At 72.2% G+C, this 55090-nt stretch carries 57 protein-coding genes and 3 pseudogenes (2 of these 60 only partly in view); 34 read left to right on the top strand and 26 right to left on the bottom strand.

What is annotated here, in order from left to right; genetic code table 11:
- Window positions 1–704: the 5' portion of an aquaporin gene (locus J7E88_RS09105; RefSeq protein ID WP_308307431.1), read on the bottom strand. 64 nt of this gene lie to the left of the window's left edge; only the first 704 of its 768 coding nucleotides appear in the window; the start codon lies at window positions 702–704; its stop codon lies beyond the left edge, outside the window.
- Window positions 705–1116: 412 nt separating this feature from the next.
- Between J7E88_RS09105 and J7E88_RS09110 the strand changes: the two genes are divergently transcribed.
- Together J7E88_RS09110 and J7E88_RS09115 are read left to right on the top strand one after the other, a co-directional pair.
- Window positions 1117–2073, top strand: a complete 957-nt coding sequence (locus tag J7E88_RS09110; RefSeq protein ID WP_251022359.1) for a lytic polysaccharide monooxygenase — start codon at window positions 1117–1119, stop codon at window positions 2071–2073.
- A gap of 183 nt (window positions 2074–2256) precedes the next feature.
- Window positions 2257–3246, top strand: a complete 990-nt coding sequence (locus tag J7E88_RS09115) for a glycosyltransferase family 2 protein (protein ID WP_215179097.1) — start codon at window positions 2257–2259, stop codon at window positions 3244–3246.
- On the opposite strand, the gene J7E88_RS09120 is transcribed toward J7E88_RS09115, so the two are convergent.
- The 3 genes from J7E88_RS09120 to J7E88_RS09130 all read right to left on the bottom strand — a co-directional run bounded on the left by J7E88_RS09120 (window position 3221) and on the right by J7E88_RS09130 (window position 7330).
- A complete protein-coding gene (locus J7E88_RS09120; protein ID WP_215179099.1) occupies window positions 3221–4723 on the bottom strand; it encodes a DUF6056 family protein in 1503 nt (500 codons plus the stop codon). The genes J7E88_RS09115 and J7E88_RS09120 overlap by 26 nt on opposite strands.
- Window positions 4724–4877: 154 nt before the next feature.
- The gene (locus tag J7E88_RS09125) at window positions 4878–5675 is read right to left on the bottom strand and encodes a hypothetical protein (protein WP_215179101.1); all 798 of its coding nucleotides are present in this window, start codon (window positions 5673–5675) and stop codon (window positions 4878–4880) included.
- Window positions 5672–7330: a serine/threonine protein kinase gene (locus J7E88_RS09130; protein WP_215179468.1), complete on the bottom strand. Its 1659-nt coding sequence runs from the start codon at window positions 7328–7330 to the stop codon at window positions 5672–5674. The genes J7E88_RS09125 and J7E88_RS09130 overlap by 4 nt, the downstream gene beginning before the upstream one ends.
- A gap of 303 nt (window positions 7331–7633) precedes the next feature.
- On the opposite strand from J7E88_RS09130, the gene J7E88_RS09135 reads away from it, so the two are divergent.
- The 5 genes from J7E88_RS09135 to J7E88_RS09155 all read left to right on the top strand — a co-directional run bounded on the left by J7E88_RS09135 (window position 7634) and on the right by J7E88_RS09155 (window position 11556).
- The gene (locus J7E88_RS09135) at window positions 7634–8788 is read left to right on the top strand and encodes a S1 family peptidase (protein ID WP_215179103.1); all 1155 of its coding nucleotides are present in this window, start codon (window positions 7634–7636) and stop codon (window positions 8786–8788) included.
- A gap of 384 nt (window positions 8789–9172) precedes the next feature.
- The gene (locus J7E88_RS09140) at window positions 9173–9334 is read left to right on the top strand and encodes a hypothetical protein (protein WP_215179105.1); all 162 of its coding nucleotides are present in this window, start codon (window positions 9173–9175) and stop codon (window positions 9332–9334) included.
- A gap of 11 nt (window positions 9335–9345) precedes the next feature.
- A complete protein-coding gene (locus tag J7E88_RS09145) occupies window positions 9346–9705 on the top strand; it encodes a hypothetical protein (protein WP_215179107.1) in 360 nt (119 codons plus the stop codon).
- Window positions 9669–9878: a hypothetical protein gene (locus J7E88_RS09150; protein ID WP_215179109.1), complete on the top strand. Its 210-nt coding sequence runs from the start codon at window positions 9669–9671 to the stop codon at window positions 9876–9878. Before J7E88_RS09145 ends, J7E88_RS09150 begins: the two co-directional genes overlap by 37 nt.
- Before the next feature lie 76 nt (window positions 9879–9954).
- Complete coding sequence (locus J7E88_RS09155) at window positions 9955–11556, top strand: alpha-amylase family glycosyl hydrolase (RefSeq protein ID WP_215179110.1); 1602 nt, start codon at window positions 9955–9957, stop codon at window positions 11554–11556.
- 31 nt (window positions 11557–11587) lie between these two features.
- On the opposite strand, the gene J7E88_RS09160 is transcribed toward J7E88_RS09155, so the two are convergent.
- Both J7E88_RS09160 and J7E88_RS09165 read right to left on the bottom strand, forming a co-directional pair.
- Window positions 11588–12307 (bottom strand): hypothetical protein, encoded by a 720-nt coding sequence (locus J7E88_RS09160; protein WP_215179112.1) that lies wholly within the window; start codon window positions 12305–12307, stop codon window positions 11588–11590.
- 317 nt (window positions 12308–12624) lie between these two features.
- Window positions 12625–14091, bottom strand: a complete 1467-nt coding sequence (locus J7E88_RS09165) for an aminotransferase class I/II-fold pyridoxal phosphate-dependent enzyme (RefSeq protein WP_215179114.1) — start codon at window positions 14089–14091, stop codon at window positions 12625–12627.
- A 259-nt stretch (window positions 14092–14350) separates the two neighbouring features.
- On the opposite strand from J7E88_RS09165, the gene J7E88_RS09170 reads away from it, so the two are divergent.
- Window positions 14351–14968: a dihydrofolate reductase family protein gene (locus tag J7E88_RS09170; RefSeq protein WP_215179115.1), complete on the top strand. Its 618-nt coding sequence runs from the start codon at window positions 14351–14353 to the stop codon at window positions 14966–14968.
- A 99-nt stretch (window positions 14969–15067) separates the two neighbouring features.
- Window positions 15068–16534, top strand: a complete 1467-nt coding sequence (locus tag J7E88_RS09175; protein WP_215179116.1) for a hypothetical protein — start codon at window positions 15068–15070, stop codon at window positions 16532–16534.
- 118 nt (window positions 16535–16652) lie between these two features.
- On the opposite strand, the pseudogene J7E88_RS36985 reads toward J7E88_RS09175, so the two are convergent.
- Window positions 16653–16880 (bottom strand): annotated as a pseudogene (locus tag J7E88_RS36985) (hypothetical protein); the annotation flags it as partial.
- Window positions 16881–16888: 8 nt separating this feature from the next.
- Complete coding sequence (locus J7E88_RS36990; protein WP_308307432.1) at window positions 16889–17206, bottom strand: PRC-barrel domain-containing protein; 318 nt, start codon at window positions 17204–17206, stop codon at window positions 16889–16891.
- A 183-nt stretch (window positions 17207–17389) separates the two neighbouring features.
- On the opposite strand from J7E88_RS36990, the gene J7E88_RS09185 reads away from it, so the two are divergent.
- Entirely contained in the window at window positions 17390–17776 is a 387-nt protein-coding gene (locus tag J7E88_RS09185; protein WP_215179117.1) for a VOC family protein, read from the top strand.
- 41 nt (window positions 17777–17817) lie between these two features.
- Here the strand turns inward: J7E88_RS09185 and J7E88_RS37365 are convergent, their stop codons facing one another.
- Both J7E88_RS37365 and J7E88_RS09195 read right to left on the bottom strand, forming a co-directional pair.
- Window positions 17818–17982, bottom strand: coding sequence for a hypothetical protein (locus tag J7E88_RS37365; protein WP_215179118.1), 165 nt, complete (start codon window positions 17980–17982; stop codon window positions 17818–17820).
- Window positions 17979–18773 (bottom strand): LLM class flavin-dependent oxidoreductase, encoded by a 795-nt coding sequence (locus J7E88_RS09195; protein ID WP_374196259.1) that lies wholly within the window; start codon window positions 18771–18773, stop codon window positions 17979–17981. Before J7E88_RS09195 ends, J7E88_RS37365 begins: the two co-directional genes overlap by 4 nt.
- A 524-nt stretch (window positions 18774–19297) precedes the next feature.
- On the opposite strand from J7E88_RS09195, the gene J7E88_RS09200 reads away from it, so the two are divergent.
- Together J7E88_RS09200 and J7E88_RS09205 are read left to right on the top strand one after the other, a co-directional pair.
- The gene (locus J7E88_RS09200) at window positions 19298–19492 is read left to right on the top strand and encodes a hypothetical protein (protein ID WP_215179120.1); all 195 of its coding nucleotides are present in this window, start codon (window positions 19298–19300) and stop codon (window positions 19490–19492) included.
- A gap of 244 nt (window positions 19493–19736) precedes the next feature.
- Window positions 19737–20465, top strand: a complete 729-nt coding sequence (locus J7E88_RS09205) for an SDR family NAD(P)-dependent oxidoreductase (protein ID WP_215179121.1) — start codon at window positions 19737–19739, stop codon at window positions 20463–20465.
- Window positions 20466–20553: 88 nt separating this feature from the next.
- On the opposite strand, the gene J7E88_RS09210 is transcribed toward J7E88_RS09205, so the two are convergent.
- The gene (locus J7E88_RS09210; RefSeq protein WP_251022360.1) at window positions 20554–21327 is read right to left on the bottom strand and encodes a class E sortase; all 774 of its coding nucleotides are present in this window, start codon (window positions 21325–21327) and stop codon (window positions 20554–20556) included.
- A 240-nt stretch (window positions 21328–21567) separates the two neighbouring features.
- Here J7E88_RS09210 and J7E88_RS09215 point away from each other — a divergent pair, with 240 nt between their 5' ends.
- From J7E88_RS09215 to J7E88_RS09230, 4 genes are all read left to right on the top strand, one after another.
- On the top strand, window positions 21568–21975 hold the full coding sequence (locus J7E88_RS09215) for a helix-turn-helix transcriptional regulator (protein WP_374196260.1): 408 nt from the start codon (window positions 21568–21570) through the stop codon (window positions 21973–21975).
- 61 nt (window positions 21976–22036) lie between these two features.
- A complete protein-coding gene (locus J7E88_RS09220) occupies window positions 22037–22483 on the top strand; it encodes a VOC family protein (protein ID WP_215179125.1) in 447 nt (148 codons plus the stop codon).
- Between the two features lie 562 nt (window positions 22484–23045).
- Window positions 23046–23309, top strand: coding sequence for a DUF397 domain-containing protein (locus J7E88_RS09225; RefSeq protein WP_251022361.1), 264 nt, complete (start codon window positions 23046–23048; stop codon window positions 23307–23309).
- Window positions 23310–23397: 88 nt separating this feature from the next.
- Window positions 23398–24300 (top strand): helix-turn-helix transcriptional regulator, encoded by a 903-nt coding sequence (locus J7E88_RS09230; RefSeq protein WP_215179127.1) that lies wholly within the window; start codon window positions 23398–23400, stop codon window positions 24298–24300.
- Window positions 24301–24345: 45 nt separating this feature from the next.
- Here J7E88_RS09230 and J7E88_RS09235 read toward each other — a convergent pair whose 3' ends face one another.
- Entirely contained in the window at window positions 24346–25158 is an 813-nt protein-coding gene (locus tag J7E88_RS09235) for an SAM-dependent methyltransferase (protein ID WP_215179130.1), read from the bottom strand.
- Between the two features lie 410 nt (window positions 25159–25568).
- Here J7E88_RS09235 and J7E88_RS09240 point away from each other — a divergent pair, with 410 nt between their 5' ends.
- Complete coding sequence (locus J7E88_RS09240) at window positions 25569–25784, top strand: hypothetical protein (protein ID WP_215179132.1); 216 nt, start codon at window positions 25569–25571, stop codon at window positions 25782–25784.
- Window positions 25785–26083: 299 nt separating this feature from the next.
- Entirely contained in the window at window positions 26084–26242 is a 159-nt protein-coding gene (locus J7E88_RS09245; protein ID WP_215179133.1) for a hypothetical protein, read from the top strand.
- 383 nt (window positions 26243–26625) lie between these two features.
- Here the strand turns inward: J7E88_RS09245 and J7E88_RS09250 are convergent, their stop codons facing one another.
- Window positions 26626–26763 (bottom strand): hypothetical protein, encoded by a 138-nt coding sequence (locus J7E88_RS09250; protein WP_215179134.1) that lies wholly within the window; start codon window positions 26761–26763, stop codon window positions 26626–26628.
- Window positions 26764–27230: 467 nt separating this feature from the next.
- Here J7E88_RS09250 and J7E88_RS09255 point away from each other — a divergent pair, with 467 nt between their 5' ends.
- Window positions 27231–28217 (top strand): DUF3048 domain-containing protein, encoded by a 987-nt coding sequence (locus J7E88_RS09255; protein WP_215179135.1) that lies wholly within the window; start codon window positions 27231–27233, stop codon window positions 28215–28217.
- 13 nt (window positions 28218–28230) lie between these two features.
- On the opposite strand, the gene J7E88_RS09260 is transcribed toward J7E88_RS09255, so the two are convergent.
- Window positions 28231–29523: an MFS transporter gene (locus J7E88_RS09260; RefSeq protein WP_215179136.1), complete on the bottom strand. Its 1293-nt coding sequence runs from the start codon at window positions 29521–29523 to the stop codon at window positions 28231–28233.
- A gap of 1039 nt (window positions 29524–30562) precedes the next feature.
- On the opposite strand from J7E88_RS09260, the gene J7E88_RS09265 reads away from it, so the two are divergent.
- Complete coding sequence (locus tag J7E88_RS09265) at window positions 30563–31339, top strand: 2OG-Fe dioxygenase family protein (protein WP_215179137.1); 777 nt, start codon at window positions 30563–30565, stop codon at window positions 31337–31339.
- A gap of 84 nt (window positions 31340–31423) precedes the next feature.
- Here the strand turns inward: J7E88_RS09265 and J7E88_RS09270 are convergent, their stop codons facing one another.
- Complete coding sequence (locus tag J7E88_RS09270; RefSeq protein WP_215179138.1) at window positions 31424–32629, bottom strand: YbdK family carboxylate-amine ligase; 1206 nt, start codon at window positions 32627–32629, stop codon at window positions 31424–31426.
- A 284-nt stretch (window positions 32630–32913) separates the two neighbouring features.
- Here J7E88_RS09270 and J7E88_RS09275 point away from each other — a divergent pair, with 284 nt between their 5' ends.
- From J7E88_RS09275 to J7E88_RS09285, 3 genes are all read left to right on the top strand, one after another.
- Window positions 32914–34275: an FAD-dependent oxidoreductase gene (locus tag J7E88_RS09275; protein WP_215179140.1), complete on the top strand. Its 1362-nt coding sequence runs from the start codon at window positions 32914–32916 to the stop codon at window positions 34273–34275.
- 100 nt (window positions 34276–34375) lie between these two features.
- Window positions 34376–34966, top strand: coding sequence for a GNAT family N-acetyltransferase (locus J7E88_RS09280; RefSeq protein WP_215179142.1), 591 nt, complete (start codon window positions 34376–34378; stop codon window positions 34964–34966).
- Window positions 34963–35166, top strand: a complete 204-nt coding sequence (locus J7E88_RS09285) for a hypothetical protein (RefSeq protein ID WP_215179500.1) — start codon at window positions 34963–34965, stop codon at window positions 35164–35166. The genes J7E88_RS09280 and J7E88_RS09285 overlap by 4 nt, the downstream gene beginning before the upstream one ends.
- A 148-nt stretch (window positions 35167–35314) precedes the next feature.
- Here J7E88_RS09285 and J7E88_RS09290 read toward each other — a convergent pair whose 3' ends face one another.
- The 4 genes from J7E88_RS09290 to J7E88_RS36720 form a co-directional block, all read right to left on the bottom strand.
- A complete protein-coding gene (locus J7E88_RS09290; protein ID WP_215179143.1) occupies window positions 35315–35947 on the bottom strand; it encodes a DNA polymerase ligase N-terminal domain-containing protein in 633 nt (210 codons plus the stop codon).
- A gap of 101 nt (window positions 35948–36048) precedes the next feature.
- The gene (locus J7E88_RS09295) at window positions 36049–36894 is read right to left on the bottom strand and encodes a class I SAM-dependent methyltransferase (RefSeq protein WP_215179144.1); all 846 of its coding nucleotides are present in this window, start codon (window positions 36892–36894) and stop codon (window positions 36049–36051) included.
- A gap of 539 nt (window positions 36895–37433) precedes the next feature.
- Window positions 37434–37760, bottom strand: coding sequence for a hypothetical protein (locus tag J7E88_RS09300; protein ID WP_251022362.1), 327 nt, complete (start codon window positions 37758–37760; stop codon window positions 37434–37436).
- A 90-nt stretch (window positions 37761–37850) separates the two neighbouring features.
- Entirely contained in the window at window positions 37851–37982 is a 132-nt protein-coding gene (locus J7E88_RS36720) for a hypothetical protein (protein ID WP_285427521.1), read from the bottom strand.
- A gap of 217 nt (window positions 37983–38199) precedes the next feature.
- Between J7E88_RS36720 and J7E88_RS09305 the strand changes: the two genes are divergently transcribed.
- The 3 genes from J7E88_RS09305 to J7E88_RS09315 all read left to right on the top strand — a co-directional run bounded on the left by J7E88_RS09305 (window position 38200) and on the right by J7E88_RS09315 (window position 41072).
- Window positions 38200–38718 (top strand): GNAT family N-acetyltransferase, encoded by a 519-nt coding sequence (locus J7E88_RS09305; RefSeq protein ID WP_215179145.1) that lies wholly within the window; start codon window positions 38200–38202, stop codon window positions 38716–38718.
- Between the two features lie 410 nt (window positions 38719–39128).
- On the top strand, window positions 39129–39992 hold the full coding sequence (locus J7E88_RS09310; protein ID WP_215179146.1) for a PP2C family protein-serine/threonine phosphatase: 864 nt from the start codon (window positions 39129–39131) through the stop codon (window positions 39990–39992).
- Window positions 39993–40058: 66 nt separating this feature from the next.
- Entirely contained in the window at window positions 40059–41072 is a 1014-nt protein-coding gene (locus J7E88_RS09315) for an MASE1 domain-containing protein (protein ID WP_215179472.1), read from the top strand.
- A gap of 636 nt (window positions 41073–41708) precedes the next feature.
- Here J7E88_RS09315 and J7E88_RS09320 read toward each other — a convergent pair.
- The 4 genes from J7E88_RS09320 to J7E88_RS09335 form a co-directional block, all read right to left on the bottom strand.
- Entirely contained in the window at window positions 41709–43469 is a 1761-nt protein-coding gene (locus J7E88_RS09320) for an SDR family oxidoreductase (RefSeq protein ID WP_215179147.1), read from the bottom strand.
- Window positions 43469–44338: a M24 family metallopeptidase gene (locus J7E88_RS09325; protein ID WP_215179148.1), complete on the bottom strand. Its 870-nt coding sequence runs from the start codon at window positions 44336–44338 to the stop codon at window positions 43469–43471. Before J7E88_RS09325 ends, J7E88_RS09320 begins: the two co-directional genes overlap by 1 nt.
- 76 nt (window positions 44339–44414) lie before the next feature.
- Window positions 44415–45524 (bottom strand): PDR/VanB family oxidoreductase, encoded by a 1110-nt coding sequence (locus tag J7E88_RS09330; RefSeq protein WP_215179150.1) that lies wholly within the window; start codon window positions 45522–45524, stop codon window positions 44415–44417.
- 257 nt (window positions 45525–45781) lie between these two features.
- Window positions 45782–46660 (bottom strand): metal-dependent hydrolase, encoded by an 879-nt coding sequence (locus J7E88_RS09335; RefSeq protein ID WP_215179152.1) that lies wholly within the window; start codon window positions 46658–46660, stop codon window positions 45782–45784.
- Between the two features lie 138 nt (window positions 46661–46798).
- Here J7E88_RS09335 and J7E88_RS09340 point away from each other — a divergent pair, with 138 nt between their 5' ends.
- On the top strand, window positions 46799–47452 hold the full coding sequence (locus J7E88_RS09340) for a TetR/AcrR family transcriptional regulator (RefSeq protein WP_215179154.1): 654 nt from the start codon (window positions 46799–46801) through the stop codon (window positions 47450–47452).
- A 202-nt stretch (window positions 47453–47654) separates the two neighbouring features.
- Here J7E88_RS09340 and J7E88_RS09345 read toward each other — a convergent pair whose 3' ends face one another.
- The gene (locus J7E88_RS09345; protein ID WP_215179156.1) at window positions 47655–47810 is read right to left on the bottom strand and encodes a DUF6131 family protein; all 156 of its coding nucleotides are present in this window, start codon (window positions 47808–47810) and stop codon (window positions 47655–47657) included.
- A gap of 197 nt (window positions 47811–48007) precedes the next feature.
- On the opposite strand from J7E88_RS09345, the pseudogene J7E88_RS35675 reads away from it, so the two are divergent.
- From J7E88_RS35675 to J7E88_RS09370, 6 genes and pseudogenes are all read left to right on the top strand, one after another.
- Window positions 48008–48435 (top strand): annotated as a pseudogene (locus J7E88_RS35675) (amidohydrolase); the annotation flags it as partial.
- A 180-nt stretch (window positions 48436–48615) separates the two neighbouring features.
- Window positions 48616–49515: an aminoglycoside phosphotransferase family protein gene (locus J7E88_RS09350; protein ID WP_215179158.1), complete on the top strand. Its 900-nt coding sequence runs from the start codon at window positions 48616–48618 to the stop codon at window positions 49513–49515.
- A 175-nt stretch (window positions 49516–49690) separates the two neighbouring features.
- Window positions 49691–50203, top strand: a complete 513-nt coding sequence (locus J7E88_RS09355; protein WP_308307433.1) for a GNAT family N-acetyltransferase — start codon at window positions 49691–49693, stop codon at window positions 50201–50203.
- 103 nt (window positions 50204–50306) lie between these two features.
- Window positions 50307–50617 (top strand): annotated as a pseudogene (locus tag J7E88_RS09360) (RNA-guided endonuclease TnpB family protein); the annotation flags it as partial.
- Window positions 50618–50740: 123 nt separating this feature from the next.
- Window positions 50741–51649: an aldo/keto reductase family oxidoreductase gene (locus J7E88_RS09365; RefSeq protein ID WP_215179473.1), complete on the top strand. Its 909-nt coding sequence runs from the start codon at window positions 50741–50743 to the stop codon at window positions 51647–51649.
- A gap of 486 nt (window positions 51650–52135) precedes the next feature.
- Window positions 52136–52339, top strand: coding sequence for a cold-shock protein (locus tag J7E88_RS09370; RefSeq protein WP_215179162.1), 204 nt, complete (start codon window positions 52136–52138; stop codon window positions 52337–52339).
- A 92-nt stretch (window positions 52340–52431) separates the two neighbouring features.
- On the opposite strand, the gene J7E88_RS09375 is transcribed toward J7E88_RS09370, so the two are convergent.
- A complete protein-coding gene (locus tag J7E88_RS09375; protein WP_215179164.1) occupies window positions 52432–53355 on the bottom strand; it encodes an NADP-dependent oxidoreductase in 924 nt (307 codons plus the stop codon).
- Between the two features lie 273 nt (window positions 53356–53628).
- Here J7E88_RS09375 and J7E88_RS09380 point away from each other — a divergent pair, with 273 nt between their 5' ends.
- Window positions 53629–54504, top strand: coding sequence for a S1 family peptidase (locus J7E88_RS09380; protein WP_308307434.1), 876 nt, complete (start codon window positions 53629–53631; stop codon window positions 54502–54504).
- Window positions 54505–54562: 58 nt separating this feature from the next.
- On the opposite strand, the gene J7E88_RS09385 is transcribed toward J7E88_RS09380, so the two are convergent.
- Window positions 54563–55090 carry the 3' end of a S8 family serine peptidase gene (locus tag J7E88_RS09385; RefSeq protein ID WP_215179166.1) on the bottom strand. 1248 nt of this gene lie beyond the right edge of the window, so only the last 528 of its 1776 coding nucleotides appear in the window; the start codon falls outside the window, past its right edge — the gene reads right to left on this strand; the stop codon is at window positions 54563–54565.

Raw genomic sequence — 55090 nt, forward strand, 5'->3', positions numbered from 1 at the left:
GCCTGCTCGGACCCGGCGGATTTCGCGTGGCGCCCGTACAGCAGGACGGCGAGGCCGGCGCCCAGCAGGCCGCCGACGGCCTGCGCGGCGATGAAGTTGGGGAGCGACGCGGGCGCGATGCCCGTGAAGGAGTCCGACAGGGATCTGCCCACCGTGGCCGCGGGGTTGGCGAACGAGCCGGAAGACGTGAACCAGATGGCCGCGGCGATGTAGGCGGCGACTCCGACGGGGGCGAAGCGGGCACGTCCGGTCCGCCGCAGGCCCAGGATGAGCAGGACGAGTCCGGCCGTCGCGACCGTTTCGCCGAGGAGCAGATGCCACGCCGAGCGCGTGTGCGTGGACCAGATCCCGGGCGGCCGGCCGAACATGACGTCGGCGAGCACGGCGCCGGCCATCGCGCCCGCCAGCTGAGCCGTGATGTAGGTCAGCGCCTCCCGGCCGCCCGCCCGGTCTGGTCGTTCCCCGGACCACCAGGTGCACAGCGTCACCACCGGGTTGAGGTGGGCGCCGGAGACGGGGGAGAGCAGCGCGATCAGGAGACCGAGTCCGATGGCGGAGGCGAGTGAGTTGGCCAGCAGCGCGATCCCGGGGTCCTGACTCAGGCCGGCGGCGCGGATGCCGGAACCGACCACGACGGTCACCAGTGCGGTGGTGCCGACCAGTTCGGCCATTGCGCGACGCGGCAGCGCCGGTTGTCCACTCACGATCTCTCTCCCCACCCATGTCGCTACGTGGAAAGTGTATTCCGTAACACGGAAGACTCGTGGCCGGGGTAGGCGCAAGGGCGCCCGGCCGGCCGTCTGAGCGCCGCCTGCGGCCCCCGACGGTCCGCAGGCTCCCCGCCGCCCCGCGCGGAGCCGGGACCCGGGCGCTGAACGGCCGGGCCGCGGACGCGCCGGGGCGTTCTCGAGGCCCGCGGTCCGGCAGAGCGACGCCACCCAGTGCCGGGTCGCCGTGCGGGCTCCATGACACATGCGTGAACGCGGGGCCCGCCGCCGACGTACTCCTCGTCAGCCGCACACCGCCCACCGTCGGCCGCACACCGCCGACGCTTCGGCCCCACGCGCCGACGCCACTCACGCCGGCCGCCGCGCCCTTCCAGGAGGTACGCCGCCGATGAACGACCAGCGCCGCCACCACGCAACCCGAGCCGGTGCCACCGCCGCCGTACTGGCCGGTGTCGTACCGCTCCTGCTCACCGGGCTCGCCGCCGGCCCCGCGCAGGCGCACGGAGCACCGGTCGACCCCGTGAGCAGGGTGGCGGCCTGCGGTCCGCAGGGCGGGGAGCTGCGCACGTCGGCGGCCTGCCGGGCCGCCCTGGCGGCCAACGGGGGAGTGTCCTTCGACGCATGGGACAACCTGCGACTGCCCGATGTGCGGGGCCGGGACCGCGAGGCGATCCCCGACGGGCGGCTGTGCAGCGCGGGCCTCGACGCCTACCGCGGGCTCGACACCGCCCGCGCCGACTGGCCCGCGACGCAGCTGACGGCGGGCGCCCCGTTCACCCTCACCTACCGCTCCACCATCCCGCACCAGGGAACGTTCAGCCTCTACCTCACCGAAGCGGGCCACGACCCGGCCGCGCCACTGCGGTGGTCGGACCTGCAGAATCAGCCGTTCGCCACCGCCACGGACCTCCAGCCGACCGACGGCGCGTACCGCGTCAGCGGCCGGCTGCCGGACGGACTGACGGGACGCCATGTGCTGTACACCGTCTGGCGCAACACCGACACACCCGACACCTACTACTCCTGCTCCGACGTGGTCATCGTCCCCGCGGACGACGAGCGGCAAGACCTGCCGGCGCAGCCTGAGGAGCCACCGGCGAACGGCCCGGGAACCGGCCCCGCCGAGCCCGGAGAACCGCAGGCCCCCTCCGCACCGGCGGATCCGGAGTCCGCCGTCCCACCGACCACGCCGGCGCCGCCCTCGTCCGCCGCTCCGCGCCCCGCCCCGGCGTCCGCCGGCCGCGACACCGGGAGCACGCCGGGCATCCTTGTCGGCGGTGGGGCCGCCGCACTCGCCCTGGCTTCGCTGTGCGGATCCCTGGCGCTGCGCCGCCGCAGGCTCTGACCCGCCGTCAACGAGCCACGGCAACGGACCCTCCGAACGGCCCAGCCGACGCGCCGGAAAGGGCGAGTCTCCCGCAACGAACTGCGACTCGTCCCACCATGGAGGCAACCTCGACGGGCCGCCGCTCATCTTCTTCCAGTGCAACGGGCCGCAGCCCGCCCGCATCACAGCGCATGGAGTGAGATGACAACGGTCCCTGCTTCGGTCGTCACATCGGTCGTCGTGCCGTGCTTCAACGAGAGCGAGGTCATCGAGGCGTTCCACGAGGCCCTCCTCTCCGCTCTGGAGCCGACCGGGACGGCGTTCGAGATCTGCTACGTCGACGACGGCAGCAACGACCGGACACGGCTGCACCTCAAGGAACTCTCGGCAGCGGACCCCCGCGTGCGGTACACGTCCTTCAGCCGCAACTTCGGCAAGGAAGCCGCCATGCTCGCCGGCCTGCACATGGCCAAGGGCGATGCCGTCGTCCTGATGGACGCCGATCTCCAGCACCCGCCCGAGTTGATCCCGCGGATGCTGGAACTGCACGGCCACGGCTACGACCAGGTGATCGCCCAGCGTGACCGCACCGGCGAAGGCATCCTGCGCACCGCCCTCAGCCAGACGTACTACCGCCTTGTGCGCCACTTCATGGACGTCGAAGTCATCGACGGCGCGGGCGACTTCAGGCTGCTCTCCCGCCGCGCGGTCGGCGCGATCCTGTCCCTGCCGGAGTCCAACCGCTTCTCCAAGGGCCTCTTCTCCTGGATCGGCTTCGACACCGTCAGCTTCACCTACACCAATGTGCAGCGCGCCGCCGGCCGCTCCAAGTGGGGCGGACGGCGGCTGCTCAACTACGGCATCGACGGCCTGCTCTCCTTCAACAGCCGCCCGCTGCGCCTCGCGATCCACACAGGCCTGTGGCTGCTGCTCTCGGCCCTCGGCTACGCGGCCTGGACGATCGGCAACGCCGTGATCCACGGCATCGAGACCCCTGGCTACGCCACACTCATCGCCGCGATCGTCGGACTCGGCGGCATCCAGCTCGCCACGCTCGGGGTGATCGGCGAATACGTGGGCCGGATCTACCACGAAGCCAAGCGGCGCCCCCACTACGTGATCCGCGAGACCGACGAGTCGGCCCCCTCGCAGCCGGAGCCGCAGGTCAGGGAAGCTGTCTGGAGTAAGTGACCTTCTCCAGGCCGTAGTAGTCGGCAACGCACTGCGCGGGCCACACCCGGCGCCCGTTGTTGCTGAACGGTTCCAGCATCCTCGCCACGGACACCGGCGTGTAGGGAAGTTCCTTCGCCCCCCGCGCGGCGCCCTCCCGCAGCGAGCGGTCCTGGCGGTCCCACCGCTCGGCCCGCACCTGCATATCGTGCCCGAGAGAGACGAGCGGGGCCACGAGCCCGAGCACGGTCGCGGCGCACAGTGCCGCGGCCGTCGCCGTCGCGACGCCCGGCCGGTACCGCCGCAGCCGCCGGCCGAGGAAGACCCCCGCGGTCACCAGCAGCACGATGTACAGCAGCAGATAGTCGTTCCAGGTCCGTTCCGTGGTCACCACTTTCGCACCGAAGACGGGATAGGTGATGACGGTGCACAGGTAGCCCGAGACCAGGAACGCCGCAGCGCCCAGCGAGAGGAGCGGCAGCGGCCGCCACGGGAGGAGGACCGACGGCCGGGTGGTCCGGCGGCGCGCCACGAGCCCCAGCAGCACACCCGCGGCGACCGCGCCCACGTACTGCCACGTCGAGAACACCGTGGCCAGGATGTGCGCGAAGCCGCGCAGGGAGCCCAGCAGCGATTCGGGAGCGAGCATGGACGTGCTCTCGGCGCCGTACCGCTCGCGCCGGTTGCGGGACCCCGGCGAGAAGACCAGCAGCAGGGTGCCGGCAGCGACACCGGCCATGCCCGCGAGCGACCAGAGACGCGCGAACCGCCGTGCACCGTTCCTGAACAGGCGGTGGGCGAACAGCACGACACCGGACAGCACGACCAGCGCGACGACCGACGCCTCCTCCGACAGGGTCCCCATGAACACGCCCGCCACCGCCACCGTCACCAGGGCGGCGACCCGCCCGCGACGGCCACGGGCCCGCAGCAGCGGCAGCACCGCTGCACCGGCCAGGACCGGCGCCACGGTGTGCGAGACGGACGCGGCGGGCCAGTAGAACGTCTTGTACGTGTTCGGTGTGGCGAACAGGAACACCGCCATGACCATGGCGGCGACGAGCAGCGGAATCCCGCGGGGCACCGACTGGCCCGTTCTGCGCAGCACCTGCGCGGTCAGGGCCCACAGCAGCACCAGCATCAGCACGCCGCTGACGAGGCCGAACCACTGGTGCCCCGCGACGGGGAACTCGGCGTACAGCCCCACGAGCAGCCCGTTGCCGAGCCGGCCGTTGTCGGTGTACCAGAACTTGCCGATCAGGCCCGAGATGCCGTGGTCGCGGACGACGGGGAGGAAGCACCACTCGTCGGCGCTGGGCCGCACATGACGCCCGAACCACGACGCCAGCGCGAGCAGCCCGAGCGGCAGCGCCGCCAGGGCGAACGGCCAGGCGGCCCACCAGGACGCCCACGCACCGCGAGGGCCGCTCCGCCGCCCCGGAGCGCCGAGCCCGCCCGGTTCTCGTGCGACGGTGACGCCCGACGCGTCAACGGCCATGTCATCACTGCCCTTCGGAAAACTGATGGTCCGGCAACCAAGAGGTGAATCCCGGTTGCACCGTTCCATCTTCCGCCAGGCAAGATCGGTGACCGTCGGCGACAGGCCGCGCCTCTCGCGGTACGAGGCGACACCGGCCGGGGCACGCGCCGTTTCACGGGCAGGCGTACACGAAACGCGCCGAGGCCGTGTGGCGCGACGGCGACATGACCTCCAGTTCGGCGTGCGCGTGGTATTCGCCGCGACCGTGGAAGGTCCACCGAAGATGCAGCCGCGCCTGCTGCTGACCGCGCGTCACCTTCTCGTGGAGCGGCCCCGACGTCGTGCCGTCGCCGCGCAGCCATCGGTAGGTGAGCGTGCCGGGCCGGCCGTCGGTCCGCACCACGCCCACGACATCGGCGGTGCCGTCGCACCCCGGTCCGTCCGCGGGCGTCCGTACGGCCACGCCGCGCACGGAGACACCCGGTCCGAACCGCTGCCAGGCCAGGAACGCCAGCACGGCCAGCAGCGCGAGAACCACCGGCGCACTGCGGCGCAGCGCGCGGCCGCGCCGGCGCGGAGGGCCGCCGCTCCCGGACTGCCCGGCGAGCGTGCCGTGCCATATGTCGACGTTCGTCGGGGCTCCGTCCTGCCGCCGCACGGCTGCCGTGACCCCCGGCCCGAACCGCAGGACGTCTCCCTCTGCCCGATCGGGCACGGCGTCCCGCGCGCCCGGTAGGGGATCAGCGAGTACGGCGGTGGCGTCCGGCAGGGAGTGGCCGAGCACGGCGGTGGCGTCCGGCAGGGAGTGGCCGAGCACGGCGGTGGGCGTGTCGACGGCGTCGCGCGGCTCGGGGTGTTCGGGGTGCTCGGGGTGTTCGAACCAGTGGCTGCCCAGGGCGGTCGCGCTGTACTCCTCGTCACCGGCGCCGCCCTGTCCGGGGCCCGGGCGGGGCCTGCGGGGATCGTTCATGTGATCGTGCACCCCCTTCGGGTCGGTAGCTGCTGCGTGGAGTTGCCGTTCGCGGCTCCGGGGTCCGTGGACGCCTGGACGGCCCAGTAGCAGCCCTGGCCCTGGAAGGTGTGGGCGAGCGTGAGTGTGTACTGCGTGGCGCCGCTGCGCTCGAAGGTCTGGGTTCCGTCCGGCGCGCCGAGCTGTCCCTTGGTGTCGCCGGTGTACCAGGACACGACGATCGTGACCGCATCCGTGCCGTCCGTGGCCACGTCGACGGACGCGGATCCGGTCGCTGGGCCGGTCTGGCGGAAGCTGGTGACGGAGACGGACTTGACGTTCACCGGTGCCGCGGTCGGCGTCGTCGGTGTCCTCGACGATGTCGGCTGCGAGGACGGCTCGGTGGTCGGATCGGTGCTCGGCCACGGCGTGGGTGCGCCGGTGACCGGCGGTGCGTCAGTTGTGGGGGAGGCACTGGTGCCGGGCGTGTCGCTCTCGGAGGGGGAGGGCGGCGAGCCCGTCGAGACACCGGGCGACGGCGTCGGACCGCCCGACCCGTCGGATCCCGCGTGCGGCGCCTCGGATCCGGTCGGCAGGGCACTGGTCGTGGCCGCGGCCTCGGAGGTGGTCCGCCGTCCCGCGTCCCCGCCCGCCTGCGCGGTGACGGCGAGGAGACCGGCGACCACCGCTGCGAGGATGCCGACAAGTACCCGGCGCAGCAAGGGAGTCAGTTGTCCGCCGGCTCCGCTGCCCCAACCGTCGCCCAGGGACGTCGTCGCCACATCCGTGGTCCCGGCCGCGCCGCCCCCGGCCGATGGGAAGAGCAGTGGCAGCAGCGCCGCGAGCGCCGCCAGCCTGCGCCGCCCGCGCTCCTCCCAGTCGGGCCCGTACGCCGCCCCGGCGATCTCCTCCAGCTCGGCCACGAACGCCGCCGCGCTCTGCGGACGGTCCGCGGGCGACTTCGCCAGCCCGCGCCTGATCAGCGGCCGCACCGCCTCGGGCGTGTCGTCCTCGGGAACCGGCGCGCCGAGGTGCTGAAGCGCCAGCTCGGCGAAGTTCTCGCCGCGGTAGGGCTTGTGGCCGGTCAGACATTCGTAGAACGTCGCGGTCGCCGCGTAGACGTCGGCGGCGGGGGAGGCGGGTTCACCGTTCCACTGTTCCGGTGCCATGTACGCGGGGGTGCCCGCCACACCCGGAGTGGTGTCCCGGCCGGTCGCGATGCCGAAGTCGGCGAGTTTGGAGGCGCCGTCGGCCGAGACGAGCACGTTCTCGGGCTTGTAGTCGCGGTGCACGACGCCCGCGCCATGGGCCGCGGCGAGCCCCAGCAGGGATCCCTTGAGCACCGTCAGGGCCGCCTCGGGACCGGTCGCCCCCTCGTGCAGGAGCAGTGCCCGCAGAGCGATTCCGTCGATCAGCTCCATGACGATGGCGGCGCCGCGCGGGCCCTCGACGTATTCGTAGAGCCGTACGACATGCGGTGAATCCAGCCCGCCGAGCAGTTGCGCCTCCGCCCGGAACTCCCGTACGAACGCCGTGTCGCTGCGCAGCCGCTCGCTGAGGTACTTCACCGCGACCGGCACACCGGTGGCGTCGTGAACGGCGAGGACGACGCGACCACCGCCCCCCGACCCGAGCTCCCGGGACTCGGTGTATCCCGGCACCGTCCACACGCCCATCGCGTCCCCCTGCCTGGTGGACACCCCCTGCCCCGGTCATCGGCGCGGACCCGGCACACGGACTGTCCCCAGCACAGACACATTTCCCTCACGGCCGGTTCCCGCAGGGATTCAGGACATTCCCGCGCCGGCTCGTACTTGGCATGGACCTGACCTGACCACCTCCGGTACGCTCCGGGCAGGCGCATCCTGAGAGCGCTCTCAGAATGGTCTGTTCCATCCCGTGCTGTCGGAACGAGCGAAGGGTCGAACGCCTTGAGACGCACGTCAGCCATCCATACGGAATCCACCCACCGACCGGCCGTGCGCGCGAAGACGGTCATGCGCGCCGGTCTGGCCGCACTCCTCGCCGTCGGAACCTGGGCGTCCGCCGGTGGGGGCCCCGCCTCCGCCACGGTGCAGGAACCGGCCCCCTCGTCGAACGGCGAGGTGTCGGCCGGTCTGCTCACCGCTCTGCAGAGGGACCTGGGGCTCACCGAACGTCAGGCACGACAACGGCTCGCCGCCGAGCGGGCCGCCATCGGGATCGAGACACAGGCGCGCCGCGCCGCCCGGAGCGCGTACGCGGGCTCCTGGTTCGACGCGGACACCGCACGCCTGACCGTCGCCGTCACCGAACCCCGCAGGGCCGGCGCCGTACGCGCCACGGGAGCGGACGTCCGGATCGTCGAGCACAGCGCGAGACGGCTGGACTCCGCCAAGCGGAAGATCGACGCGCTGCCCGCTCCCGGCGGGGTGAGCAGCTGGCACGTCGACCCCGAGGCCAATCGGATCGTGGTGAACGTCGTCGCCGCCGACCGCATGGACAACGATGTCGCATCCTTCCTGGACCGGGCCCGCGAGACCGGCCCGGTCCAGGTCAGGGAAGTGGCCGAGGCACCGCGGGCCTTTGCCGCGGGAACGGTGGGCGGCGACCCGTACTACACGGGCAACGTCCGCTGCTCCATCGGGTTCTCCGTCCACGGCGGCTTTGTGACCGCGGGCCACTGCGGGCAGCAGGGCGCGGCCGTGCGCGGCTGGGACGGCTCGCACATCGGCACGTTCCAGGGGTCGTCGTTCCCCGGCAACGACTACGCGTGGGTGAGCGTCGGCAGCGGCTGGTGGACCGTCCCTGTGGTGCTCGGCTGGGGCACGGTGCCCGACCGGCTGGTGCGCGGCTCGGCCGAGGCCCCCGTCGGCGCCTCGATATGCCGCTCGGGCTCCACGACGCACTGGCACTGCGGCAGCGTTCTCGCGAAGAACGAGACCGTCAACTACAGCCAGGGCGCGGTCCATCAGATGACGAAGACCAGCGTGTGTGCCGAGCCGGGTGACTCCGGGGGTTCGTTCATCAGCGGCGACCAGGCGCAGGGCGTCACGTCGGGCGGCTGGGGCAACTGCAGTGGCGGCGGACAGACCTGGTACCAGCCGGTCAACGAGATCCTGGCCCGCTACGGACTGAGGCTGCACACCGCCTGACGGCGCGGTGGGCCGACTGCGGCCGACTGGGCAGAACGGTCCGCGTCCGCGGGCGGTGCCACCGTCAGCGCCGACGGCACCGAGTCGCCGACCGACTCGTCCGGGAATCGCAAGGCTCTCGGCTACACGCGTTCCCTCCTCCAGCGGGGCGTCGCGCCCAAGGCCATGCTCTCCTTCCAGGAGGCCCAGTCCCTCCAGGCGTTCACCAGCGGGCAGCGGCCTTCCACCGCAACTGGGGTCACGCGTGGGGCGAGTCCGAGAACCGCTAGGTGTCCAAGATCAAGGGCAAGGTGGGCATGACCGCGCTGCCCACCTTCGAGGGCCACCCCTCGCCCCTTCGAGGGCCACCCCTCGCCCGGCTCGTCGAACATCGGCGGCTGGAACATGATGGTCGACCCGCACTCCATGAACCTCGGCGTGACCCTCGCCTTCATCAAGTGGATGACCAGCACCGAGGGCCGGACCATCCTCGCCCGGAACTCGATGATCCCCGCCGGCGCTGCCGTCCTCAGCGACCCGGACCTCGCGGGCGGCCAGCCGTCCTGAACGCCGACGCCATGACCGAACTCGCCTCCCGCCCCTCCAACACCCCTTGCCACGCCCAGGTCAGCAAGGTGCCGTTCGCCCTGACCGGCGGCGGACCGGGCGACGCCACGCAGTCGCTCGCGCTGCTGGGCTGGCAGGTCATGTTCCAGAACCTCGGTTTCGGCCCCACAGCCGCCGTCGCCGCCACGTCGCGCTCACCGTGCCGTTCGCCGTCCGGATCCTGCGGAACTACCTCCTCCATCCCCAGGGAGATGGAGGAGGTCGCCCGGATGGACGCCGGCGCCTCTCCGGTACGCACCGTCGTCTCGGTGATCTGCCGGAGGCCCGGCCGGGCGTGTTCACGTTCACCGCGTGCTGGACGGAATTCCTGATAGCCGTCACGCTGAACAGTGCCGACGCCTACGGCACGATTCCCGTCGGCATGGCCCTGTTCGGCGACCAGTACGACGTCCCCTACGGCACGATCTTCGCCGCCGCGACCGTCTCCGTCCTGCCCATCGCCTGCTCGTGCTCGTCTTCCGCAAAGCCGTCGTCTCCGGCCTGACCTCCGATGCCGTCAAGGGCTGACCCGGCCGCCGCACCACACTCGGCGCCCCGCAACGAAAGGCTGCACCCCCTTCATGACCACGTTCCGACCCGCCCCCGCCTGGCTGGCCGACGCCGTCTTCTACCAGATCTACCCGCAATCCTTCGCCGACTCCGACGGCGACGGCATCGGCGACTTCAACGGCATCACCGACCACCTGGACCACCTCGCCTGGCTGGGCGTGAACACGGTCTGGCTCAACCCGTGCTTCTCCTCGCCCTTCCGCGACGCCGGCTACGACATCGACGACTACCTCCGCCTGGCCCCCCGCTACGGAACCGACGACGACCTCGCCCGGCTCGTCGCGGAGGCGGCCCGCCGGGGCATCAGGGTCCTGCTCGACCTCGTCGCCGGACACACCTCGGACCGCCACCCCTGGTTCCGGGCCTCGGCCGACGACCCGGCCGACCACCGCTACATCTGGACCGACGGCGCGCGTCCCGACGGATTCGTCGCGTCCCCGGGCCGCCGCCCCGGCGCGTATCTGCCGAACTTCTTCGATTCCCAGCCCGCCCTCAACTTCGGCTACGCACGCAGCGACCCGGCCGAACCCTGGCGGCACAGCCCCGACGCCGAAGGACCGCGTGCCAACCGGCAGGCGCTGCGCGACATCATGGACCACTGGCTGCGGCTCGGGCTCGCGGGCTTCCGCGTCGACATGGCCGCCTCCCTGGTCAAGGACGACCCGGACAAGCGCGAGACCGCCGCTGTCTGGGCCGAGCTGCGGCTCTGGCTGGACCGCACCCATCCGGAGGCGGTGCTGCTGTCGGAGTGGGGCGACCCGGCCGTTGCCGTGCCCGCCGGTTTCCACGCCGACTTCTTCCTCCAGTTCGGCGGCCCCACCAACGGGCGTCCGCTGCGTTCCCTGTGGAACAACCGCGCCGGCACCGACAACGACGACTGGGACCCCATCGACTGCTTCTTCGATCCCGAGGGCAAGGGGACCCCCGCCCACTTCGTGGAGGCCTGGCAGTCCGCCACCGACACCATCGGGGACGGCGGCTTCACTGCGCTGCCCACGGCCAACCACGACTTCTCACGGCTCAACTGCGGTCCCCGGACCGCCGAACAGCTCCCTGCCGCGTTCGCCTTCCAGCTGACCTGGCCCACCCTGCCGGCGATCTACTACGGCGACGAGATCGGCATGCGCTTCGTCCCGGACCTGCCCGACAAGGAGGGCAGCGTCCTCGGGCCGCGCTACAACCGGGCCGGGTCCCGTACCCCCATGCAATGGGACGACACCGAGAACGCCGGTTTCTCCACGGCCCCGGCCGAGGACCTCTACCTGCCCCTCGACCCCGACCATGCCCGCCCCTCGGTCGCCGCCCAACGCGCCGACGACGCCTCGCTGCTGAACCTGGTCCGCCGACTGATCGCCCTGCGCCGCGGCTCGCCGGAGCTCGGCCCCTCCGGTTCGGTGGAGATCGTGCACACCGGCTACCCGGTCGTCCACGTACGCGGCGGCCGGTACCTGGTGATCGTCAACCCCGGCGCGGCCCCGGCCGCGATCACGCTCGACGAGTCCCGCACCGCGGGCGCCCGCGCTCTTGAGGCGCGGGGCACCCGCATCGCGGACGGCACGATCACCGCGGAGGGCTTCGCGTACGGCGTGTACAGCCTTGCGCCGGGGGCCTGACCCGCCCGGGCACCGCCCGGTCCGCGCCGGATCATCCCGCGCGGGCCGGCGGCTCGGCCGCCCGGTCGATCTTCCGGTGCATGACGGCCAGGGGGATCGACGGATTGCACACCGCCTGGTCCGCGGTCTCGACGTCCAGCAGCAGTCCCACCAGCACGCGTGTCGGCAGCCGAGGGTGCCGGGACGCCGCCGCGCGCAGACTCGCGTCCGGGTCGTCGAGCAGGTACACGGCCGACGCGGCCGACAACCGGACGTCCTTGGCGGCCCGCAGCCGTATCTCCTCGTCCGGGTCGCGGCTGAACCGCTCCGCCGACTCAGCCGTGGACTCCGGGTCGTCCAGGGCCAGTCGACGCATCCGCGGGTGCGGGTCATCGGCGTACTGCAGCAGGTCACGGCGGGGGAAGTTCGGGTGCGACCGCGGCCGCCCCGGGCGCGACAGGCTGCCGTTCCACCACTGCCACACCTTCGGCAGCATGACGGCGGGCGCGTCGTCGCACGACTCGGCGAGGAGAAGGCATACGACCCGGTCCTCGTCCCGCGCAAGCCGTTCGACGACGTCGGGCGGGAGCCGGGCGGGCCGGGTGGCCCTGCTGCGCAGCAGCAGATGGGACGAGGCGGCACAGCGGCGCATGACCTCGGGGTCGTCGTGCGCGGCCACGACCCAGTCGACGTCGAGGCACCTGGCCCCGGGGTCGATGTCGACACGGATGGCGGCCCGCTGCTCCTCGGTGAGTTCGGGACGGACGGACACCTTAAGCCGTCCTCGTGGCCCTCGTCGACGGCGAGGGCGGCGATCAGCTCGGGTGACACGTGGGGGTTACGGGCGAGGCCCGCCGGCGGGCCGCGGCGGGATCCGCGGCGACGTCTGTTGCGAAGCGGCACGTGTCGAGCCGGTGCTCCAGGGCTCCAGCGTGTCGAAGACGGAGCGGGGCGTCGCTCGTCCTCGTGGTGCCGCAGTAGGGCGGACCGGCGCACCGCGTCGTCCGGATCCGCGAGCAGCGCTGCCCGCCCCGGCGCGTCCAGACGGGGCCAGGCCGTCAAGGGCGGCGGCTCCGGTCGTACGCCCCGTCAGGCCGACACGACCCGGACGCTGTCCATCGACGGGTCGGCGGCATCGGGGATCAGCAGCCCGGCGGCGGCACCGCTGCGGAGGTAGTCCATGACCTCCGCCGTGATCAGTTCTCCGGGAGCCACCGCTGGCACGCCGGGGGGATAGGGGCTGATCATCTCGGCCGCGATCCGCCCCACCGCCTGGGCAGCGGGAACCTGTTCGGCAGGGCCGAAGAACGCCGTGCGGGGCAGCATCACCTGCTCCAGTTCCAGGGCACCCGGTGCGGGCAGGTCCACCGGCGGGCCGCCGTCGATGTCACCGGCCTCGGCGGCGGCGACCAGCCGGGTCAGGGCGTCGAGGAACACCTCCTCCGTCCGGTCGTCGTCGGCGTGCGTGATCACGCCGCTGATCCGGCAGGTGTCCGAGGACCCCATGTCCACACGGCAGTTCGTGCGCAGCCACTCGGCGGCCCGCATGCCGCTGATGCCCAGTTCCCGGACGTCCGCCACGATCTTGAGCAGGTCGAGGTCGGCCGCGAGGCCCGACTCCACGACGTCGCATCCCATCAGTCGCAGGCCCGGCATGCCGTCCACCGCCGCCCGCAGCCGCCGCGCCCGGCGCAGGGCGCCGTCGATGAGTTCGTGTCCCTGCTCCACCATCTGGCGACGCCAGCCGTCGAGGGTCGCGTAGACGAGGGACGAGGCGCTCGTCGTGCCGAGGAGGTCCTCGCGCTGCTTGAGCACATCGGCCGACACCCGGTCTCCCCGCAGGTGGAACACCGAACTCTGCTCGACGGCGCTGCCCATCTTGTGCACGCTCGTGACGACGAGATCGGCGTCCGCGTCCATACCCCAGGACGGCAGGGCGTCGTGGAACGGCAGGTGCGCGCCCCACGCCTCGTCGACGATGAGCGGCACGTCCTCGGCGTGGCAGACCTTGGCCACCCCTTTGATGTCCGCGCAGGAGCCCCAGTCGGTCGGCGTGATCAGCAGCATGCCCTTCGCCTCGGGGTGCTCCGCCAGGGCCCGCTGGACGGCGTCCGGCTCCGGCGGGTGGGCGAGGTTCCGCTCGGTGTCGAAGCGGGGGTGCACCCAGACCGGCTCGACGCCGCTGATGATGACCGCCGCGATCACCGACTTGTGGGCGTTGCGGGACACCAGCAGCTTCTCGCCCGGCCCCGCCACGGCCAGCATCGACGTCTTGACCGACAGGGAGCTGCCGCACGTCGAGAAGAACGCACGTTCGGCGCCCACCGCGTCGGCCATCAGTTCCTGCGCCTGGTCCAACACGCCCTGGGACTCGCGGCGGTCGTCCAGCCCGTTGAGGGACAGCACATCGGAACGGAACACACCCTCGCCCAGTACCTCCAGCACCCGGGGGTCGACCCCGCGGCCCTGCTTGTGCCCCGGCGGGCCGTACACGGTGTCCCCGCGACGGTGGAAATCCGCCAGAGCTTCGAGAACGGGCACACGGGAGTGGTCCATGGTGCGGCTCCTGGTCTCGGATCGGCATACGGCCGGTGCGGCTGTGGGAGACGGGTTGCCCCACGCGGCGCGCTCAAACCGCCGGTTGCCCCGCGTGGGGCCGAGAGCGCCGAAGAATCCTGCGGGACGATGCCGGACGCTGTCGAAAAGGGCCTGCCTCGATCGACGCACAGGTGACAACGGTGCGTCACACACGTGACAGCCGCGCCGCTTGGCGCCGCCCTGGCACGAGCGCGTCCGAACCCTGGAGGAAGAGCACATGACCATCGTCACTGCGGATTTCGCCATGTCGCTGGACGGCTGCATCGCCGGCACCGGCGTGACCGTCGACAACCCCGGCGGGCACGGAGCGGAAGCCCTGTTCCACTGGATCCACGACCTTGCCAGCTGGCGGGAGCGCCAGGGCATGACCGGCGGTGAGGAGAACCGCGACTCACAGATCATGCGCGAATGGTTCGACGCGACCGGCGCGGTGGTCATGGGGCGCCTCATGTACGACACCGGTGAGAAGCCGTGGGGCGACAACCCGCCTTTCCGGGCCCCTGTGTTCGTGCTCACCCATCGGCCCCGGCGGCCCGTGGTCAAGCAGGGCGGCACCACCTTCACCTTCGTGACCGACGGCATCCACAGCGCGCTCGAGCAGGCGAGGGCGGCGGCCGGAGGAAGGAACGTCGACATCGCGGGCGGCGCCGACACCGTGCAGCAGTTTCTGCGCGCAGGACTCGTCGACGAGCTCCAACTGCACGTGGTGCCTGTGCTGTTGGGCGAAGGTCTGCGACTGTTCGACCGTATCGGCCCGCAGCAGCGGAAGCTGGAGCCGATCAGGGTCGTCGACACACCGCGCGCGACGCACCTGAAGTACCGCGTCCTGAAGTAGGTGGCGTGGCGGGCCGGCTCGGCCGGGTGGCCCGACGCGGCCGGCGACCCGAGGCGCACCGCTTGGCCAGAAGGTTCCGTCAGGGGCTACGGTGCTGAGGTGGTGATCAGTGGGGAGAACTCGGCGTCGGGTACCGCGTTGCTGCTGGCAGCGGCCCCGGCCGGCAAAGGCCGCCTTGTCGACGCGGCGTCCGTGCTGCCCGCGCTCGCCGCCGTGCCGGCCCCGGTGCTGACCGGCACGAGGGACGCGGCGGCCACCGTCATCGAACTCGCCGACCCGCTCGACCCGCAGACCGTGCTGACCCGCATCCGTGCCGCGGCCGCCGCTCCCGGGCCGCTGTTCCTGTATATGGCCGGGCAGTTGCATGTCGACCGCAGGCAGAAGCTGCTGCACTTCGCCCTCGCCCGCACGACGCCGGCGACCGTGCGGTACACGGCGCTGCCCTGGCACTGGCTGGCCGGCGAACTCAGGATCCGCCGGCCGGGGACGACCACGGTGGTGGTCGATCTGGTCGCCGACGACGAGGCGTTGCAGCAGGTGCGCCAAGGGTACGCCGACCTCGGCCCCGGCACGCTGTTCCAGGGCAGGATCGCACCCGCCCCCGGGCGCCGTACGGTTGTGTCGCCTGTGTACCTCAAGGCCATGGCCGCGATCTGGCGCAGTGGCGCGCGGCCGTCCCTCGCGCAGTTGCACGAGCAGGCCGCCGCGCAGTCCGGACCGGCCGACGGCGCACTGCTCTTCCCGCTCCCGTCCGGCAGTGCGACTGCCCCGACTGTCCCGACCGCCGTGTCCGCCGTACCGGCCCCGGCGGCCCCCCACCCGCAAATGCCGACCCCGGCCCAGCTCCCGGGTCCGGCGGGACCTGCCGCCGGCGCGGCCGAGAGGCGAGACGCCGCGCCGTCGGCCAATGTGTCCACCCGGCACCAGGTCCCCGCGCGACCTGCCGCCGCCGACGCCGAGCCCCCGGGTCACGCCTGGACCCAGGCACCGGCCGCCGCCCACGCCCAGCAGCAGGAAACCGCGCGCCCTGCCGCTGTCGCGGCCCATCCCCCGGGCACGGCCCCGCCGGGACCTGCCGCTGGCGCGGCGGCCCGCGCGCCCGTGGCCACCGTGCAGCCGGCCGCCGCGGCCGGCGACCCTCATCCGGCGATCCTCGCCGCGGCGCGCGCCGGCCGGCACACCGAGGCCGCCGCTGCCGCGGCGGCCTGTGAGGCTGATGCCCTGCGCGCGTACGGACCGGGTTCGGTGCAGGCACTCCACTGGCTGGAGGTACGGGCCGACCTCGCGCGTCTCGCCCAGGACCCCGCGCGCAGCTGCGAACTGTGGATGGCCGTGGCCGATGCCCGACTACGCCGGCAGCAGACGGCCGACGACCCCGACGTCGAAGGCGCGGTCGACCGCGCCCACCACCAGTGGGAGCAGATCCGCGACGCCGCACGTGCACGCCGACTCGCCCCGGAGCTCGTACGGTTGCGCCGACGGGTGCCGGGCCGTCAGCGCGGCGCACTGCAGTTGCTCCAGCGCAGACTGGAGCAACTGCAGTCGGGGCCGTCCGTCGCGACCTGAACGCTCCCGCGCACCAACAAGTCGGACGCCTCCTGCCCCGGTCATCAGGTATGTCGGCCTCGATCCGCTTCTTGCGGATCCGGCCTGTGACGGGTTCGTCCTCAAAACGCCCCTCGACCTGAAGCCGGACCCGTTCCACCGGTTCGGTCCGGGTCTCGACCACCGGCCGCTCCTCGTACAGCGGGACGTCGTGGCCCCCAGCGGAGGTCTCCGAGCCGGACGTCACCGCGCCGACGCCCCCGCTTCTGCGATGCCCCCCGCTTCTGCGATGCCCGCCGCTTCTGCGATGCCCGCGGCTCCGGCCGCACCGGCAGCCGCGCTCCCGGGACGGTTCGCGTCCTGCCATGCGGCGTCTCAGCCGATGCTGTAGTACCTGTACAGGCGCTCCTCCTCCTGGCGGGAGAGGTGTCCGCCGGCGTCGACGTCGACGTGGGGAGCGTCCTTGATGGTGTTCTTGGGGTAGGGCACCTCCAAGTGGTCCTCGACCATGGTGGCGTCCCGGATCGGAACGAACGACTCGTTGGTTCCGAACAGACCGGTCTGCACACTGACCCAGTCCGGTTGCCCCGTGGCGTCGTCGACGAAGACATGTTTGGCGTTGCCGACCTTGTTGCCCTCGGCGTCATAGACCGGTCGGTCCAGCACCTTCGGTATCTGGTCACGGGTGATCACTTGCTTCCTCCCTCTCGCGCGGCGTGCCTTCCCCGAGCGCGGGTAACCGTAAGAAATAGCGATAAACAACCACCAAAGGGACGTCATCGCGCTGAGGGGAGGAGTGATCCCTGGCCTTCCGTCCAGGCCCGAGCGCAATTAAGTTCTGATCGGTAACGGAATGGAATCACGACAGGAGGCATCGTGCGTGTCAAGGACTTCGACCACGTCGTGCTCAACGTCCAGGACGTCGAGCGCGCCCTGGAGTTCTACTGCGGACCGCTCGGCCTGGAGCCGGTCAGAGTGGAGGAGTGGCGGGCGGGCAAGGCGCCGTTCCCTTCGGCGCGGATCAGCCCGACGAGCATCATCGACCTGGTCAGCAGGCCGCGCGGCGAGTCCAACGTCGACCACATCTGCCTCGTCGTCGACCCGATCGACTGGCAGGAGGTCGTCGACTCCGGCCGGTTCACCGTCCTCGAAGGCCCGGTCGAACGCTACGGCGCGCGGGGCGACGCGCAGTCGATATACGTGCAGGACCCGGACGGCAACACTGTCGAACTGCGCTGGTATCCGCAGGACGCCGCAGGCTGAGGCAGCCCGTCGACGCCCGGCACCGCCCGTGACGTCGGCCGTCACGGCACGAGCGGGCGGACCTCCTCGGCCACGAACCGTACGAAGCCCACCGGGTCCGGCTCGTCGGCGGTCGGCTGGGGCACGACCGTGTCGACCCTGGCGTCCGCGAGTCGTTGCACGGCCTTGGCCACCGCGCCCGCACCCCCGGCGACACCCCAGCTCAAGCCCCGACTCGCCGTGGGAGCCGTGAAGTTCGGCCCTCAGTCGGTCTTCGGCGCCGGGTCCGGTCGCGGCGTGGGCGTAGACGACCACCTGATGGGGCTCGGTGCGTCCGCCCGCGGTGCGTCCCTCGTCGATGAGCCGCTGGGCCCGGCGCACGCCGTCGACGGACACGCTCGCCTCCAGCAGCGTCCCGTCGGCCACTTCGCCCGACAGCGCGCAGCGACTTGGGCCCGAGCGCGTCGGCGAGCACGGGAGGCGCGGCCGTGGGCGGCCAGTCCAGGGCGACGCCGTCGAGCCTCACGTAGCGGCCCTCCACCGTCATCCGCTCACCGCCCAACAGCGCCCGCATCCCCGCCAGATGCTCGCGCAGCAGCGTGAGCGGCGACTCGACCCGCGCACCGACCTGGCCCATCCAGTCCTGCACACCGTGCCCGAGTGCCGGCGTTACGCGCCCGGAGAACAGCCGCAGGAGGGTGGCGGCCTTCATCGAGGTCAGTGCAACGTTGCGCAACGGGACCGGCAACAGGCCAACGCCCACCCGCAGTCGCTCAGTCCAGGCCAGGGCGGCCGCCGCGGTGGCAATTCCGCTTTCAGGGAAGCAGTCCTCCCAGAGCCACAACTCCTCCAGTCCTGCCGCATCGGCCGCACGGGCCATGGCAGGGAGCCGCTCGGGTGGCAACTGCGGCCGGAACACAGCGCCGAGAGCAGTCGTGGAGCCCATTCCTACTGACCCGCACGGGCGCCCCACAAGACGGCGCGACAGCACAACGCCCCAAGACGGCGCCCACCACATGGCGCTCACAACCCGACGCCCAGCTGCGGCGCTCACGTGCGCGCGTCACGCGTCGCACGGCCGGCTCCTCGCGGGATCACCGGGCGCCGCGGGTGAGCACCGCCCGCAGTCCGACCGTTGCGCCGGGCGCGGAGCGCCCGTGGAGCGGGACCGGTCGGCCATCCAGCCCGCCGGCAGCGAGGATGCGACCTCGGTCTCCCGCAGAACGGCGTTGCCGGGGTTCATGATGGTCACTTGGGCGGATGTCGATCGGCGCGCGGCGACGGTGGCACCACCGAGCGCCGCCGGTACATCGGGCGGGCACTCGCGCCGCACGAACGAGCCGTGCCCCACGAACGAGCCGTGCCGTACGTCCTATGAACGGCCCTGCGTTGCGACGTGAACGTCTCATCGCCGGCGCTGCAACACCTCGGTTCCCGGGGGTCACACCAGGTCCGACCTGCCCGTTTTTCGGCTGACATGCGAGCCATGTCGGGTCGTGCAACGCTGAACGCGCCCAGACCCCCACCTCGAAGGAGCCACTGATGGGTATCAAGGACCAGTTCCGGGACAAGGCCGAGCAGCTCAAGGACGAGGCGCAGAAGCGCATGGACGATGCCAAGTCGCGCGGCCGGCAGCAGTCCGAGGAGCGTGCCCGGCAGCAGCGGAAGCGCGGCCGGCAGGCCGGTGAACCGCGCCAGGAGAGGCTGGACGAGGACCAGAACCGCTACCAGAGCTGATCCGGGCGTCACGTGAGACGAAGGGGCGCACCCTTCCCGGGTGCGCCCCTTCGCCATGGGCACCGGCCCGCCGGATGGTTCCGATCCGTTCACCCCGGCACAAGCGGTCACCGGCCGATGGGCGCCTGGACGGTCCGCCCGCGGCGCGCCGTCCGCCGGTGACGCAAGGCAATCCCTCATCGCCGAGTGCCGCGGAGGCCCAACTACAGTCGGGGAGCAGCCAGTACGCACCCCGGAGACCTCCTTGACCCAGCACCTCACTGTCGTCACCGGCGGCAGCCGCGGAATCGGCGCCGCGATCTGCCAGCGCCTCGCCGCCGAAGGCCACGACGTGGTGGTCGGCTACCGGTCCGACGAAGCCGCCGCGCTGACCGTCGTCAAGGCGGTCACCGACACCGGGCGGCGCGCGCTCGCCGTCCCTGTCGACACCGCCGACGAGGCGTCCGTCGACGGGCTGTTCGACCGTGCCGCCGAACTGGGCGCCGTCACCGGCCTCGTCAACAACGCGGGCATCAGCGGCCCCAACGGCCGCCTGGCCGACGCCGATGCCGAGGGCATGCGCCGCGCCCTGGAGGTCAACGTCCTCGGCTACCTGCTCTGCGCGCGCAGGGCCGTCCGCGACATGACCGGCACCCGCGGCGGCGCCATCGTCAACATCTCCTCGGCGGCCGCGACGCTCGGCAGCCCCGGCCAGTACGTGCACTACGCCGCGACCAAGGCGGCAGTCGACGCCATGACCGTCGGCCTGGCCAAGGAGGTCGCCGCCGACGGCGTACGCGTCAACTGCGTCGCGCCCGGCGTCATCCGGACCGAATTCCACGAGGATCCGGAGCGCCCCTCCAAGCTGGCCGGCACCATTCCGCTCGGCCGTGCGGGACGGCCGGAAGAGATCGCCGGGTCCGTCGCCTGGCTGCTGTCCGACGACGCGTCCTTCACCACAGGTGCGGTGCTGCGCGTCGCGGGCGGCATGTAGCCGACGGGGGAGCGCGCGGACGCCGGGACGCTCGGTCCGCGGCGGCGGTCCGCGGCGGTGCGCACGACCACGCTCAGTGCGGGCGACGTCAGCCGGCGGCCTGCTCCGGCACCGCCTCACGCAGCACGCCAACCTTGTCGATGCGGTGCTCGGGGTTGCCCCGGTCGTCGCGCCAGAAATTGCCCGCCGCGTTGTCCTCGGGCGTTGCGCAGGTCGAGATCGTGATCATCGCCTGGGTCGGCCGCTCGCCGGGACGACCGGGGACGGCCGCCCGCTGCTCGGCGAGGGAGCGCTCGGAGCGGAACGAGGTCGTCCTGGTCTCTGTGATCTCGTACTCGTACACCTTGCCGCCCGCCCGGACGAACACCGATGCGCCCTCGTCGAGCGACGGCAGATCGCGCAGCGGACCGCCCGCGGAGAGGCGGTGCGCGGTGACCAGGTAGTTTCCTACCTCGCCGGGACCGACGCCGCCGTTCTCGCCGTAGGGGCTGGCGCCGACGCCACGGTTCTGTATCCGGGTGCCCGGCCAGTCGTCGGTCGTGCCCTCGTACGGGACGACCTTCAGCTCCTTGAGCCCGATGGACGGTATGGACAGCAGCGCCGTCTCCGTCCGGGGCCGGGACGCCTCGGGGGCCGGCGTTGCGGACGCCCTCTCGACCGCGGGCTCCAGTGGCGTCACCGTGGGGGCTGAGGGGGAGGGAGAGGGCGGCGCGGAGGGCACACCGCGGTCGAGCGCGGTGGACGCGCTGCCTGCGGTGAGGCGCTCCGCCGCCGCGCCGGTGTCCGCCGCGGCGGTGCATCCGGCGAGCACGACGACGAGCCCGCTCGCCACGGCGAGGGGAACAGCTCGGAGAACAGTCATGGGAATCCGGGATCGGTAGCCGGGGAGACGGCCGGCGCCCGGCGTGGGGCACGCCGATCACACCAATGGCCTCTTTTCAGACACAACGACGTCATTCGGCCGGATGTTCCCCTGTCTCGGCCGGAGTACGTGCCCCAGCGGATCGATGCAGGTCAGGCGCTTGTGTCAGTGCCGCGTGCCAGCATGAGACAGGTGACAGACCTGTCCCACCTCCAGCAGCTGAGGCTCGCCAAGGACGCAATGGACCGCGACTGGGCGGAGCCGCTCGACCTCGACGCGGTCGCCGCCCACGCCAGGTACTCGCGCTACCACTTCGTACGCGCGTTCAAGGCGGTCTACGGGCAGACACCCGGCCAGTACCTGTCGGCCCGCCGCATAGAGCGGGCGGAGGAGATGCTCCGCACGGCGAACCTGTCCGTCACCGAGATCTGCACGCTTGTCGGATTCTCCAGCCTCGGCACGTTCTCGTCCCGCTTCAAGCGGCAGACCGGGCTGTCGCCCCGCGAGTACCGCGCCCGGCACGTCGGCCGCGGCGCGGCGCTCATACCGGGGTGCTACGCGATGCTGTGGGCCGGCGGCTTCTCCCCGGCGAAGGAGTCGTCCGGGCGAAGCGCCGAGCGAGAGAGCAATTCTGAAGAAGCAGTCTGAGCGGGCGGCTGCCTACGGTGACAGGGCAACGGACACCCACCCCACTCCCCAGGAGCACGTCATGATCAAGGGTCTCGCCATTTCCACCGTCTGGGTGCTGGATCAGGACCGCGCCAAGGAGTTCTACACCGAGAAGCTCGGCCTGGAAGTGCGGACGGACATGACCATGGGCGAGGGCGGCATGCGCTGGCTCACCGTAGGCGCCGCGAACCAGCCCGACGTGGAGCTCACCCTGATGGTCCCCGGCCCGCCCGCCATGGACCCCGAGTCCGCCGAGGCCATGAAGAAGCTGGTGTCCAAGGGAATCCTCGGTGCGGGCGTGCTCAGGACCGACGACATCCACGGCGACTACGAGAAGCTCAAGGAACGCGGTGTGCAGTTCCTTCAGGAGCCGCAGGAGCGCCCGTACGGCACCGAGGCGATCTTCCGGGACGACTCCGGCAACTGGTTCTCCTTCACCCAGGCCCGCGAGGGCGGCCTCGACATGGACAAGGACTGGTCCTGCTGACGCGGCCTGCACGCAGGGGAGGGGGCGGACGCTGCACCGGTGAGCCCCCTCCCCGAAATCGAGGCCGCCCGTGCACCACGACGACCGCGCCCTGTCCGCGGACGGCGACGACCGTCCGCGCACTCCCGCCCCGGCACGACCGCGGACCGCATGCGGCGGATCCTCACGCTGGTGAGCGCCCACCGCGAGCACGCCGGATGCGCACAGCTGCGCATCGACGACCGGATGCGCCGGAAGAACATCATCGACTATGGGCTGCGGGACACCGGCGGCCGCCCGGTGTCAGGGGTGTGGCGGTTGACCGTCACGGCCGCAGTCGGGCTCACCGATGCAGAACGACGGGAAGGCTCCAACGGGCGATTCACGCCGGACCCGGCACGACGCATCGTCTCTCCGTGCGCTGCCGGTGCCCGAGAGGCACCGCGGGTGAATCGCCACGGGTCATGTCTCCGCGCGGGATTCGCTGTTCGACGGCGACGCTGGACGAGTATTGTCGAGAACGGCCCGGTGATGCAATTGCATCTGGGATTGCACTCGTGTGGCTATGTGGCTATGGAGACCGATGCTGGAGCGACGAGGGGCTGGTGTGGGAGTGGAGTTCGTCAACGGCATGCGGGCCGGAGCGCTGACCGCGGTGACATGGATCAAGAGCAGCCACAGCAACGCGACCGGCAATTGCGTGGAGATGGCGGCGCTGCCGGACGGCGGCATCGCCATTCGCAACTCCCGCGACCCGCAGGGGCCGGCGCTCGTCTACACCCGCGAGGAGATCGCCGCCTTCGTGGCGGGCGCTCGTGACGGGGACTTCGACGCCATGGTCGGCTGAAAACCCCGCTGGGGCGTTGGGTCCATTGGTGCGTGCAGGCACCTGCTGGGATACTGACGCCTTCTCATAGTCTCCGCAGGAGTGTGTGATGACTGCCGCCGATCCGAGCCCGTCGTTGTTCGTTCGGCCGCTGGGAGCGGTCGAGGACAACCCGACCGCCCTGAAGCTCATCCTGGGCGGCAAGTTGCGCGAGCTGCGGACGAGCGCGGGTCTCGACCCGGCAGACGTCGACGGCAAGCTCGGATTCTCTCGGTCGAAGACCAGCCGTATCGAACTGGGCCGGCACGGCTGCAAGCCGTCCGACGCACTGGCCCTGTTGGGTCTCTACGGGGTGCAGGACGAGGTCCGGATAGCCGAGTTCATGCGCCTGGTGCAGCAGTCCCGCCGCTCGGACTGGTGGCGTTCCTTCAGTGACGTCCTGTCCGACTTCTTCACGCCGCTCGTCGCCCTGGAGGGCGCCGCGGCCACGATCCGTACCTACGAGCCCTTCTATGTCCCCGGTCTGTTGCAGACGCCCGCGTACACCCGCGCCGTCATCCAGTCCGGGCCGGGGCATCTGCTCGCCCACGAGGTCCAGCGCCGCGTCGAGCTCAGGCAGGAGCGGCAGCGGCAGCTGGACCAGCCGGACGCACCGCGCCTGTGGGCGGTCATCGACGAGTCCGTGCTGATGCGCTCCGTCGGCGACCGGCAGTTGATGCGCGATCAGTTGCGACACCTCGTCACGATGGTGCGGCGCTCCCGGGTCACCCTGCAGATCGCTCCGCTGGACGTGACGGCCGCCGTGGGCGTGGGGACGGGCGTGAGTTATCTGCGCTTCGCGCTCCGCGACTTGAAGGACGCCGTGTACATCGAGCACCTCACCGACAGCACCTTCACCCAGAAGCCGGGGACCGTCGAGCAGTACCGTGACATGCTCGACCGGCTCGGTGCCTGCGCACTCACTCCCAAGGAATCGCTGAAGACGCTGGAGGAGCGTCTGGCGGCGATGTGATCCTCGGTGACCTCCGGGGCCGTGGCCCGGTGAAGGCGGGCGGGCTCAGACGAGCCGGCCCACGCCGCCCCACTCGATCCACTCGTCCGTCTGCTGGACGGGCGCCAGGTCGGTGTCGGGCCGCCAGGTGGACACCTCCACAAGACCGGGCTCCAGGATCTCCATACCGTCGAAGTACCGCCGGACCTCGTGCTCCTCGCGGACCCGGCCCCAGTTGCCGCCGGTGGCCTCGGCCATGAAGTCGGTGACGAACGTACGGATCTCGGGCCGGTCGCTCACCAGCTGACACACCACCATGAAGCTGCCGGGGACGAGACGTTGGGCGACGCGGCGTATCAGAGCAGCCGGATCGTCCTGGTCCGGGATGCAGTGCAGCACCGAGACGAACAGGGCGGCCACCGGCCGGCTGAAATCGATGAGCCGCTTCGTCTCATCGTGGCCGAGGATGCCGTCGGTGTCGCGCATGTCGGCCTGGATGACGGCCGTGCGGTCGTTCTCGTCGAGCAGCGCCCGGCCGTGTGCGAGGACGATCGGGTCGTTGTCGACGTAGACCACGCAGGACTCGGGGTCGACGGACTGGGCCACCTGATGGACGTTGTCCTGGGTGGGCAGACCCGAACCGTGGTCGACGAACTGGCGTATGCCGTACTCGCTCGCCAGCAGGCGCACCACACGCCGCAGGAAGTTGCGGTTGTTGACGGCCAGGACCTTGGTGCTGGGGACCTGTTTCAGCAGTTCTTCGCACGCGTCGCGGTCGGACTGGTAGTTGTCGTCGCCTCCCAGGAAGTAGTCGTACATGCGCGCCACGCTGGGCACCTTGGTGTCGATGGCATCCGGGCGCCACGACTCGCGTTGCATCCAGTCCTCACCCGCGTCCGTGAATCAGGCTGTGGGACGGACATGCTAGGGAGCGCACGCGCGGCGGTACAGGTGAACGGTCAAGTGACGGACTGTTCACGTCGTCTTTCGGCCACGCGCCGGCCGCGATCTCGTGAACGGCGGACGGCGCGTGGGCCCGACGGCGCGCATGCGGTGTGCGCCGTCGGTTCTGCAGGGCATCAGCCGGCGATAAGGGACTTCCAACTGCACGCAGGTCTCCCACGTGTTGTCGTCACCCGTCACATGGATGCGCACGGTGAGGCCCTGCCCCGCGGCTGCCGGGTTCGGGGGTCACATCGTGCGCGACGGTGGAGAGCTCCCCGGCCTGCACGGTTCCGACAGCACCGCCTGTGTACGCGAACTTGCCGAAAGTGCCCTGCGTTGCGGACATGGAGCTGGGTGGCCCCATGGGGGAGGGCCGGGCGGAAGTCCCGTTCGAGTCGGGTCGGCTGCCCACGTCGAGCGTCACCGGACCCGTCTCCGGGTGCCCAAGGACCTGGAAGGCGGAGACCTGGCCGATCCCCGCCGCACTCCTCGGCCGGGCCGACGTGACCGGCGAGGGCGGGGGACAGGACACCGAGGCGAGCGCGCAGGCGGCGGAGTAAGTGATCTTCTTCACGCCCGCCCCGACGACGCCCCTGCGCGGCGGCCACACCGATTGCACCGACCGGGGCCCTCCGCGGTCCGCAAATGCACCCGTACGGCGCACGGCTCGCGTACTGCTCCGTGACCACGCGCCACAGGAGCACGTACAGCGGTGTGCCGAGGCGGGGCCGCCGGAAAGAGGCGGCCGGCCCACCCCGTACACTCGGCCCCTGCTTCCGTCAGAACCGCTTGAAGCCCGTGCCTCGCATCGACTGTGCAAGGGCACGAAGCCCCGTGCAACCGAACGAAGGGACTTATCGTGAGCTCCGCAGACAGGGCTGACGCACCGATCTACGACAGCCTGGTCGAGGAGCGGGGCGACGTCCCCGCGGATGTCCGGCAGACAGCCGAGGCGACGCTGCGCGAGGTCGGGCGCACGCTGGACTTCGAGCTGCAGCGCTTCGCGGCGCGCGGCTAGGCTCCCGAGGACCCGCGTCAGCGGCCCACGGCGACGGCGGACGAGTGGAGCCGCGTCAGCTGCTCCTTGCTGTCGTTGTCGTCCGAGATGAGACAGAGCGCCCGGCGGCCCCGGTACCTCCCCCTCGCCCCTCGGTCAGCTCGGGGCCGAGAGCCACTCCTCCGGCATCGGCCGGCAAGGGCGGCTTCTCGTCGGCCCCTTCGACATTGCTCTTCGCCCCGGTCTGCGGGCATGCGGCGCGGTTGAGCAGCAGCTCCTTCTCGGCCAGTAGGTCCGTCGGCTCCTTGCCGAGGTCGGCAACGGCGGGAGACGTCCCGGTCGGCCGGCGTTGTACGGAAGACCTGCACGGTGCTGCGTGCACGGCGCGTACGACTTTTCCAGGGTCAGCCGCTTCCCTTCGGCGAGCGCCACGAGATCTGCAGACTGGCCACCAGCAAATCGTCGCTTTGCGTAACCAGCCCTTCAGCATCGAGCTCCTCGTTCGCGTACTCTGCGCCGTCCGCGCCCTTCGGCTGGGTCATGCCGCCCGGCCGCACATCCGGCCGCTTGGGGCCGCAGCTCGTACAGGGCACGCCGGGGGTTCTCGTCGTCGACCATCAGAGCCCCGTCCGGGCGGGCATTGAGGCGTTCGTACGGATCTCGTCGTGCCGGCAGGAACCAGGCCGGCAGGGAGCGCTGGTCCCGGCCCCGGTCGTCCGCGGGGAGGGTGACAGTGAAGATCACGGGATGCTCCCGGCCGTGAGGGCGGGGCAGGGGGCTCGTGGCGCGAGTGGGCACAGCTGAGGTGCCGTTGCCCGCCGGTTCCACGCAACCCACCACGATGGCAATGCTGTTGCGGCCCCACCGGTGACGCCGCGACGGGGTTCGTCCTCCCCGCCTTGCCCCTCTTCCGGGGGCGGCGCAGAGTGTACGTACCAGGTGGAGGACCTGCGGGAACAGGGTGTGTCCGACGAGACCGCCCGCGCCCACCTGACGTACGGGAGCTGAGATGACCACGCGACGACGACGGCACCCGAGACGGGGCGGCAACGCCGTCGCCGCGCTCACCGCGGCCTCCCTCGCGCTGGGGCTCTTCGGCTGCTCGGACGGGGGCGACGGGCCGACCCGACCGACCACCTCCGCACCACGCACCTCGTACTTCACCGGTCTGCCGGGCGGCCCGGCCCCGGTACTCGCCGTCAAGATCGACAACGTGCGGCCCGCACGCCCGCACACCGGGCTCGGCGCGGCCGACCTGATCTATGTCGAGCAGGTCGAGTCGGGCCTGAGCCGCATCCTCGCCGTGTACTCGTCCCGGCTGCCGGCGCAGGTGGGCCCGGTGCGCAGCGCCCGCGAGTCCGACCTCGAACTGCTGCGCCAGTTCGGCCGGCCCGCGCTCGCCTACTCGGGGGCGCAGTCCGCGCTCGGACCGCTGATCGATGCCGCCCCCGTCATCGCCCTGCCGCCCGGCAAGGCGCCGGGTGCGTACACACGCGGCGACGACCGTCCCGCTCCCCACAACCTCTATCTACGGCCCCGGCAGGCGCTGGCCGCCGCCCGTGACGCGAGCGACGCCTCCGACATAGGGCTGCGCTTCGGCCCGGCTCCCAAGGGCGGGCGGCCCGCCGCCGAGCAGACCGTGCGTTACCCGTCGGCCCGCTACACCTTCACCTGGTCCGCAGCCGAGAAGAGATGGCGCGTGACCATGGACGGGACCGCGGCCCGGACGACGGACGGCGGGCCGCTCGCCCCGGCGACGGTGGTCGTCCAGTACACCGACGTACGCTCCTCGAAGTTCCGCGACCGGTCGGGCAGCGTGTCTCCGTACACCGAGACGGTCGGCTCTGGCAGCGCCCTCGTGCTGCGTGACGGCCGCGCGTTCGACGCCCGCTGGGAGCGGCGGACGGCGGAGGGCGACACGGTGTTCACCACTGCCGCGGGGGAGCGCCTGAACTTCGCCCGCGGCCAGGTGTGGGTGCTCCTCACCGGCCGCTGACGCACGGCGGCGCTCAGCGTTCGAGCGCCTTGTGCGCGCTCTCGGGGAGCCGCAGGTACACGGCCGACGACGCCAGGCACAGGACCGCGACGTACCAGGGGAACAGCTCCGGGCGGTCCCACTCCTTGAACAGGGTGCCCACATAGGGTGCCGTGCCGCCGAAGACGGCAACCGTGAGCGAGTACGGGAAGCCGATGCCCGCCGCCCGTACCCGCGCCGGGAACACCTCCGCGTTCACCGCCGCGGAGACGGCGGTGAACCCGGTCAGCAGCACCATGCCCGCGCACTGCACGAGCAGCAGCGACGCGAATGACCCGTTCACCGCCTTCAGCAGCGGAACGCTCAGCACCGCGAACCCCAGCCCGAAGAACAACAGCGCCGGCTTGCGCCCGAAGCGGTCCGAGAGCAGCCCGCCGACCGGCTGCAGCACGGTGAAGAACGCCAGCGACAGGGTGCTCGCGACCAGCGCGTCGGCCTTGTCCATGCCGGTGTTGAGCTCCGCGTACGTCGGCAGGTACGAGGTCCAGGTGTAGTAGGCGAGAGTGCCGCCTGCGGTGATGCCGCAGATCAGCAATGACTCGCGGGGATGATGGCGCAGGGCGTCGAACAGCCCGGGCCGCTCGGCGCGTTGCTGTTCGGCGCTGCGGGTCTCATGGGCGCTGCGCCTGATCCAGAAGCCCACGAGGCTGAGCAGCGCGCCCAGCACGAACGGCACCCGCCAGCCCCAGCCCTCCATCTGCCCCTCACCGAGCCGGCTCACCAGCACAGCCGCGACACCGGAGGCCGCGAGCTGCCCGACGGACGTGGAGACGTACTGGAACGACGAGAACAGGCCGCGCCGCCCCGGGCCGGCCGACTCCACGAGGAACGTGGTCGAGGCGGCGAACTCGCCGCCCACGGACAGCCCCTGCAGCAGCCGGGCCGCGACCAGCACCACCGGGGCGACGATCCCCGCGGCCGCATACGTCGGTGTCAGGCCAAGCAGCAGGCTGCTGCCGCCCATCAGCAGGATCGTGACGGTGAGAGCGGCACGCCTGCCGTGCCGGTCCGCGACCGCGCCCATGAGCAGCCCGCCGACCGGTCGCATGAAGAAACCCACGGCGAAGACCGCGAACGTGGACAGCAGGGGCACCAGGGAGTCGCCAGAACTCCTGGGGAACACCTGATCGGCGATGTAGGCGGCGAGGAAGGTGTACGCGTACCAGTCGTACCACTCCACCGCGTTGCCGACCGAGGCCGCGAGCAACTGCCGGACCGGACGCCGGGGAGGGGGAGCGAGGGCCCGGACGGGTGCGGATTCTGTCATGATCGCGACCATCCCCGGCCCCGGCCCGCGCGTACACATCCTCCGGGCCGCGGGCCCCGGCATACGGCGCACACCCGTTCGCCGTGCTGCGTCGTTGCCCTCCCCGCAGCCGATTCGCTGATGTGATGACGTGCATAGCGCGGCACAACGGCATCGGCGCGGAGGTGGCCTTGTCCGAAGAACAGCAGGGGCCGGAACGCGTACGGGCACGGCTGCAGGCGGTCGAGCGCGCCCTCGAGGATATCGGCACCACGCTCGAGAGCGGACCGTCTGCAACGAGCTCGCCCAGTTCCTGTGCCCGTCCCTGTGCGACGCCGCGGCGGTCGACCTCCTCCCGGAGGACGTCGCCGCGGACCGGCCGCACGCGCATGTTCGCTGCGACCGGGTCGCCGTGCGTGGACGCGAACACCTCCTCGACGCACCCTCCGACGCCACGGCCACGGTCCGCGCGGTTCGGTGAGCGCCGTTCGCCCGCGGGCTTGGGCGGTCGCTGGAGAGGCGGGAAGGCCGACCCGCCGGCGTCTTTTCCGTCACGGACGGACATGTATCAGCCAAGAGGTCTGGACCACCATGGGTTTATGCCGGATCGGTGCGCGGCCGGGCAGTTCCGCGGACCGGCGCGTGCGCCGGACGGCTGCTCGTGCCGGCAACGGCGTCCACCGGGCGACGCCTTGCCCCGGACGGCCCCGAACGGGCCGCCACCGGAGCCGGGTTGCCTCGTCGTCGCCCCCCGCCTCCGCCCGTCCAGCAGCCCGCCGGCGATCTCCTCGATGCGCGGCCGCAGTGCCTCGATCGGCGCCCGCAAGAACGCGGCGCTGACCAGATGCCGCGGCCGGCGGTGGTCGGCACCGCCCTGGTGGAGCATCGGGGCACCGCAGACCGGGGCGATGGGCTACCGGGCCGCGGTTGCGATCACAGGGGGCCAAAGGCGGGGGACCGCGACGGACCGGTCACGAATCGGCTGGTTGCAGGGCCGCGAAGGGGGAACCCGGGGCACCGGACGGGACGCTCGGCGAGCTGACGGAAGGCGGTCGGACCCATGGAACCCCACCTCGACGCGCGAGGCCCCGCGGCGGGCACCGGCGGCAGGGGACCCAGCGCGCCCGCCGACGAGGCACGCGCCGCCCTGGCCTCGACCGGCGTGTACTTCATGCCCCCGGAGACCGTTCTCGCCTCGCTCCACGCCGACGGGCCCCACTGGGTGGACTGGGCCGCGTTCGCCGCCCACTGGGAGGACCTCGCGGAGGACGCGTACGCGGCCCGGCGCGGCACCCGACGGCTCCGGCGCTACGGCCACTTCACGCTCGATGCCGCCACCGGCGGCGTACAGCTGCTCCCGCACGAGGTGTTCGTCCAGCCGGAGCACACCAACCCGCTCTACGACACCGTGGACCGCCACTTCGAGCCCCTGACCGACGCGTTCGCGGACGACCCCGTCCTGCGGTCCGTCCTCGACCTGCTGGGACGCCTCGCCGGAGCACTGGATCCGACCCGGCGGTGGAGCGTCAAGGTCCATCCGTTCCGCGTCATCGCGACGGCGGACGGCGCGGGCGAGCCCACCCCCGAGGGACGCCACCGCGACGGCGTAACCCTGGTGTCCTCCCTGCTCGTCGCGCGCAACAATGTCGCGGGCGGCGAGAGCACCGTCTTCACCCCCGAAGGACGCCAACTGCTGTCGACCACACTGCGCGACCCCGGAAGCCTGCTGCTGAACGACGACCGCTCCACCCTCCACGCGGTGTCCGCCGTCCACGCGGTCGATCCCGCGCTGCCCGCGCACCGCGACGTCCTGGTCACCACCTTCACCGCGATCTGACGTCGTCTCGTCCATCGCACCCGCGTGGCCTCGTCCCGCGCACCCGCGCACCCGCGTGGCCTCGGGCGACGCACCCGTGTGGCGTCAGACGAGCCCGGTGTCCCCGGCCCGCCTACGGACCGAGGTTCCGCGCTCTGCTGTCGCGTCATGCCCGCCCGTCCCGCCCGTCGCGCTCGAACCGGCTCCCGCCAGGAGACCGTCCACGACATCGGCCGGCCGGTGGCGCCGCTGCCACAGGGCCCGCTGGCGCTGTGCACCGCACCCGCGCGCGGCCAGCCGTCCGAGGAACGCCGTCACCCGGTCCAGGTCCCCGCACTCCGCCAGCACCTCTCGCACCTGTCCCACCAGACGGGCCGCCTGCACCTCGAACGGCACGACCTCCTCGGCAGTCCCGTCCACGCCCGCCCCCGCCCAGCCGTCCCGCGCCGCCCGCCAGTACGAGGCGCGCAGCAGCTCACCACAGGTGCGCGGACCTGGATCCCCCTGCCGGACCAGTGTCACCGAGCGCACCACGAGCGCTCGCACCAGCGCGGCCAGAGCCGCTGTGTCCGCGGGGTCGGCGGAGACGTCCATGACACGGACCTCCAGCGTCGGCACCCGCGGATTGGGCCGCAGATCCCAGAAGGGGTTGTTCGCGTCGAGCATCGCCTCCGACGCCTCCAGCACCGCCGTCAGCCGCTCGTAGTGCGCCGCGGAATCCGCGTACGGGGGCGCGCTCAGCGCGGGGAATCCCAGCCGTACGACGGTGCGCCAGCTCGCGTAGCCCGTGTCGCGGCCGTGGAAGAACGGGGAGTTGGCGCTCATCGCTATGAGCAGCGGCAGCCAGGGCCGCACATGGTTGCCCGCCATGACCGCGGTCTCCCGTTCCGGCACATGGACGTGCACGTGCGCGGAGCAGACGGTGAAGTCGTCCAGCATCGCGCCGAACTGCCGCACACCGGCCCGGTAGCGCGGATGGTCGCCGACGACCCGGGCGCCCGGGCCGCCGATGACGGGCGTGCCGCTCGCGCACAGCGCCAGTCCCTCGGCGCGGGCCGCGGCCGCCGCGGCGGACCGGACGGAGACCAGCGCCCGGTGCACCTCATCGGCGTCGCCGCACGGTGGTGTGCGCACCTCGATCTGACTCTCGTGGAACTCGCCCGCCACGAGATCGCCCACCGCACCGCGGGCACGCGCCACCACACGGCTACCGGCCGGCTCCGGCGCCCTGCTGTCCGCCCGTACGACGAAGAACTCCTCCTCGACGCCTACGGTCGGCACACGGCCCGGTCCCTGCACCGGCTGGTGCATGGCCACCACCTCCGCCCGACCGGGTACCCGCAGGCCCCGGCACGATGCCCGCGTGCCGGATCCGCCGCCCGCGCACCGGATCCGCCCGCCGGCGCACAGCGGCCGGTAGCGGGCCGACGTGCATGGAGGCCGGGCCTTCGGGTAACCGGCCCTTGCGCGGGCGGCAAGCGCGCCGTTGCAGGACGGTCGTCCTGCTGCCGGCCCCGCGGCTGCGCAACCCCGCCGGGCGGCTGGAGACGCCCCCGAAGAGCGGGAGACCCGCCGACTCGGAAGGGACGGACACCGTGGCACGACCGACGATTCTCGTGGTGGGCGCCGGATTCGCGGGAGTGGAGTGCGTACGCCGGCTGGAACGTGAACTGTCCGCAGCGGAGGCGGAGATCCTGCTGGTCACGCCCTTCTCGTACCAGCTCTACCTGCCGCTGCTGCCCCAGGTTGCGGCGGGCGTGCTCACCCCCCAGTCGGTCGCCCTGTCCCTGCGCCGCAGCCGCAGGCACCGGACCCGGATCATCCCGGGCGGCGCGATCGGCGTGGACACCGCGGCGAAGGTGTGCGTCCTGCGCAAGATCACGGGCGAGACGGTGGCCCAGAGGTACGACCGTCTCGTCCTGGCCCCCGGCAGCATCACCCGCACGTTCGACATCCCCGGCCTCCTCGAGCACGGGCGAGGCATGAAGACCCTTGCCGAGGCCGCCTACATCCGCGACCACGTCATCGCCCAGCTGGACCTGGCGGACGCGAGCCAGGACGAGGCGGAGCGGACCTCCCGGCTCCGGTTCGTCGTGGTCGGCGGCGGCTACGCCGGCACCGAGACGGCCGCCTGCCTGCAGCGCCTCACCCACCACGCCGTGAAGCGGTACCCCCGCCTCGACCCCCGGCAGATCAAGTGGCACCTGGTCGACATCGCGCCCAAGTTGATGCCCGAACTCGGCGACCGTCTCGGGCTCGTCGCCCTCGACATCCTGCGCAGGCGCGGGATCGAGGTGTCGCTCGGCGTGTCCGTCGCCGAGGCCGGGCCCGAGAAGGTGACCCTCACCGACGGGCGCGTACTGCCGAGCCGCACGCTGATCTGGACGGCCGGGGTCGCGGCGAGCCCGCTCGTGGGCACGCTGGACGCGGAGACGGTGCGCGGCCGGCTCGTCGTGACACCCGAGATGACCGTCCCCGGCACCGACGGCGTCTTCGCCCTCGGCGACGCCGCCGCTGTGCCGGACCTGGCCAAGGGCGACGAAGCCGTCTGCCCGCCCACCGCCCAGCACGCCCTGCGGCAGGGACGCAAGGTCGCCGCCAACGTCATCGCCTCGCTGCGCGGTCAGCGGATGCAGCCCTACGCGCACAAGGACCTGGGGCTGGTGGTCGACCTCGGCGGCAAGGACGCCGTCTCCAAGCCGCTCGGCATCGAACTGCGCGGCCTGCCCGCACAGGCGGTCGCACGCGGCTACCACTGGACCGCGCTGCGGACCAACGTCGCCAAGATCCGTGTCATGACCAACTGGCTGCTCAACGCGGTCGCCGGCGACGACTTCGTGCGCACCGGATTCCAGGCGCAGAAGCCGGGCACGCTGCGGGACTTCGAGTACACCGACGCCTACCTCACGCCCGAGCAGATCCGCGAGCACACCGTGTCTCTGCGCGCCCGAACCTGACCCCGCGCAGCCAGGGGCCGGTGTCCGGCACGGCCCGGCGGCCCTGAGCCGCCGGAGAGCGACCGCCCCGGGCGCCGCGTGCCTGCCTATCCTGCTCGTCATGATCTTCTCGTCCGCCGCGCCCGCCGACGGCCTGCACCTGCGTCCCCTTGCCCTCCGCGACGCCGAGAACCTGCTGAACGCCTGTCTGCACAACCGCGAGCACCTGCGGCAGTGGGAGCCGGAACGGGGCGAGCGCTACTTCACCCTCGACGGGCAGACCGAGCGCCTGCGCGACCAGGTCGCGGAGCAGGAGGCCGGCAGGCTGATGGGGTGGCTGATCGGCGACGGGGAGCGTGTCGTCGGACGCGTGAATCTCGCCAACATCGTCGGGGGAGCGTTCCGCAGCGCGAACCTCGGCTACTGGATAGACGCGCAGTACGAGGGCCGCGGCCTGGCCACGGCCGCCGTCGAGCTCGCCTGCCGTGCCGCCGACGAGGACCTCGGACTGCACCGCGTCGAAGCCGGCACGCTGCTGGAGAACGCCGGCTCACAGCGCGTTCTGGAGAAGTGCGGCTTCACCGTCGTCGGAACCGCCGCCGAGTACCTCCACATCAACGGCGCCTGGCGTGACCACCGGATCTTCCAACGCATCCTGAACCGCCGCGACCCCGTGTCCTCCGGCGTCGCCCGGCAGTTGAAGAGAGCATGAAGAAGCGCAGCATTCTCGCCGTCATGTCTCTCGCCACCGGCGCCGTGATCGCCGCCGTCAGCCCGCCGCCCGCCGCTCAGGCGGATGCCCTCGGCGGGACGGTCAGCGCCCCAGACGCCCTCAGCAGCACCAACGCCCTCACCGCCGAAACCCACAGCGAGGTACAGGCGGCCGCGGACGACGCGGCCGGCCGGCTCTGAAGTCACGACCGCATCCGCCGACGCCCGTCTCCGTTCAGGAGGCGGGCGCGGGCGCGGGCGCGGGCGTCGGGCCGTTCCCGGCGCCGGGAACGGAGCTGCCGGACTCAGCCCGCCGGTTCCCGGTGCCGGGAACGGGCTCCTGCGGGTCTCAGCCCGCCGAGGACCGGTCCTCCGCCGCGGCGTCGGCCGCCACCCGCTTGAGGGTGCGGCCGGTACGGGCGGAACGGGCCCGGCGCGGCTCGGTCGCGTGGTGCGAGGACGCGTGCCGGTCGTTCCTCTTCACCAGCAGCCAGCTCTCGCGCTGCCCGTCCCGACCGGATCGTGTGCGGGTCAGCGCGTAACCACCGCGGAGCTTGCCGCCGTGCAGGCAGAACGAGGCATGGCCGTCCCGCAGGGCGTCCGCGAACGGGACCTCGCGCCCGCGCCGGTCGGTGGCGAGGCTGTGATACGTGCCCTCGTCCCAGATGATGACGGTCCCGCCGCCGTACTCGCCCTCCGCGATGACACCCTCGAAGTCCGCGTAGTCGAGCGGATGGTCCTCGGTCGGCATCGCCAGGCGTTTGTCGTGCGGGTCGGCAGAGGGGCCCTTCGGCACGGCCCAGCTCTTGAGGACGCCGTCCACCTCCAGCCGGAAGTCGAAGTGCATCGCGCCGGCGTCGTGGATCTGCACCACGAAAGTGGGCTCGGGCTGCCCGCGGCGCCCGGTGGTCCCCCTGGGCTCCGCGGTTCTGCGGAAGTCGCGTTTGCGGTGGTAGTCCGCCAGGGCGTCGGTCGAGGGCATGAAGACCTCCTTCGCGGCCGACCGCGCTCTCGCCCTCCGGTTGCCCCGAACCCGGCGGCACACCGCAGCCGCCCTCCGGCAACGTGCCCCGGGGGACTGCCTCAGGCCGTCTTGCGCGCGGTGAGCAGCAGGTACTCCCAGTCCATGGCCGCGGGCGCGGTGTCGTCGGTGTTGCTTGCCTGGCGGGCCAGAGTCGCGAGTTCCCGGTCGAGCGCGTCGACGCGCGCGGGGTCCTCGGCGATGTTCCGGTATACGGCGATGGTGGGGCCGTAGTTCGCCTTGAAGTAGTCGCGGAACGCCTCCGGCGACTCGAACCGGTCCACCCGTACCGTCTGCCGCCTGGCGGCGACATCGGTCACGCGATCGGCGAACAGCGCCCGCACATGCTGCTCCTGACCCCACAGCGGCGGAGGCTGGGCCCCGGGCGGGGGCGGGGGCGCGTACGGCTTCATCGTCGCGAACATGCGGCCGATGAAGCCTTCCGGTGTCCAGTTGATCAGGCCGATCCTGCCGCCCGCCCGGCAGACCCTCAGCAGCTCGTCGGCACTGGCCTGGTGATGCGGGGCGAACATGATCCCGACGCAGGACATCACCGTGTCGAACTCGCCGTCCTCGAACGGCAGCGCTTCGGCGTCCGCCTCCCGCCACTGAAGCTCCGCGCCCTGCTTCTCGGCCACCTGTCGCCCGGCCTCCAGCAGCTCAGGGGTGAGGTCGGTCGCCACGACATCGGCCCCGGCGAGTGCCGCCGGGATCGCGGCATTGCCCGAACCAGCCGCGACGTCGAGCACGCGCTGCCCGCTGGTCACCCCGCAGGCACGCACAAGAATGGGCCCCAGGTCCGGGATGAGCTGGGCGGCTAGGGCGGGGTAGTCACCCAGCGCCCACATCTTCCGGTGCTTGGCCTTCAGGGTGCGGTCGGCTTCGGTCGCCGCCTTCGCCTCGGTCATGACGGATCTCCTCGCAGCCTTCTGCGCGTCCACTCGGGCCGGCGGGTCCGGCTCAGGGACACCCGGCGGATCCTGGCGGGTGCGATGACGCGCCCTGATCCACCGGACGGGACCTGCTCACCTGTTCCCCATCATCCGCCGATGCCCCGGGCCGCGCCGCCCGGCCGCTCCGCCCGGGCCGCTCGCCCCCTCGGCCCGGTGTGCGGCTGCTCATCGTGTCGGCCACCGGCCGCTGCTCGCGCTGCCGACCGGTGGGCGGCGTCGCTCAGCCGGATGCGGCGTCGCGGGTCATGGGCGGTGCGGCGGGAGTGTGCGCCGTCGACGACCAGGTCCGCCTCCGGCGTCCGGGGTTCCCGCCCGCCCGGCCATGGCGCGAGAATCACCGAGGCAGCGTGATGGGGGCCCTTCGGGACCGGACGTGCTCGGCTTGACGACGTTTCCGGCCCCTGGCCCCTGGCCTCCGACCCGCCGACCCGCCGACCCGCCGACCCGCCGACCCCCGGCCCGGTCCGCCGGACCCGTACGTGCTCGGCGCGCGATCAGAGCGTGCTGAATGCGCGGGAAGGGGCCGCATGGTGCGCACCGTCCCCGCCCACGGCCCTGCGTCGCGTCCGCAGCGCGCTCAGCCGGGGGCGTGCCCGCGCCCCGCGGAGCGCGTACCGGCGGCACCCGCGCCACTGGGCGGGGCCGACACCGGTCTGCTGTCCGCCCCGTGTGATGAGCGTGTTGACCGGCGTCATCGGATCCCAGCCGAGGGACCTGGCGAGCAGCATGCCGGCGACCAGGGGCACCAGGACGCCGGCCAGAGCCGTACCGGTCGTGGCGACGTGCTGGATACGGGGGCGGCGGGACGCGTCAGGAGTCATGGCCGTCATTCGATCAGCGGTGCGGCCGATGGGGATCGGACCAGGTACTCAGCGGACGCTGCCTCATCTACTCATCCGCGGACCCTGTCCCTAGTCGCCGACGCCCGTGCGCCACAGGGACACCATGGGGCGACCTGTCGACCTGCCGCGGTACTTGGTGCGTGTAGCAAGGACGGTTTCCAGGAACTGCACAGCGGCCCGTATGACCTCGTCGTCGATCATCTCGCCCCGCTCGCCGAGGCGTGGGCGTCGGGCGACTCGTCCTCGACGGCTGCCCGCCGGGAGGCCTACGCCGATGGCCAGGGCGCGAGCGCCACGCCGGTCGCGGTCCCGCCCGCACAGCGAACGCCGTCGTCCAGTACATGCCGGCACCGTAGGGCCGCCCGCGGCGCGGAAATGCGTTCGAGTGCCGAGGATGGTCGCCGATAGGGTGCGCGGCATGACAGCGCCGCTCCGTCTGGAGACGATCACACCCGGCAACGTGCTCGCCGCGTGCGCCCTCGCCGTCCGTCCCGACCAGAAGGATTTCGTGGCGCCGGTGGCGCGGTCGCTGGCCGAGGCGTACGCGCAGCCGGACGTCGCCTGGCCGCGGCTGATCTTCGACGGCGACCGGCTGGTCGGCTTCGTGATGGCCTTCTTCGACGTACGGTTCAACCCCGAGGACCCGGACGACCTGCCGCGGTCGGGACTGTGGCGGCTCGCCGTGTCCGCGGGCGAACAGGGCCGCGGATACGGCCGCTTCGCCGTCGAGTCCGTGTGCCAGGAGATCCGCAGTCGGGGCGGCACACGGGTGACGGTGTCCTGGAAGCAGGGCGAGAAGGGGCCGGAGAACTTCTATCTGCGGCTCGGCTTCCACCTGACCGGCGAGACCAGCGAGGACCAGGTCATCGGGGAAATGGACCTGACCGGCACGAGCCGGAGCCTTCCGGTGGCCGGTGCCGCCGGACAGGGCCGATAACGTCACGTCATGGGGGAACGAATGTTCGGCGACGTGCCCGCACCGGCACCCGCACCCGGTGCCGGCGCACCCGCACCCGGCACCGCACTCGCGGTCCGTCCGTGCCGATGGTGCGGACGGCCGTTCCGGCACGCTGGGAGACGGGGGCGCCTCGCGTTCTACTGCCGGCGCACGCATCTGTGGCGGCGCCGGCTGTCCGACCTCATGGAACTCGTGGGAGAGTCCGCTTAGGACCCGCTCACACCGGCCCCGCCCCCGCCCAGGCCCCCACCCGTCGGCCGCACCGCGCGGTCACGCGCCGGCCGGAAATATAATGAGTGCGGGCTGTACGAGCCCAGCTGAGCCGGAGCCACCGTGCGGGATGCGAGTGGCCGGGCCAGTCGGCCTTCGGACGTTCCTCGGAGAGGTCCATGACCCGGAGTCGTCCCTCGCGATCGGCGACCGCCGACGATCTCCTGACGACCCTGGGACGGCTGACCGACCGGGTGCGCCAGGGCGCGGAGCGTCAGCGCGCCCGTGTCGAACTCGCCGAGGCACTGCAGCGTTCCATGCTGCCGACCGGCCTCCCCGATCTGCCCGGCCTGCGGGTGGCGGCCGAGTACGCGCCCGCGGGCAACGGCCTCGACATCGGCGGTGACTGGTACGACGGCTTCGTCCTGCCCGACGGCTCGCTCGGCTTCTCGATCGGCGACGTACAGGGCCACGACGTGGAGGCCGCCGCCTTCATGGGACAGATCCGCATAGGGCTGCGCGCCGTCGCCCACGCCACCACCGACCCCGGCGAGATCCTGGGCCGCGCCAACGAACTACTGCTCTCCGCCGATCACGAACTCTTCGCGACCTGCAGCTTTGTCCGCTTCGACCCGGCCACCGGCGATCTCGAGAGCGCCCGGGCCGGTCATGTGCCCGGCGTGTGGGCGACGGCCGGCGGGCAGGGCGGGGTCGTCGAGGACGAGGCGGGCGTGCCGCTGGGCATCCTGCCCGGCGAGGTGTATCCCGTGGCGCGGCGCCGGCTGTCCAGCGGGGGCACCTTCGTCCTGCTCACCGACGGTGTGGTGGAGGGGCCGTCGTATCCGATCGACGCCGGACTCGACGCCGTGGCCGCCCTCGTGCGCGCCGCGGCGAACACCGGTGCCGACGCGGCCGAGCTTGCGTCGCAGGTCATGGGGGTCGCGGCGCTGACGGACCACACGGACGACGCCGCCGTCCTGGTGCTGATCCACGATCCCGTCGGGAGCCGCTCCGCGGGCCCGGAGCCGTCGGACGGCCGGTAGATCCGCCGAGCGGGCAGCGCGTGTCAGGGGAGCGCGCGGAGCCGGGAACGTTGTCTGATGACAGACGTGCCCCGTAGCGAACACCTCCGACGTCCGGCCGCGGCACTGCTGCGGATGCTCGCCGTCGCCGCCGCCTACTGGGTCGGCGGACAGATCGGCCTCCTCCAGCAGGTGGTGGTCGAGGGGGCGGTCGTGACGCCCCTGTGGCCGCCCACCGGGATCGCGCTGGCCTGCCTGTTGTGGATGGGAGCCGGGGTCTGGCCGGGCATCGCTGTCGGTGCCCTCGCCACAGTCGCCACGCTCGACTCCCTGGACGCCGCCACGCTCGGAGTCCTCGCGGGTAACACCCTCGCCCCCCTCGCCGCGTATCTGATGCTTCGGCGGATCGGTTTCCGGATGGAGCTCGACCGGCTGCGGGACGGGCTCGCACTCGTGTTCCTCGGGGCGCTGGGCGGCATGCTGATCAGTGCGACCTTCGGCGTGGGGACGCAGGTGTGGAACGGGTCGCTGTCGCTCGGCGAGTTCTGGCCGGTGTGGTCCGCATGGTGGGCGGGCGATGCCATGGGGGTACTGGTGATCACGCCGGTCCTCCTCCTGCTGCCCCGGGCCCGCCTGCCCCGCGACACGCGGCCCTACTGGTGGACCGAGGCCGCGGCCCTGTGTGTGACGGCGGCCGCCGTCGCCCTGCTCGTCACGCGGATCGAACTGTCCCTGCTCTTCCTGGTCTTCCCGGTGCTGATCTGGGCGGCTCTGCGGTTCCAGCTGCCCGGCGCGGCCCCGTGCGCCCTGCTGATCTCCGTGCTGGCGATCTCGGCGGCGACGTCAGGGGCCGGACCGTTCGCCGGCCGCAGTCTGCTGGAGCTCATGGTGGTACTTCAGGCGCTCAACGGCTGCGCAGCGCTGACGGCTCTGCTGCTCGCCGCCATCATCACCGAGCAGATCGGGATCCGCCGCCGGGTCGAGCAGGCGTGCTCGGCTCTCGCGGAGGTCGTGGACCAGCTCGCTCCGGGCGAGACGGCCCACCTGTGGCCGGTCGTCGAGGGCGGGAAGGTCGCGGACCGGATGGGCGGGGACGACTAGCGCGTTGCCCGGCAACGGCCCCGCGTACCAGGTCACGGGCGTGCGCTGGCACACGAGGTCCAGCACTCGGAAGTTCAGGACCACCGGCCGAGTTGACCGCCGCCGTCCAGCCGCTGCTCGGCGGTGGGCAGCACGTCACGGCGGGACGCAGGGCGCTCCGGCCTCGCTGGTCAACCGCGACGGCCCGTCGACGTCGGGACGGGCAGGGCAGGCCCTGCCGGCGCCGGCGGAACGGTCCGCATCGCGTTCGCCAAGGGCGACTCGGCGCTGATCACGGCCCACGCCAAGGGCTTGCGCCGACGACGAGTACCGCGAGGGCATTGCCTTCACCCGCCGCGCGGGATCGGCGGGAAGGCCGGACGCCTTGCTCTGCCGGCCGTGCTGCCGGCCGCTCCGCTGACGCGGCGGCTCCGCCGTAGGCGGCGTCCGGCCGTCGGCGGAGCAACTCCGTCCCGGGCACCTCGATCAGTGCAGCCCGCGGCGTCCGGCCCCCGGCAAGGCAACGGCCGCGTCGGGCACCGGACAAACGCGCGCGCGCAGAACGGACGCCGTCGGACCGCGCCCGTGCCCGGCGAGGGGACGCGCCGGTGCCGGTGCGGTGCCGAGCCGGAGCCGGGAAGGCCGCGGGGCGCGGGCTCAGCCGATGTCGAGGCGGGCGGCAGCGCGCAGCAGACCGGGGGAGAGGCGGCCGATGAGACGGGCCGCCTTGGCCTCGAACGTGACGGGCACGACCGCCCGGTCCTTGGCGACGGCACGCAGGATCTCCTCCGCCACCTTCTCCGGCGGGAAGTTCCGCTTGGCGTAGAGGCCGGAGACCCGCTTCTGCCGCGCGGCCTCCTGCGCGGCGTCGAGTCCGGAGAAGGTCGTCGTCCTGGTGATGTTGGTGTTCACGATGCCGGGGCAGATCGCGGACACACCCACCCCGAAGCCCGCCATCTCGGCCCGCAGACACTCCGAGAGCATGAAGACGGCGGCCTTGCTGGTGGCGTAGGCCGCGAGCATCTTGGACGGCAGGTAGGCCGCGGCCGACGCGAGGTTGACGATGTGGCCGCCCTCGCCGCGTTCGGCCATGAGGCCGCCGAAGGCGCGGCAGCCGTGGATGACACCCCACAGGTTGACGTCCAGGACCCGCTGCCATTCCCTATCCGTGGTGTCGAGGAAGGCGCCGGAGTGGCCGATGCCCGCGTTGTTCACGACGATGTCCGGCACGCCGTACTCCGCGGTGACATCGGCGGCGAACGTGTCGACCGCGCTGCCGTCGGAGACGTCGACCAGCCAGGCGCGGGCGGTGGCTCCCAGCGCGCGGGCCAGTTCGGCGGTGCGCTCGGCGGCGTCGATGTCGACGTCGCACAGCGCGACATCGGCGCCCTGACCGGCGAAGGCCAGCGCCGTGGCCCGGCCGATACCGCTGCCGGCACCGGTGACGACGGCCAGTCGGCCGGTGAACGGCCCCCGGTCGTCCGCCCGCCGGGGCAGTGGCGCCGAGGTGTCCCGGCCCTCATGGCGTGCGACGAATTCCCTGACCATACGGGCCACGGTGGTTCCCTTCTCCAGCAGTGCGGACCAGTGGGTGGCGGGCACGCTGCGGCGCCACAGGTTCGGGACCCAGCGTTCGAGACCCTCCGCGAGTGCCGGGCTGACGTAATGGTCCCGGGTGAGACCGATCAGCTGCACCGGCACCGTGGTGTGCCTGGGCCTCGGGCGCAGCAGCCGGGGAAGCATGTTGGCGCGGTACAGGTCGATACCTCGCACCGCGTCACCGGCGAGCGTGGGCTGCGGGTGGCCGGGGCGCGGACTCACCGACTCCGCGAGCCGCAGCACGGTGTCCCAGCGGTCGGCCAGCCCGTGCCGCCAGGCGGCGGACGCGAGGACGGGCAGGTGGAACGCGGCGATGTACCAGGAGTGCGCCAACTGCCCCAGGAGCTGCGCCACATGGCGTGGCGTGGGCCGCGCCAGGCGGTGGCGGATCCAGTGGCCGACGTGGTCCAGGCACGGGCCGGAGATCGTGGTGTACGAGGCGATGCGGCCGGCCCCGTCGGGGTGGGTGACGGCCTCCCAGGACTGGATGGAGCCCCAGTCGTGAGCGACCACATGGACGGGCCGGCCGGGGCTGACGGCCTCGGCCACGGCGAAAAGGTCGTCGGCGAGCAGCTCCAGGCGGTAGTCGCGCCGGCGGGCGGGCCGCCCCGAACCGCCCGCGCCGCGCACGTCGTAGCGCACGACATGGTGGTCGTCGGCGAGGGCGGCGGCGACGTCGTCCCACACCCGGTGGGTGTCGGGGTAGCCGTGTACGAGCAGCACGGTGGGCCGGGCGGGGTCACCCTGTTCGTACACGGCGAGCGGGACGGTGCCGCAGCTCACGGTGCGGCGGCGGGGCCCGAGGGCGTCGGCGGCCATCAGGCTGCGGCCTGCTGCCAGCGGCGGACGTGGGGCAGGTCGTCGTCGAGCCAGTAGGCGTCGTCCTCCGTGACCACCAGCAGCTCCTCGAACTTCAGGCCGACGTCGCGGAATCCGATGTGCGGTTCGACCGCCCACAGCCCCGGCGTGGGGGCGTGGCGCGAGGAACGGCCGTCGGCCCACAGCGGGGACCGGCCGTGCAGCCGCTCGCTGATCAGCTCCCGGCCGAGGGTCTGAAGGGTGCGCACCCCGAATCCGAACACGTTGACGCCGGCCGGGCCGCGGGCCTTCATCCGCGTGACCTGGTGCCCGATGACCCGGCCCGGGTAGACCTTGTGCCGGTTGTCGTAGCCGTGCTCGGCGATCAGCGCGTCCACGGCCGCGTAGATCTCGGCGAGGGGCTTGCGCTGCCGCACCTCCCGCAGAATCAATTCGCGGTACTCGCGCAGGTCCTGGGCCATCAGGTCCCAGACCGGGTTGTCGCCGATCCTCCCGGCGTAGCCGATGTCCGCGGTGTAGCCGTCGACGACGGGCGCGCAGTCCAGGACGTACGGCATGCCCTCCTCCAGGCGGCGTCTGCCGGCGAAGAACTGCAGTGGCGTACGGAAGTGCCGGAACGCGGTGCGGTCGCCGAACCAGGCGAAGGGGACGTGGAAGAAGTCCTCGACGCCCTCGGCGACCAGTTCGCGGCGGAGCCGGGCCGCGGCCTGGCGTTCGGTGACGCCCGGTTCCAGCCAGTCCCCGACGCGTTGCGCGCAGCCGTAGGCGAGCTGCTGGAGGGCGCGGAACCGGTCGAGGTCGTGGTCGTCGAAGGGGAACGAGGGCATGCGTACGGAGCGTGTCGTGCGGCCTGTCGCGTGGGTGCTCATGGTCTCGCCTTCATGGTGTCTCGATGGTGTCTCGTCTGGGACCGAAGTGCCGCGGGGCCGGGGCTGTCCGGCGTGCCTACACGTCGAGTTCGAGGCGGGAGCCCTCGGGCGCGCGGGAGACGCACACACGCATCCGGCCGTCCGCCCGCTCCTTCTCGGTGAGTCTGCTGCCGCCGTGGTCGACCGTGCCGGCGGTGACCCGCAGGGTGCACACACCGCAGAAACCCTGACGGCAGGAGTACGGGGTCGCCGGGTCCCTGGCCAGCAGCACGTCCAGTGCGGACCGGTCGGCCGGCACGGGCAGCACCTCACCGCTGCGCCGCAGCCTCAGCTCGAACGGCCGGCCGTCGACGATCGGCGCGGCGGTGAACCGTTCGATGTGCAGGGCCGACGCGCCGCTGCCGTCGAAGGCCCGGCGTACGGAATCCAGCATGGGGCCGGGCCCGCAGCAGTAGACGGCGGCCCCGGCCGGCGCGCGGCCGAGGAGCTGCGCGCCCTCGGGGGCGCCGCACTCGTCGTCGGGCAGGGTCTCCACCCGGTCGCCGCCGAGTGCCGCGAGCTCGCCGATTTCCGCCGCGAACGGCATGGAGGCGCGTGAGCGGCCGGTGTGGACCAGGCGCCAGTCCAGGCCGAGCCGGGCGGCCTCGCGGGCCATCGGCAGGATCGGGGTGATGCCGATGCCTCCCGCGAGGAACAGCACGGCCGGTTCGGCGGCGAAGGGGAAGGCGTTGCGCGGTCCCGTGACGGTGACGCGCGAGCCCACCCGCACGGCGTCGTGGACCTCGGTGGACCCGCCACCACCGCCGGCGATGCGGCGGACGGCGATCCGGTACGCGTGACGGTCGTTCGCAGCGCCGCACAGCGAATACTGCCGGACACGACCGGACGGCAGACGCAGGTCGACATGGGCACCGGCCTGCCAGCGGGGCAGCGGTGAGCCGTCCGGCGCCACCAGCCGCAGCGAGACGACGTCCTCGGCTTCGTTCTCCCGGGCGGCGACGACGAGTTCGAGGCCGGTGGTCGCGCGCCTGGGCGGCCGCCGCCCGTAGCGGTCGGTCCTGGTGACGGCGGGAAGGTAGACGTCGGAGAAGGCGGCGAGGAAGCGCATCAGGCGATCGCCCCGGCCCCTTCCGTACAGGTCGGGTGGCGGGGCCGGGGCGAGTGGCACGGCGGTGCGGTGGCGCATCGCATGGTCCTTGTCTGGCGTACGGCGGGTGGTGTGCGTACGGCCGGGCCGGCGGCGGGTTCCGGGGTGGGCCGGGGCGGTGGGTGGCGTGCCGTGCGCGTACGGCCGGGCGGGCCGGCGGCGGGTTTCAGGGTGGCCGGGGCGGCGTACGGCGGGTGGTGTGCGTACGGCCGGGCCGGCGGCGGGTTTCGGGGTGGGCCGGGGCGGTGGGTGGCGTGCCGTGCGCGTACGGCCGGGCGGGCGGGGTGCGCGGGGCGTCAGCGCGCGGCGGCGCGGGCAGCGGGAGAGGAGCCGAGATAGGCGACCGCCTGCCGGGTCGAGCCCTCCTGCGACGGGTGGTAGCGGGGGCTGAGGTAGCGGGAGGCCCAGCGTGTCAGCCTGCCGAGCCGCGGCAGCAGTCCCCGCCGGGCCGCCTCCCGGTATCCGCGCCAGGTGGGCGCCGCCCCCTGCGGCAGCGTGGGGTCGGCGGCCATCAGGAACCGGGCCCCGCGGATCCACAGATGGAGCAGCACCGGGCCGCCCACGGCCATGGTGCGGATTCGCCGCAGATACCCGGGGTCGAGGTGGCGCAGGAGGTCGTACGCGACGCTGCGGTGCTCCACCTCCTCGGCGCCGTGCCAGCGCAGCAGATCGAGCATCGTCGGATCGGCGCCGGCCCGGTCGAGTCCCTCCGCGTTGAGCACCCAGTCCCCGAGGAAGGCGGTGAAGTGCTCGACGGCGGCGATGATCGCGACCCGCTCGATCACCTGCTCGCGCCGCCGCACCGCCGGCAGATCCGGCCGCTCGCCCAGCACACGGCCGAAGACGAACTCGACCTGCTCGACGTACGGGCGGGGATCCAGGCCCTGTGCCAGGAGGTGGTCCAGCACGCCCTGATGCGCCTCGGCGTGGACGGCCTCCTGCCCGATGAAGCCGAGGACCTCCTCGCGCAGCTTCTCGTCCCTGATCAGGGGCAGCGCCTCCTGGAAGGTGCGTACGAACCAGCGTTCGCCCTCCGGCAGGAGCAGGTGGAGGACGTTGACGACGTGGGTGGCCATCGGCCGGCCGGGGATCCAGTGCAGGGGCAGCCGCGCCCAGTCGAAGCTGACGTCCCGCGGCTGAAGGACCAGATCGTCGTGCTCTTCCGTGGTGCTCATGCGGGCACTCCTCCGTCACGAACAGGGGGTGGGCGGGCAAACGGGACCCGAAGAAGGGCGGCCCGCGTCCGGCGGCCGCCCTTATTGAGGGTTACTCAACAGTAGAAGTTATTGACTTCTTGTCAATAGGATGGAGTCATGACTCGGCGCCACCCCGCTCCCCGCGCTTCCCGGATGCCCCCCACCGACCGGCGGACCCAGATCCTGGCCGCGGCCCGGCGCGTCCTGGAGGTCCGCACCATTGACGAGATCTCCGTCGAAGCCGTCGCCGACGAGGCCGGCGTCTCGCCGGGGTTGCTGTTCCACTACTTCGGCACGCAGCGCACTTTCCGGCTGGCGATCCTGCAGGCGGCGGCGGAGGAACTGCTGACACACGTCCGCCCCGACCCGTCCGTGAGCCCCGCCGAACAACTGCGCTCGGGCATGGAGACCTTCGTCGACTACGTGTCGCGGCACCCCACCGTCTACCGGGCCGTCACCCTGCTGAACACCGGCAGCGGGACGCGCACCCTGCACCGCTCGGCCCGCTCCACCCTCGCCGGATGGCTCACGGAGGCGCTGCGTACCGCGGGCGTGCCTGCCGACCCTGCTGTCGGACTCGCCGTGGCGGGGTGGCTGGCGTACATGGAGGAAGTGGTCCTGACCTGGCTGGACGAGCCGTCGATGGAGCGGACCGCCCTGATCGACCTGTGCGAGCGCAGTTTCTACGAACTGATCAGGACGGCCGTCGGCGACGACGCCCGATGGCAGCAGATCCTCGCGGGGATCGGCGCCCGTTCTTCTGCGTCCTGAACGCCGTGTCCGGACGGGGGCCTCGCCCCGTCCGGACACGGCCCGTGCGGCGCCGCATCACGCGGCAGGCTCTCCCGTACACGGCACCGCCCCGCGACCGGTGGTCGACGAGGCGGTGCCGTGTACGGGACGGACCCGGCGTGCGGGCCCGCTCCGGCGTAGGACCTGGTGCTGCCCGGGGATGGCGTTCCGGCGGGACGGGTCACCAGTAGTGGCGGCGACCGCCGACCGCGTGGCCGACCGCGCCGAGCAGCCAGAGAACGGCTCCGACCGCGATCAGAATGATGCCGATGGTCCACAGGATGCCGAGGTTGGCGACGGCACCGACGATCAGAAGTATCAGCCCGAGGATGATCATTTCTTTTTCCCTCCGTGGTCGGAGCGGCCCTGTGCTGTACGGCTTTCCACTCTCCTCGGGCGCAAACGGCCGACCGCGGGGGGCCTGTCGCCGCCGGCGCTTACGGCCCCGGGTGTGACGAAGGGCCGGAGCCGGGAGCCGGCGCAGGCAGGAGTGTGTGGAAGTGCGCGACGCTCACCGCAGCCCCGCGACCGGTGGTGCAGCCGCCGCACACCGCCTACACCCGGGCCGACGGCACGGACGAATGGTCCCGGCGGCTGGGCGACGAACGGTCCGGCAGGGCCTGGCGCTGCCGTGACCCGCGGGATGCCGGAGCCTGGCTCGCGCTGGGCTCCGACCGGCCGATCACGCACCACGACGCCTGCGGTGCTCGCAACCGCCCGCGCCCCGAAGGGCGCCGCGTCGTCGTGCGCCGCACTGACGGGTCTGATGGCCCTGGAGGGCTGCACCACCACGCTGCGGTGGCCGGTGGGGAGCACGAGGTGTCCGGCCGGATCACTCCGGCCACCGGGCGCACCTCACCGCCTTCGCCCTCGACCCCGTGGCCGCCCCCGCGGACGAGGTCGCCCATGCACCGGTCCTGCCGACCATGACCGGAGGCCGCACCCGCCGGTCGGCGGGGTAGGGGCCTGGGGCCCGGCCACGCGGGCCCGGCGGCGAATTCAGCCCGTCCGGGCCCCGGGGCGAAGCCCAGGGGGAGTTCGAGGACCCGCCGAAGGCGGTACGGGGTCCGGGGCTTGCCCCGGCTGATGGAATGGGGCGGGTGGGGGCGGCGGGTCCGCCGACCGGTGGAGGCGGAGGTGTGATGAGCGAGACCGTCGGCGTCCCGCCGCAGGCGCGGCAGCGGCTCGTGGCCCGGTTCGGGCCCGGCGCACTGGACTGGTGCGACGAACTGCCCGTACGTGTCGCGGAGTCGGCGGACCGGTGGGGCCTCGATCTCCTCTCGTCGGGCGGCGGCGGAACCTCGCGGGTCTTCCGCTGCGTCCGCCGTTCCGACGGGGCGGCCGCATGGCTGAAGCTGACGCCCGACACGCGGATCGCCGCCGAGGAGGCCGAAGCCCTGCGCGTCTGGGCGGACATCCCGTCCGTCGTCGGCCTGCTGGCGGCGGACCCGCACCGCGGCGCCCTGCTGCTGGAGGCGGTGGAGCCGGGGACCGACGTGAAGGGCACGCCCCCGCGGCTGACAGAAGTCGCAGCGCTGCTGCGCGACCTTCGCGCCGGTGGTCGCGCTCCCGACAGGGGCTCGGCGCTGAGGCCGCTGACGGACCGGGTGGACCTCCTCTTCCGACTCGCGGGGCGCAGGGCGGCGGCCGGACCCGGCGGCGTACTCGACGCCCCGGCACTCGACAGAGCCCGTGCCCGGGCCCGTGAGCTGGCCGGAAGCGGCCCGCCTGGGCTCGTTCACGGGGATCTGCACGCGGCCAACGTGCTGACGGGCCCACGCCACCGGCTGGTCGCCATCGACCCCAGGCCGGCGCTGGGCGACCCCGACTTCGACGCCGTGGACCCGGCCTTGGCCGGAGTCGCGGACCTCCGGGCGCTGATGCGAAGGATCGAGGACCTGGCGGCACTGGTCCCCGGCCTGTCACCGGACCGCGTCCTCGGCTGGTGCCGGGCGACCGCCGCACTCGTCGCGGCGCCGCGGATCCGCGCCGGGCGTGACGACGCGGAGACCCGGTTCCTCGTGGGCCTGACGGGCGGGTGAGCCCCCGGGGAGGGGCGGGTTGGTACGATGCCGGGGCGCGCGCACATGCCGCGACTGCCGCTGCGACAAGGGAGGTTGATGAATATGGCCCGTCGGTCCCTTCATCAGCATGCCCTTGTCCGGGCCCCGCGCGGAGCGTGAGCGGCCCGGTCGCCAAGACGACCAGGAGAGTCGCGTGTCTTCTCATCCATCGACCGGTGCGGACCTGACCACCGATCGCCTCGTGCTGCGGCCATGGTCCGCCGGTGAACTCGCCGCAGTCCTCGCCGACGTCAGGCCGGCGCACTGGGCGGAGGATTTCCCCGCCGAGGGCGACCGCTTCATCGCGGGCTACCTCACCGAGAACCCTCAGGCGCTGAACGCGTACGGGCACCGGCAGATCATCGAGCGGGCCGGCGGAGTGGTCGTCGGCTCCATCGGTCTGTTCTGGCCGCCCACCGACGGGATACTCGAAGTCGGCTACGGCATCGTGCCGTCCCGACGTGGCCGGGGTTACGCCTCCGAAGCCACCCGCGTCCTCGCGGAGTTCGCCCTGACCGCACCGGGCGTGCACACCGTGCACGCCCAGGTGGAGCTGTCGAACCCGGCCTCGGTCCGCGTACTGGAGAAGGCCGGGCTGCGGCGCTGGAGCAGCGACGCGAACATGGTCCGGTTCCGTATGACTGCAGGCGACCTGAACCGGCGGTGAACCGACCGGGCCCGGCGGCGGACGGTTTCCGCTGCCGGGACCCGGCACCGCCGTGAGGCCGCCACCGGTGCGCCCACGGCGGAAAGGCGCTCCGGCCGTGCGTCGCAGGTCCCTCGCCGCAGCCGATGCCGCGATACGCCGGGCGCGCAAGGAAGTCGACTGGCTCGGGGTCCTGGCCGCGCAGGCCGCACAGGCGGTACTGAAGACGTACTTCCAGGCCTGGAAGAACTGCTGGGACGGCCGGGCCGACGCCCCCGACTTCAAGGGCCGCTTCCGGTCGGTGACGTCGGTGGACATCCCGAGGGCCGGGACCTGAACGTCCCCCGCGTACGCCGCCGCTGGGGCATGGTCAACATCCCCAAGGCCGGCCGGGTCCGGTCCCGCTGGCCGAGGCGTGAGAAGGGAGTTGGCAAAGGGACCGCTCTCAGCGGGTTGCGGTGCTTTTGTCGCGGCCGTGACCGGATCGGCGGTCGTCATAGGGTGGCCGACGTGACGACACAGGACGACGCACGCCGGGACAGCGTGCTCTACGGGTGCATGGGACTCGGCGGGACATGGGACACCGAGCCCTACGGCGCGCAGGAGATCGCCCAAGCCGAGGCGGCGGTCGAGGCGGCGCTGGAGTGCGGCATCACCGCCTTCGACCACGCCGACATCTACCGGCACGGAAAGGCCGAAGCGGTCTTCGGCGAGGTGCTGGCCAGGAACACGGGGCTGCGCGAACGGATCGTCGTGCAGACCAAGTGCGGCATCCGGCTCCCGGACGGCGACCGGCCCGGCATCTACGACCTGCGCGGCCGGACCGTCGTGCGGCGGGTCGAGGAGAGCCTGACGCGCCTGCGCACCGATGTCATCGACGTGCTGCTGCTCCACCGGCCGGACCCGCTGGCTGACCCGGACGACATCGCCGAGGCGCTGACCGGGCTGCACCGGCAGGGGCTGGTGCGCCGGTTCGGTGTGTCCAACATGGGCGCCGCCCAGATGGCGCAGCTGCACGCACGGCTCGATGTCCCGCTGGTGGCCAATCAGTTGGAGATGAGTCTGTACCGGCGTGACTGGCTGGAGGCCGGAGTCCTGGTGAACACCCCGGCAGCGGCGGCCAACGGCTTTCCGTTCGGGACGCTCGAGTACTGCCGGGAGAACGGAGTGGCGCTCCAGGCATGGGGCGCGCTCGCGCAGGGACGCTTCACCGGTCTGCAGGAGACGCCCGAGGAGGAGGCGACCGCGCAGCTGATCGACGCGCTGGCGACGGCGAAGGGCACCACGCCGGAGACCGTCCTGCTGTGGTGGCTGCGGCGGCACCCGGCCCGGATCGCCCCCGTCATCGGCACCGCGCGCCCCGAACGGATCCGCGCCTGTCGCGACGCCGTGCAGCGGCCCCCGGAACTGAGCCACGAGGAGTGGTACGAACTGTGGCTCACGGCGCGCGGCGTGCCGCTGCCCTGACCGGAGGGGCCCTGACCGCGTGTCGCAATGACCCACGTGGCCCCGACGCACGTGGCACCGACCTACGTGGTGCCGACCCACCTGGCCCTGGCCGCATTACGAACGCGACGGCCGCACGACGGCGGTCCTGGCCGTCGACCGGCCGCGTCCCTTCATCCGCGCCCGTCGTGAACTGGCCCGCGCGGCGCAGCCCACGCCGCCCGCCTGATCTCCTCCGAGCCGAAAGGGCCCCGTCCTCAACGCCGTCGCCGAGGACCTCGGCCCGTCTGTCGACGCGCAGACCCTGCGCACCCGGGTCACCGCCCCCGCCGACAAGTACCCCCGGGCTGAAGTAACCCCCACCATTCACACTGTCGGGTAACACAACACGCGCGCCTGCGGATAGCCATGGGGCGGACGGGGTAGAACGGATGCCGGGTGCTCCAGTACGGCACCCGGAGCTGCTCGTGAAGCGGGCTGTTCCCCCAGATGGACAGAAGGACGGGTATGGCCAGCGGCACGGTGAAATGGTTCAACGCGGAAAAGGGCTTCGGCTTCATCTCCCAGGACGGCGGAGGCCCCGACGTCTTCGCCCACTACTCGAACATCTCGGGAAACGGCTACCGCGAACTGCGTGAGGGCGAGGCCGTGACGTTCGACGTCACGCAGGGGCAGAAGGGCCCGCAGGCGGAGAACATCGTCCGCGGCTGAGCCGCTTCGACGACACCCGCACTGGACCGCCACCGACGAGGTGGCGGTCCAGTGCGCTGTCCGGGACCGGAGCGCCGCGCCCGAGGGAAGTGTCAGTCCACCCGCAGCACGAGCTTCCCGCGGGTGTGACCGCTTTCGCTGATACGCCATGCCTCGGCAGCTTCGGCGAGCGGGAGCACCTGGTCGACGTGCACCGTGAGCTTCCCCTCGTCGGCCAGGGCGGCCAGCGCCGTAAGACCCGCGCTGTCCGGACGGACCCACACGTAACGCGCGCCCTTCGCTGGTGCCTGCGGGTCGGCGACGGAGGCCACCCGGTCCGGTCGGCCGACGAGCTCGAGGGAGACGTCGACCGCCTCGCCGCCCACGAAGTCCAGGGCCGCGTCCACTCCTTGAGGCGCCAGATCCCTGACCCGCTCCGCGAGCCCGGGGCCGTAGGTGACGGGTTCGGCGCCCAGCTCGCGCAGGAAGGCGTGGTTGCGCTCGCTCGCCGTACCGATGACACGGGCGCCGAGGGCCACGGCGATCTGTGTGGCGAGGGACCCGACGCCTCCGGCGGCGGCATGGACGAGAACCGTGTCGCCCGAGCTGATGTCCACGCGCCGGATTGCCTGATACGCCGTCAGTCCCGCCAGGGGCATCCCCGCAGCCTCCTCCCAGCTCATCGAGGCCGGCTTGCGGGCGAGCATCCGTACATGGGCGGAGACGAGTTCGGCGTAACCGCCGAGCTCCGCGCTGTCCTTTCGGACGTACCCGTACACCTCGTCGCCGATCTCGAACTCGTCCGCGTCGAGCCCCACGCGTTCGACGACCCCGGCCACGTCCCAGCCGGGGATCAGGGGGAAACGCACTTCCATGATGGCGTCGAGTCCGCCCTGCGCGAGCTTCCAGTCGACCGGGTTCACCCCTGCCGCCCGCACGCGCACGAGCACTTCGCCGGGGGCCACCTTGGGGTCGGGGTGGTCCGAGAGCTCCAGGTCGTCGGCCTTGCCGTAGCGGTTCATCGTCACAGCTTTCATGCCTGCGAAACTAGCCGATGCGCAAGGACACCTGACGGCAAAACAGGTCTCGGCACAGCGGTGTCGCCACGAGCGCTGTCCCTCCGTTGCGGGGGGAAAGCAACTTCGGTGTTGCGTCCGCACCCTTGTCCCGCCCCTGACAGCGGCTCATACTCACACCCGGTGATTGACAGGGGCACATCATGGAGGGCCGATCCCCTCAAGGTGTCCCTCCTGGCTGCACCTCACGGTCCGCCATCCGTCGGACCCCTGAACTCCTGAGGAGGAGATCGAGTGAGGAACAACCGCACCAACACCGGCATCAGGAGACGCACCCGCCTGCTCGCGGTCGCCGCCGGCGTCGTGGCCGTCACCGCGGCCGGCCTGCCGAACGCCGGAGCCGCCTCCCCGGAGGTCTACAGCGCCACCCAGCTGTCCCGGGTGAGCGACGCCGTACTGAAGGCTGGCGTCGGCGGCACCGCCTGGCACGTCGACGAGGCATCCGGCCGGGTCGTCGTGACCGCCGACAGCACCGTGTCCCAGTCCGGGATCGACCAGCTGAAGAAGGCCGCGGGCGCCGAAGCGGGAGCGATCAGGATCGAGCGCGACCGCGGAGTCTTCACTCCGCTGGGCTCCGCCGGTGACGCCATCTACGGCGGCGGCTACCGCTGCTCCCTCGGCTTCAATGTCGTCAGCGGCAGCACGTACTACTTCCTCACCGCAGGACACTGCGGTGACGTGGCCAAGACCTGGTACGCCAACTCATCGCAGAGCACGCTGATCGGACCGACCGTCGGATCGAGCTTCCCCGGCAACGACTACGCGCTCGTCCGCTACGACAACGCCTCGCTCAGCCACCCCGGCGGGTACTCCGCGGCGGATGCCTACGTCGGCGAATCGGTCAAGCGGACCGGATCGACGACCGGCACCCACAGCGGCACCGTCACCGCCCTGAATGTCACAGTCCACTACAGCGGCGGCGGCACGGTCAGGGGCATGATCCAGACCAATGTCTGCGCCGAGCCCGGTGACTCCGGCGGGCCGCTCTACGACGGCAGCAAGGCACTGGGCCTCACCTCGGGCGGCAGCGGCAACTGCCGTAGCGGCGGCACCACCTTCTACCAGCCCGTCAAGGAAGCGCTCGGCAAGTACCAGGTGAGCGTCTACTGAACGACCGGCGGCCGGGCCGGGCACTGCGCCCGGTCCGGCCGCCGCCGTACGAGGAACCCTAGAAGGTCAGGTTCCAGGCGTTGATCCTGCCCGTGTCCTGCGAGGCGATGTCCCGCACCCGCAGCTTCCAGCTACCGTTCGCCACCTCGCTCGACGCGTTGACGCTGTACGTCTTGCCCACGTTGTCGGTGCCGTCGTTGTTCGGGAAGTCCTCCAGCAGGTACACCGTGCCGTCGGGCGCGACGAGTGAGACGACGAGGTCGCCGCGGTAGGTGTGCTGGATGTCCACACCGACCTTGAGCGTGGCGGGCGCGTTGCCCGTGACACCGGAGACCGCGATCGGGCTCTCGGCCGTGGCGTTGTCGGCGATCGCGATGTCGGCGGTGTTCTCGAAGTACGTTCCGGTGGGCGGTGTGCTGCCGCCGACGGCCTTCAGGGCGTCGACCTGCCCCTCGCCGAAGAACCCGTTCCGGGCCGTCGTACCGGTGCAGCGGCTGTCGGAGGGGCAGGCGGTGTCATTCGCCTGCGAGTCCAGCCGGGCCCTGATGTCAGCGGGCGCGTAGGCGGGATTGACGCTCGCCAGCAG

The sequence above is a fragment of the Streptomyces sp. ISL-10 genome (genome assembly GCF_018614575.1).
GTDB lineage: Bacteria > Actinomycetota > Actinomycetes > Streptomycetales > Streptomycetaceae > Streptomyces.

Coding starts and splice junctions, on each gene's coding strand:
- J7E88_RS09110 (WP_251022359.1), top strand. CDS start 1,117: ATGAACGACCAGCGCCGCCACCACGCAACCCGAGCCGGTGCCACCGCC.
- J7E88_RS09200 (WP_215179120.1), top strand. CDS start 19,298: ATGGGTATCAAGGACCAGTTCCGGGACAAGGCCGAGCAGCTCAAGGAC.
- J7E88_RS09125 (WP_215179101.1), bottom strand. CDS start 5,675: ATGAACGATCCCCGCAGGCCCCGCCCGGGCCCCGGACAGGGCGGCGCC.
- J7E88_RS09165 (WP_215179114.1), bottom strand. CDS start 14,091: ATGGACCACTCCCGTGTGCCCGTTCTCGAAGCTCTGGCGGATTTCCAC.
- J7E88_RS09230 (WP_215179127.1), top strand. CDS start 23,398: ATGACTGCCGCCGATCCGAGCCCGTCGTTGTTCGTTCGGCCGCTGGGA.
- J7E88_RS09265 (WP_215179137.1), top strand. CDS start 30,563: ATGGAACCCCACCTCGACGCGCGAGGCCCCGCGGCGGGCACCGGCGGC.
- J7E88_RS09170 (WP_215179115.1), top strand. CDS start 14,351: ATGACCATCGTCACTGCGGATTTCGCCATGTCGCTGGACGGCTGCATC.
- J7E88_RS09115 (WP_215179097.1), top strand. CDS start 2,257: ATGACAACGGTCCCTGCTTCGGTCGTCACATCGGTCGTCGTGCCGTGC.
- J7E88_RS09240 (WP_215179132.1), top strand. CDS start 25,569: ATGGAGCTGGGTGGCCCCATGGGGGAGGGCCGGGCGGAAGTCCCGTTC.
- J7E88_RS09365 (WP_215179473.1), top strand. CDS start 50,741: ATGGGACTCGGCGGGACATGGGACACCGAGCCCTACGGCGCGCAGGAG.
- J7E88_RS09285 (WP_215179500.1), top strand. CDS start 34,963: ATGAAGAAGCGCAGCATTCTCGCCGTCATGTCTCTCGCCACCGGCGCC.
- J7E88_RS09335 (WP_215179152.1), bottom strand. CDS start 46,660: ATGAGCACCACGGAAGAGCACGACGATCTGGTCCTTCAGCCGCGGGAC.
- J7E88_RS09375 (WP_215179164.1), bottom strand. CDS start 53,355: ATGAAAGCTGTGACGATGAACCGCTACGGCAAGGCCGACGACCTGGAG.
- J7E88_RS09215 (WP_374196260.1), top strand. CDS start 21,568: ATGGACCGCGACTGGGCGGAGCCGCTCGACCTCGACGCGGTCGCCGCC.
- J7E88_RS09260 (WP_215179136.1), bottom strand. CDS start 29,523: ATGACAGAATCCGCACCCGTCCGGGCCCTCGCTCCCCCTCCCCGGCGT.
- J7E88_RS09225 (WP_251022361.1), top strand. CDS start 23,046: ATGCTGGAGCGACGAGGGGCTGGTGTGGGAGTGGAGTTCGTCAACGGC.
- J7E88_RS09350 (WP_215179158.1), top strand. CDS start 48,616: ATGAGCGAGACCGTCGGCGTCCCGCCGCAGGCGCGGCAGCGGCTCGTG.
- J7E88_RS09255 (WP_215179135.1), top strand. CDS start 27,231: ATGACCACGCGACGACGACGGCACCCGAGACGGGGCGGCAACGCCGTC.
- J7E88_RS09310 (WP_215179146.1), top strand. CDS start 39,129: ATGACCCGGAGTCGTCCCTCGCGATCGGCGACCGCCGACGATCTCCTG.
- J7E88_RS09145 (WP_215179107.1), top strand. CDS start 9,346: ATGACCGAACTCGCCTCCCGCCCCTCCAACACCCCTTGCCACGCCCAG.
- J7E88_RS09270 (WP_215179138.1), bottom strand. CDS start 32,629: ATGCACCAGCCGGTGCAGGGACCGGGCCGTGTGCCGACCGTAGGCGTC.
- J7E88_RS09140 (WP_215179105.1), top strand. CDS start 9,173: ATGATGGTCGACCCGCACTCCATGAACCTCGGCGTGACCCTCGCCTTC.
- J7E88_RS09130 (WP_215179468.1), bottom strand. CDS start 7,330: ATGGGCGTGTGGACGGTGCCGGGATACACCGAGTCCCGGGAGCTCGGG.
- J7E88_RS36720 (WP_285427521.1), bottom strand. CDS start 37,982: ATGATCGACGACGAGGTCATACGGGCCGCTGTGCAGTTCCTGGAAACC.
- J7E88_RS09300 (WP_251022362.1), bottom strand. CDS start 37,760: ATGACTCCTGACGCGTCCCGCCGCCCCCGTATCCAGCACGTCGCCACG.
- J7E88_RS09220 (WP_215179125.1), top strand. CDS start 22,037: ATGATCAAGGGTCTCGCCATTTCCACCGTCTGGGTGCTGGATCAGGAC.
- J7E88_RS09155 (WP_215179110.1), top strand. CDS start 9,955: ATGACCACGTTCCGACCCGCCCCCGCCTGGCTGGCCGACGCCGTCTTC.
- J7E88_RS09290 (WP_215179143.1), bottom strand. CDS start 35,947: ATGCCCTCGACCGACGCCCTGGCGGACTACCACCGCAAACGCGACTTC.
- J7E88_RS09295 (WP_215179144.1), bottom strand. CDS start 36,894: ATGACCGAGGCGAAGGCGGCGACCGAAGCCGACCGCACCCTGAAGGCC.
- J7E88_RS09195 (WP_374196259.1), bottom strand. CDS start 18,773: ATGTGGTGGGCGCCGTCTTGGGGCGTTGTGCTGTCGCGCCGTCTTGTG.
- J7E88_RS09280 (WP_215179142.1), top strand. CDS start 34,376: ATGATCTTCTCGTCCGCCGCGCCCGCCGACGGCCTGCACCTGCGTCCC.
- J7E88_RS09330 (WP_215179150.1), bottom strand. CDS start 45,524: ATGCGCCACCGCACCGCCGTGCCACTCGCCCCGGCCCCGCCACCCGAC.
- J7E88_RS09120 (WP_215179099.1), bottom strand. CDS start 4,723: ATGGCCGTTGACGCGTCGGGCGTCACCGTCGCACGAGAACCGGGCGGG.
- J7E88_RS09210 (WP_251022360.1), bottom strand. CDS start 21,327: ATGACTGTTCTCCGAGCTGTTCCCCTCGCCGTGGCGAGCGGGCTCGTC.
- J7E88_RS09345 (WP_215179156.1), bottom strand. CDS start 47,810: ATGATCATCCTCGGGCTGATACTTCTGATCGTCGGTGCCGTCGCCAAC.
- J7E88_RS09370 (WP_215179162.1), top strand. CDS start 52,136: ATGGCCAGCGGCACGGTGAAATGGTTCAACGCGGAAAAGGGCTTCGGC.
- J7E88_RS09250 (WP_215179134.1), bottom strand. CDS start 26,763: ATGACCCAGCCGAAGGGCGCGGACGGCGCAGAGTACGCGAACGAGGAG.
- J7E88_RS09305 (WP_215179145.1), top strand. CDS start 38,200: ATGACAGCGCCGCTCCGTCTGGAGACGATCACACCCGGCAACGTGCTC.
- J7E88_RS09320 (WP_215179147.1), bottom strand. CDS start 43,469: ATGGCCGCCGACGCCCTCGGGCCCCGCCGCCGCACCGTGAGCTGCGGC.
- J7E88_RS09340 (WP_215179154.1), top strand. CDS start 46,799: ATGACTCGGCGCCACCCCGCTCCCCGCGCTTCCCGGATGCCCCCCACC.
- J7E88_RS09235 (WP_215179130.1), bottom strand. CDS start 25,158: ATGCAACGCGAGTCGTGGCGCCCGGATGCCATCGACACCAAGGTGCCC.
- J7E88_RS09325 (WP_215179148.1), bottom strand. CDS start 44,338: ATGAGCACCCACGCGACAGGCCGCACGACACGCTCCGTACGCATGCCC.